The sequence below is a fragment of the Mesorhizobium sp. WSM4840 genome (genome assembly GCF_055811755.1).
Genome location: NZ_JBVVQD010000004.1, coordinates 227605 through 283314 on the forward strand (window position 1 = coordinate 227605; position 55710 = coordinate 283314).

56 protein-coding genes, 1 tRNA gene and 1 riboswitch (2 of these 58 cut by a window edge) are annotated in these 55710 nt (G+C 63.8%); of the genes, 32 read left to right on the forward strand and 25 right to left on the reverse strand.

From position 1 onward, the window contains the following. A protein-coding gene (locus AC0L3I_RS08645; protein WP_473526622.1) for a winged helix-turn-helix transcriptional regulator crosses the window boundary here: on the forward strand, nt 1–228 show its 3' portion. Its footprint begins 183 nt before the window's first position; the window shows 228 of its 411 coding nt (coding positions 184–411); its start codon lies beyond the left edge, outside the window; its stop codon occupies nt 226–228. A gap of 107 nt (nt 229–335) precedes the next feature. Here AC0L3I_RS08645 and AC0L3I_RS08650 read toward each other — a convergent pair whose 3' ends face one another. Together AC0L3I_RS08650 and AC0L3I_RS08655 are read right to left on the reverse strand one after the other, a co-directional pair. Continuing rightward, entirely contained in the window at nt 336–1046 is a 711-nt protein-coding gene (locus AC0L3I_RS08650; protein WP_473485313.1) for a glutathione S-transferase family protein, read from the reverse strand. A 1-nt stretch (nt 1047) separates the two neighbouring features. Further along, on the reverse strand, nt 1048–1353 hold the full coding sequence (locus tag AC0L3I_RS08655) for a Rieske (2Fe-2S) protein (RefSeq protein WP_473526623.1): 306 nt from the start codon (nt 1351–1353) through the stop codon (nt 1048–1050). A 97-nt stretch (nt 1354–1450) separates the two neighbouring features. On the opposite strand from AC0L3I_RS08655, the gene AC0L3I_RS08660 reads away from it, so the two are divergent. After that, nucleotides 1451–1909, forward strand: coding sequence for a MarR family winged helix-turn-helix transcriptional regulator (locus tag AC0L3I_RS08660; protein WP_473526624.1), 459 nt, complete (start codon nt 1451–1453; stop codon nt 1907–1909). Nucleotides 1910–1946: 37 nt separating this feature from the next. Here the strand turns inward: AC0L3I_RS08660 and AC0L3I_RS08665 are convergent, their stop codons facing one another. Then, a complete protein-coding gene (locus AC0L3I_RS08665) occupies nt 1947–2222 on the reverse strand; it encodes an anthrone oxygenase family protein (protein ID WP_473526625.1) in 276 nt (91 codons plus the stop codon). 107 nt (nt 2223–2329) lie between these two features. Here AC0L3I_RS08665 and AC0L3I_RS08670 point away from each other — a divergent pair, with 107 nt between their 5' ends. The 3 genes from AC0L3I_RS08670 (at nt 2330) to AC0L3I_RS08680 (ending at nt 5375) form a co-directional block, all read left to right on the forward strand. Next, a complete protein-coding gene (locus AC0L3I_RS08670) occupies nt 2330–3022 on the forward strand; it encodes a TetR/AcrR family transcriptional regulator (RefSeq protein ID WP_473485317.1) in 693 nt (230 codons plus the stop codon). Between the two features lie 100 nt (nt 3023–3122). Further along, nucleotides 3123–4142, forward strand: a complete 1020-nt coding sequence (gene ilvC, locus AC0L3I_RS08675) for a ketol-acid reductoisomerase (RefSeq protein WP_258123577.1) — start codon at nt 3123–3125, stop codon at nt 4140–4142. Between the two features lie 252 nt (nt 4143–4394). Beyond that, the gene (locus AC0L3I_RS08680) at nt 4395–5375 is read left to right on the forward strand and encodes a DUF3592 domain-containing protein (protein WP_473526626.1); all 981 of its coding nucleotides are present in this window, start codon (nt 4395–4397) and stop codon (nt 5373–5375) included. Nucleotides 5376–5428: 53 nt separating this feature from the next. Here AC0L3I_RS08680 and AC0L3I_RS08685 read toward each other — a convergent pair whose 3' ends face one another. Then, nucleotides 5429–5713, reverse strand: a complete 285-nt coding sequence (locus AC0L3I_RS08685) for a PilZ domain-containing protein (RefSeq protein WP_123151893.1) — start codon at nt 5711–5713, stop codon at nt 5429–5431. A gap of 202 nt (nt 5714–5915) precedes the next feature. Continuing rightward, a complete protein-coding gene (locus tag AC0L3I_RS08690) occupies nt 5916–6527 on the reverse strand; it encodes a BA14K family protein (protein ID WP_473526627.1) in 612 nt (203 codons plus the stop codon). 155 nt (nt 6528–6682) lie between these two features. On the opposite strand from AC0L3I_RS08690, the gene AC0L3I_RS08695 reads away from it, so the two are divergent. Continuing rightward, nucleotides 6683–7795, forward strand: a complete 1113-nt coding sequence (locus AC0L3I_RS08695; RefSeq protein WP_473526628.1) for an endonuclease/exonuclease/phosphatase family protein — start codon at nt 6683–6685, stop codon at nt 7793–7795. Between the two features lie 11 nt (nt 7796–7806). Further along, nucleotides 7807–8523: a hypothetical protein gene (locus tag AC0L3I_RS08700; RefSeq protein ID WP_473526629.1), complete on the forward strand. Its 717-nt coding sequence runs from the start codon at nt 7807–7809 to the stop codon at nt 8521–8523. 100 nt (nt 8524–8623) lie between these two features. Here AC0L3I_RS08700 and AC0L3I_RS08705 read toward each other — a convergent pair whose 3' ends face one another. The 4 genes from AC0L3I_RS08705 to AC0L3I_RS08720 all read right to left on the reverse strand — a co-directional run bounded on the left by AC0L3I_RS08705 (nt 8624) and on the right by AC0L3I_RS08720 (nt 12210). Further along, entirely contained in the window at nt 8624–8866 is a 243-nt protein-coding gene (locus AC0L3I_RS08705) for a hypothetical protein (RefSeq protein ID WP_473526630.1), read from the reverse strand. A 122-nt stretch (nt 8867–8988) separates the two neighbouring features. Beyond that, entirely contained in the window at nt 8989–10206 is a 1218-nt protein-coding gene (locus tag AC0L3I_RS08710) for an ABC transporter permease (protein WP_473485324.1), read from the reverse strand. A gap of 2 nt (nt 10207–10208) precedes the next feature. After that, nucleotides 10209–10913 (reverse strand): ABC transporter ATP-binding protein, encoded by a 705-nt coding sequence (locus AC0L3I_RS08715; protein ID WP_473526631.1) that lies wholly within the window; start codon nt 10911–10913, stop codon nt 10209–10211. A 4-nt stretch (nt 10914–10917) separates the two neighbouring features. Then, nucleotides 10918–12210 (reverse strand): efflux RND transporter periplasmic adaptor subunit, encoded by a 1293-nt coding sequence (locus AC0L3I_RS08720; RefSeq protein WP_473526632.1) that lies wholly within the window; start codon nt 12208–12210, stop codon nt 10918–10920. A 112-nt stretch (nt 12211–12322) separates the two neighbouring features. Between AC0L3I_RS08720 and AC0L3I_RS08725 the strand changes: the two genes are divergently transcribed. Beyond that, a complete protein-coding gene (locus AC0L3I_RS08725; protein ID WP_473526633.1) occupies nt 12323–13234 on the forward strand; it encodes a PhzF family phenazine biosynthesis protein in 912 nt (303 codons plus the stop codon). Nucleotides 13235–13600: 366 nt separating this feature from the next. Beyond that, nucleotides 13601–13676 (forward strand) — tRNA-Lys (locus AC0L3I_RS08730). A gap of 115 nt (nt 13677–13791) precedes the next feature. Here AC0L3I_RS08730 and cobT read toward each other — a convergent pair. The 7 genes from cobT to cbiE all read right to left on the reverse strand — a co-directional run bounded on the left by cobT (nt 13792) and on the right by cbiE (nt 20300). Continuing rightward, nucleotides 13792–14802: a nicotinate-nucleotide--dimethylbenzimidazole phosphoribosyltransferase gene (gene cobT, locus AC0L3I_RS08735; RefSeq protein WP_473526634.1), complete on the reverse strand. Its 1011-nt coding sequence runs from the start codon at nt 14800–14802 to the stop codon at nt 13792–13794. Between the two features lie 24 nt (nt 14803–14826). After that, complete coding sequence (locus AC0L3I_RS08740) at nt 14827–15606, reverse strand: adenosylcobinamide-GDP ribazoletransferase (protein WP_473526635.1); 780 nt, start codon at nt 15604–15606, stop codon at nt 14827–14829. Between the two features lie 63 nt (nt 15607–15669). Next, entirely contained in the window at nt 15670–16980 is a 1311-nt protein-coding gene (locus tag AC0L3I_RS08745) for a cobyrinate a,c-diamide synthase (protein WP_473526636.1), read from the reverse strand. Further along, the gene (cobA, locus tag AC0L3I_RS08750; RefSeq protein ID WP_473526637.1) at nt 16977–17795 is read right to left on the reverse strand and encodes a uroporphyrinogen-III C-methyltransferase; all 819 of its coding nucleotides are present in this window, start codon (nt 17793–17795) and stop codon (nt 16977–16979) included. The genes AC0L3I_RS08745 and cobA overlap by 4 nt, the downstream gene beginning before the upstream one ends. After that, the gene (cobM, locus tag AC0L3I_RS08755) at nt 17792–18556 is read right to left on the reverse strand and encodes a precorrin-4 C(11)-methyltransferase (protein ID WP_473526638.1); all 765 of its coding nucleotides are present in this window, start codon (nt 18554–18556) and stop codon (nt 17792–17794) included. Before cobM ends, cobA begins: the two co-directional genes overlap by 4 nt. Further along, on the reverse strand, nt 18553–19107 hold the full coding sequence (locus AC0L3I_RS08760) for a cobalamin biosynthesis protein (protein WP_473526639.1): 555 nt from the start codon (nt 19105–19107) through the stop codon (nt 18553–18555). The genes cobM and AC0L3I_RS08760 overlap by 4 nt, the downstream gene beginning before the upstream one ends. Beyond that, a complete protein-coding gene (gene cbiE / locus AC0L3I_RS08765; protein ID WP_473526640.1) occupies nt 19059–20300 on the reverse strand; it encodes a precorrin-6y C5,15-methyltransferase (decarboxylating) subunit CbiE in 1242 nt (413 codons plus the stop codon). The genes AC0L3I_RS08760 and cbiE overlap by 49 nt, the downstream gene beginning before the upstream one ends. 1 nt (nt 20301) lies before the next feature. On the opposite strand from cbiE, the gene AC0L3I_RS08770 reads away from it, so the two are divergent. Continuing rightward, a complete protein-coding gene (locus AC0L3I_RS08770; protein ID WP_473526641.1) occupies nt 20302–21084 on the forward strand; it encodes a cobalt-precorrin-6A reductase in 783 nt (260 codons plus the stop codon). Here AC0L3I_RS08770 and AC0L3I_RS08775 read toward each other — a convergent pair. The 8 genes from AC0L3I_RS08775 to AC0L3I_RS08810 form a co-directional block, all read right to left on the reverse strand. Next, nucleotides 21048–21812: a precorrin-3B C(17)-methyltransferase gene (locus AC0L3I_RS08775; RefSeq protein ID WP_473526642.1), complete on the reverse strand. Its 765-nt coding sequence runs from the start codon at nt 21810–21812 to the stop codon at nt 21048–21050. The two genes, AC0L3I_RS08770 and AC0L3I_RS08775, sit on opposite strands and share 37 nt — an antisense overlap. Further along, nucleotides 21809–22570 carry a precorrin-2 C(20)-methyltransferase gene (locus tag AC0L3I_RS08780; protein WP_473526643.1) on the reverse strand — a complete coding sequence of 254 codons (762 nt, stop codon included), beginning with the start codon at nt 22568–22570 and terminating at the stop codon, nt 21809–21811. Before AC0L3I_RS08780 ends, AC0L3I_RS08775 begins: the two co-directional genes overlap by 4 nt. Further along, nucleotides 22567–23208, reverse strand: coding sequence for a precorrin-8X methylmutase (locus AC0L3I_RS08785; RefSeq protein WP_123151878.1), 642 nt, complete (start codon nt 23206–23208; stop codon nt 22567–22569). The genes AC0L3I_RS08780 and AC0L3I_RS08785 overlap by 4 nt, the downstream gene beginning before the upstream one ends. Before the next feature lie 2 nt (nt 23209–23210). After that, a complete protein-coding gene (gene cobG / locus AC0L3I_RS08790; RefSeq protein ID WP_473526644.1) occupies nt 23211–24695 on the reverse strand; it encodes a precorrin-3B synthase in 1485 nt (494 codons plus the stop codon). Beyond that, nucleotides 24692–28369 (reverse strand): cobaltochelatase subunit CobN, encoded by a 3678-nt coding sequence (locus AC0L3I_RS08795; protein ID WP_473526645.1) that lies wholly within the window; start codon nt 28367–28369, stop codon nt 24692–24694. Before AC0L3I_RS08795 ends, cobG begins: the two co-directional genes overlap by 4 nt. A gap of 18 nt (nt 28370–28387) precedes the next feature. After that, nucleotides 28388–29425: a cobalamin biosynthesis protein CobW gene (cobW, locus tag AC0L3I_RS08800; RefSeq protein ID WP_123151875.1), complete on the reverse strand. Its 1038-nt coding sequence runs from the start codon at nt 29423–29425 to the stop codon at nt 28388–28390. Continuing rightward, nucleotides 29422–29856 carry a DUF1636 family protein gene (locus tag AC0L3I_RS08805; protein ID WP_123151874.1) on the reverse strand — a complete coding sequence of 145 codons (435 nt, stop codon included), beginning with the start codon at nt 29854–29856 and terminating at the stop codon, nt 29422–29424. Before AC0L3I_RS08805 ends, cobW begins: the two co-directional genes overlap by 4 nt. Nucleotides 29857–29894: 38 nt before the next feature. Then, nucleotides 29895–30099: riboswitch (cobalamin riboswitch) on the reverse strand. A 29-nt stretch (nt 30100–30128) separates the two neighbouring features. Further along, nucleotides 30129–31328: a winged helix-turn-helix domain-containing protein gene (locus tag AC0L3I_RS08810; protein ID WP_473526646.1), complete on the reverse strand. Its 1200-nt coding sequence runs from the start codon at nt 31326–31328 to the stop codon at nt 30129–30131. 336 nt (nt 31329–31664) lie between these two features. Between AC0L3I_RS08810 and AC0L3I_RS08815 the strand changes: the two genes are divergently transcribed. The 22 genes from AC0L3I_RS08815 (at nt 31665) to AC0L3I_RS08920 (ending at nt 55192) form a co-directional block, all read left to right on the forward strand. Next, a complete protein-coding gene (locus AC0L3I_RS08815) occupies nt 31665–32030 on the forward strand; it encodes an NADH-quinone oxidoreductase subunit A (RefSeq protein ID WP_023798850.1) in 366 nt (121 codons plus the stop codon). Next, nucleotides 32021–32602, forward strand: coding sequence for a NuoB/complex I 20 kDa subunit family protein (locus AC0L3I_RS08820; RefSeq protein ID WP_023798851.1), 582 nt, complete (start codon nt 32021–32023; stop codon nt 32600–32602). The genes AC0L3I_RS08815 and AC0L3I_RS08820 overlap by 10 nt, the downstream gene beginning before the upstream one ends. An 8-nt stretch (nt 32603–32610) precedes the next feature. Continuing rightward, a complete protein-coding gene (locus AC0L3I_RS08825) occupies nt 32611–33210 on the forward strand; it encodes an NADH-quinone oxidoreductase subunit C (protein ID WP_473526647.1) in 600 nt (199 codons plus the stop codon). A gap of 9 nt (nt 33211–33219) precedes the next feature. Continuing rightward, the gene (locus tag AC0L3I_RS08830; RefSeq protein ID WP_473485346.1) at nt 33220–34410 is read left to right on the forward strand and encodes an NADH-quinone oxidoreductase subunit D; all 1191 of its coding nucleotides are present in this window, start codon (nt 33220–33222) and stop codon (nt 34408–34410) included. Between the two features lie 439 nt (nt 34411–34849). Next, nucleotides 34850–36175 (forward strand): NADH-quinone oxidoreductase subunit E, encoded by a 1326-nt coding sequence (locus AC0L3I_RS08835; protein WP_473485347.1) that lies wholly within the window; start codon nt 34850–34852, stop codon nt 36173–36175. 10 nt (nt 36176–36185) lie between these two features. Next, on the forward strand, nt 36186–37490 hold the full coding sequence (gene nuoF, locus AC0L3I_RS08840; RefSeq protein ID WP_473485348.1) for an NADH-quinone oxidoreductase subunit NuoF: 1305 nt from the start codon (nt 36186–36188) through the stop codon (nt 37488–37490). Between the two features lie 106 nt (nt 37491–37596). Beyond that, entirely contained in the window at nt 37597–38292 is a 696-nt protein-coding gene (locus AC0L3I_RS08845; protein ID WP_473485349.1) for an NADH-ubiquinone dehydrogenase, read from the forward strand. A gap of 74 nt (nt 38293–38366) precedes the next feature. Next, complete coding sequence (nuoG, locus tag AC0L3I_RS08850; protein ID WP_473526648.1) at nt 38367–40448, forward strand: NADH-quinone oxidoreductase subunit NuoG; 2082 nt, start codon at nt 38367–38369, stop codon at nt 40446–40448. A gap of 2 nt (nt 40449–40450) precedes the next feature. Then, nucleotides 40451–41494: an NADH-quinone oxidoreductase subunit NuoH gene (gene nuoH / locus AC0L3I_RS08855; protein ID WP_202367121.1), complete on the forward strand. Its 1044-nt coding sequence runs from the start codon at nt 40451–40453 to the stop codon at nt 41492–41494. After that, nucleotides 41494–41985: an NADH-quinone oxidoreductase subunit NuoI gene (gene nuoI / locus AC0L3I_RS08860; protein WP_473526649.1), complete on the forward strand. Its 492-nt coding sequence runs from the start codon at nt 41494–41496 to the stop codon at nt 41983–41985. The genes nuoH and nuoI overlap by 1 nt, the downstream gene beginning before the upstream one ends. A 124-nt stretch (nt 41986–42109) precedes the next feature. After that, nucleotides 42110–42730 carry an NADH-quinone oxidoreductase subunit J gene (locus tag AC0L3I_RS08865; protein ID WP_473526650.1) on the forward strand — a complete coding sequence of 207 codons (621 nt, stop codon included), beginning with the start codon at nt 42110–42112 and terminating at the stop codon, nt 42728–42730. Between the two features lies 1 nt (nt 42731). After that, nucleotides 42732–43040, forward strand: a complete 309-nt coding sequence (nuoK, locus tag AC0L3I_RS08870; RefSeq protein ID WP_077383429.1) for an NADH-quinone oxidoreductase subunit NuoK — start codon at nt 42732–42734, stop codon at nt 43038–43040. Nucleotides 43041–43051: 11 nt separating this feature from the next. Beyond that, nucleotides 43052–45025 carry an NADH-quinone oxidoreductase subunit L gene (nuoL, locus tag AC0L3I_RS08875; RefSeq protein WP_473526651.1) on the forward strand — a complete coding sequence of 658 codons (1974 nt, stop codon included), beginning with the start codon at nt 43052–43054 and terminating at the stop codon, nt 45023–45025. Next, nucleotides 45025–46521 (forward strand): NADH-quinone oxidoreductase subunit M, encoded by a 1497-nt coding sequence (locus AC0L3I_RS08880; RefSeq protein WP_473485355.1) that lies wholly within the window; start codon nt 45025–45027, stop codon nt 46519–46521. Before nuoL ends, AC0L3I_RS08880 begins: the two co-directional genes overlap by 1 nt. 19 nt (nt 46522–46540) lie before the next feature. Next, nucleotides 46541–47977, forward strand: a complete 1437-nt coding sequence (nuoN, locus tag AC0L3I_RS08885; protein WP_473526652.1) for an NADH-quinone oxidoreductase subunit NuoN — start codon at nt 46541–46543, stop codon at nt 47975–47977. A gap of 4 nt (nt 47978–47981) precedes the next feature. After that, on the forward strand, nt 47982–48803 hold the full coding sequence (locus AC0L3I_RS08890; RefSeq protein WP_473526653.1) for a biotin--[acetyl-CoA-carboxylase] ligase: 822 nt from the start codon (nt 47982–47984) through the stop codon (nt 48801–48803). Between the two features lie 79 nt (nt 48804–48882). Further along, on the forward strand, nt 48883–50553 hold the full coding sequence (locus tag AC0L3I_RS08895) for a ribonuclease J (RefSeq protein WP_473526654.1): 1671 nt from the start codon (nt 48883–48885) through the stop codon (nt 50551–50553). A 117-nt stretch (nt 50554–50670) separates the two neighbouring features. Further along, nucleotides 50671–51075 (forward strand): methylmalonyl-CoA epimerase, encoded by a 405-nt coding sequence (mce, locus tag AC0L3I_RS08900; RefSeq protein WP_473526655.1) that lies wholly within the window; start codon nt 50671–50673, stop codon nt 51073–51075. Continuing rightward, nucleotides 51072–51356: a DUF1467 family protein gene (locus AC0L3I_RS08905; RefSeq protein ID WP_473526656.1), complete on the forward strand. Its 285-nt coding sequence runs from the start codon at nt 51072–51074 to the stop codon at nt 51354–51356. Before mce ends, AC0L3I_RS08905 begins: the two co-directional genes overlap by 4 nt. Before the next feature lie 544 nt (nt 51357–51900). Further along, the gene (gene proS / locus AC0L3I_RS08910; RefSeq protein WP_473526657.1) at nt 51901–53229 is read left to right on the forward strand and encodes a proline--tRNA ligase; all 1329 of its coding nucleotides are present in this window, start codon (nt 51901–51903) and stop codon (nt 53227–53229) included. Continuing rightward, the gene (locus AC0L3I_RS08915; RefSeq protein ID WP_473526658.1) at nt 53226–54512 is read left to right on the forward strand and encodes a lipoprotein-releasing ABC transporter permease subunit; all 1287 of its coding nucleotides are present in this window, start codon (nt 53226–53228) and stop codon (nt 54510–54512) included. Before proS ends, AC0L3I_RS08915 begins: the two co-directional genes overlap by 4 nt. Then, nucleotides 54509–55192, forward strand: a complete 684-nt coding sequence (locus AC0L3I_RS08920) for an ABC transporter ATP-binding protein (protein WP_473526659.1) — start codon at nt 54509–54511, stop codon at nt 55190–55192. The genes AC0L3I_RS08915 and AC0L3I_RS08920 overlap by 4 nt, the downstream gene beginning before the upstream one ends. 495 nt (nt 55193–55687) lie before the next feature. On the opposite strand, the gene lipB is transcribed toward AC0L3I_RS08920, so the two are convergent. Then, on the reverse strand, nt 55688–55710 hold the 3' portion of the coding sequence (gene lipB / locus AC0L3I_RS08925; protein WP_473526660.1) for a lipoyl(octanoyl) transferase LipB. The gene runs 721 nt beyond the window's last position; only the last 23 of its 744 coding nucleotides appear in the window; its start codon lies beyond the right edge, outside the window; its stop codon occupies nt 55688–55690.

A 55710-nucleotide genomic window follows, 5' to 3' on the forward strand; every position in this document is an offset into this window, starting at 1 on the left:
GTGCCCGACATTTCACAGCGCATGCTCACCCAGACGCTGCACGATTTGCAGCGCGACGGCTACGTCCATCGCGAGGTGTTCCCGACCAAGCCGCCGAGCGTCGAATACAGTCTGACCGATCTCGGACGCTCGATGTTCGGACCCCTGCACCAGCTGCTCCAGTGGGCCGAGCTCAATCATGGCGCTGTGCGCGACGCGCGGAACGCATTCGACGCTACCGAGACCTAACCATCAGTGCTGGAGTGGCAACGCCAAGCGCGACGGCTTGATTGGCGATACCGCTGAAGGATCGATGGTGGCTGGAACCGCGGTCGATCCGTTCAGGCGGATCGGTATCAAGGAAGGGCGGTGGCCGCCTCGTAGCAGCGGGTGAGGTTCGAAAGATGTGAACCCTTCGCTTGCAGGAATGCATGAAGGCGCTGTGGGTAATCCGGGGCGACAGCGTTCTTCACCGACTTGCGTTCGTGCAATCCCTTCCGCCAGGCCTCGACACGCGGCTTTCCGCTCAGGATGCCGAACTCGCCGATCCGATCGAAGGCGTCGAAATAGCGGAAGATTGGTCCATAGACAGCATCGACCAGTGAAAAGCGCTCGCCGGCAAACCATGGCCCAGCTCGGCCAGCCGTCAGTTCTATTTCGAGACGATCGAACATTGCCGACAGACCTTCGCTTTCGGCAAGGAAGGCGACCTCGGTCGGTGCGGAATAGAGTCGACCGATTGCGTTGAGGATGGCCGAGCCGAACTCGATCCAGGCGCGATGCCGTGCGCGGGCCAGCGGGTCGGCAGGGTGGAGTGGGTTGGCCAGCGTTTCCTCAAGGAATTCGAGGATGACCGCCGATTCGAAGATCGCGGTTTCCTCGCCATTCTGCTGCACGCGCAGCAGCGGTACCTTGCCGAGCGGCGATATCGCCTTGAACCAGGCCGGCTTGTTGGCGAGATCGATGGTGAGGCGTTCGAACGGCACGTCCTTTTCGGCGAGCGAAATCGCCGCGCGCTGCACATAGGGACATAGGGGATGGCTGACGAGAGCGAGCTTGTCGGTCATTTCATTCTCCCCAGACATAGTTCAACGCGCCGTCCTCGACGCGGGTGGAGAGGAACATGAGACGGGAGCCTTTGGACGCCGGGCCTTCGACCCGATCCCCGCTCGCCATGTCGAACGAGGCGCCATGCCACTGGCAGACCAGCTTGCCGTCCTTGCAGTCGAGCGGCCCACCGAAATGCAGGCAGACATTGGCGGCGGCGCGGATACGCTCGCCGCTGCGGTAGACATGGACTTCGCGGCCGAAGAATGGAGCGATCAGGCTGCCCGTCTCCGGGATGTCGGCGACCTTGCAGATTTCATGTTTCATGGCAGTACTCCGATATCAATGCAATTGCATTTATATAGATGCATTTGCATCGATCGTCAAGCTTGATGCAATTGCATCTATCGCCTATGCTGCAACCATGACGGAGCAGACCAACCCTTCGCCGGCGGCCATCAAGGCCTGGGCGCGCCTGATGCGCGTTTCGCGTCAGCTGGTGGAAAGAGCCGAAGACGCGCTGAAGGACGCTGGCTTACCGCCGCTTGCCTGGTACGATGTGCTGCATGAGCTTGCCGAAGCCGGCGAGGGCGGCTTGCGGCCATTCCAGCTGATCGAGCGCACCCTGTTTGCGCAATACAACATCTCCCGGCTGCTGGCGCGGCTCGAAGCGGACGGGCTGGTCGAGAAGCTCAGGGTTGCCGATGACGGGCGAGGACAGACCATCCGCATTACTGAGAAAGGGCGTGAGACGCGCCGCCACATGTGGGCCGTCTACGGACAATCGATCGCGGAACTGGTCGGTGCCAAGCTTTCCAATGAAGACCTGGAAACCTTGTCGGCTCTGCTTGGGCGGCTGCGTCATCCGGCCATGCTGGAGTGATGTGGCCCATTGGCGCTGAAGATCGGTTGCGGCGACGTCAGGCACTTCCCCGGAGGAACGCCAGTGCCGCCAGCACGCCAAGCATGACGCGAACCAGGTGCAGATTGCCCCATTTGACGATCAACGCCCGGGCCTGCGGATTGGTGCCGGCCGCGTCCATCGCCTCCAGCAATCGGTTTGTCGGCATCATTGCGATCAGCGTCCATGGCCAGGGCAGGATGATCAACACCGCCCCGATGAGATAGGCGAGACTACCGGTCTGCCACCAGGCAACGACACCAAGAACACATGCGATGACGGCTATCGACGTCAAAAAGCGGAGATAGGGCTTGCACCGGGTCCGACAATACATCATAGACATGCCGAACCGTAACGTACGGTACGGCCCTGGCTGCCGCCGTTATCGAGCAGGAAAACAGCTTGTTGCAGGCAACCGTCGACATCGACAACGGCGAAGCGCTGACGGAGCGGCAGAAAGCCGTGCTCGATGCCGCACTTCGCCTGCTGGTCGAGGAGGGCGATCAGTTGACCATGACCGCCGTGGCGCGGCGGGCGAGCTGTTCCAAGGAAACGCTCTACAAATGGTTCGGCGATCGCGACGGGCTGTTGACGGCAACGGTGCAATGGCAGGCCTCGAAGGTGCGCGTGCCGCCGGTCGACGGCAAGGGGCTTACCCTTGCTTCGCTGACGGTGAGCCTCGCACGCTTCGCTTCGGACTGGCTCAAGGTGATTTCGAGCGACACCTCGATCGCGCTGAACCGCGTCGCCATTGGCCGTGCTGGCTCGGGGAACGACGATCTTGGCGCCATCGTGCTGGAGAACGGCCGCTTCGCGCTGGCCAGGCGCCTGAAGCCGGTGCTGGAGGCCGGCCGGCAGGCCGGGCTTCTCGAGTTCTCCGATGCCGAAGCGGCATTCCGCACCTTTTTCGGGCTGGTCGCCCGTGACGTGCAGATTCGCCTTCTGCTCGGCGACCGGCTGGAAATGACTGATGCGGCGATCGGCGGCGATGCCGTCCGGGCGACGCAGCAGTTTCTCGCTCTTTATGGAGCAAAAACCGGGCCGCAAGGCCCCCTAGAGCCGGATGATTTCAGGTCAAGTCGACCTGAAATCTGAATCCGGCTCTAAATCAAAGAGATAGAGCATGATGTCGTCCGAAAACCGCTTCACACTTTTCGGCATCATGCTCTGAATTCAAAAACGGGAAGGAAGAAAAATGCGTGTCTATTACGATCGCGACGCCGATCTCAATCTGATCAAGGGCAAGAAGGTCGCCATCATCGGCTATGGCAGCCAAGGCAGGGCGCATGCGCTCAATCTCAAGGATTCCGGCGTTAAGGATATCGCCATCGGCCTCAAGGCCGGATCGGCGACCGCCCAAAAAGTCGAGGCCGACGGGCTCAAGGTGATGAGCGTGGCGGAGGCTGCCAAATGGGCCGACCTGATGATGATGGCGACGCCAGACGAGTTGCAGGCCGACATCTACAAATCCGAGATCGCGCCGAACATCCGCGACGGCGCGGCGATCGCCTTCGCCCACGGCCTCAACGTGCACTTTGGCCTGATCGAGCCGAAGGCCTCGGTCGACGTCGTCATGATTGCGCCGAAGGGGCCGGGCCACACGGTGCGCGGCGAATACCAGAAGGGCGGCGGCGTGCCGTGCCTGGTCGCGGTCAACCAGGACGCTTCGGGCAATGCGCTCGATCTCGCTCTGTCCTACGCTTGCGGTGTCGGCGGCGGCCGTTCGGGCATCATCGAGACCAATTTCCGCGAGGAATGCGAAACCGATCTGTTTGGCGAGCAGGTTGTGCTGTGCGGCGGTCTGGTCGAACTGATCCGCGCCGGTTTCGAGACGCTGGTGGAAGCCGGCTACGCGCCGGAAATGGCCTATTTCGAGTGCCTGCACGAGGTCAAGCTGATCGTCGACCTGATCTATGAGGGCGGCATCGCCAACATGAACTACTCGATCTCGAACACCGCCGAATGGGGCGAATATGTTTCGGGCCCGCGCATCATCACCGCCGACACCAAGGCCGAGATGAAGCGCGTGCTGAAGGACATCCAGACCGGAAAGTTCACCTCGGAATGGATGCAGGAATACCGCGCCGGCATGTCGCGCTTCAAGGGCATCCGCCGCAACAACGACAGCCACCAGATCGAGGAAGTCGGCGCCAAGCTGCGCGCGATGATGCCGTGGATTTCTAAGAACAAGCTGGTAGACAAGGCCAAGAACTGATCGAAATCCACGTTCGTTTCCTTGCGCGTCCTCGGGCTTCGCCCTGTGGGCGCGCGGGAGATTTCGAAGAACAGGCTGGTCGACAAGGCCAAGAATTAATTCACGATTTTATCAATGCTCAGAAAAGCCGGCGGAGCGTTCCGCCGGCTTTTTTCACATCAATGGCTGGTGATCTCGCCGGTATTTGAAAAGACGCGGTATGCTCGCTGCCGTGGTATGCATGCGCAGGCATGCGTTGCCGAGGGGGCAGATTTGGAACTCAAACTTCTGTTGGTCGGGTTCGCCTGCGTGGTCGCCGGCATGCTGACCGTTGTCACACTGTTGAAGTGCAGAGAGGTGAGGGCGGTCAGCCGCTGGTTTCCGACTCCTGGAAAGATCCTCTCGTCACGAGTGGAGGCTCGCGAAGTGACCAGTTCGGGATCCGGCTCGGGACGCAGAGGTTCAACCGAGACTCGAAGCTTCCCGGCGATCACCTTCGAGTACAAGGTGGGCGGGAAAACGTTCCGCAGTTCGCGCTATAGCGTGCAGGAGAATGTCGGAAACTTCGCCGTTCCCGAAACCCTTGCGCGGTTTCCCAAGGGAGCCGACGTAACCGTTTTCTACGACCCGTCCGATCCGGCCGAGGCCGTGATCGAGCGCACCATGCCCGACGGCGCCCTCAAGTTTATGATCCAGCTTTCGGCGGGGCTGGTGATTGGCGCCATGGTGTTGGTCTTCTCCGTCGGCGGCGTCCTGGAGGCGATCAGGCCGCATTTGCCCAAGCCGCAGAACCTCGGCGCGGGGGCCCTGCTGCTTGTGATGGGGCTATTTACCTTGCGCATGCGCTTTGCCCAGAAGTCGCTAGCGGAACAGGCGGCCAGATGGCCTGTCACCACGGGACGCATCGACGCATCGGGCCTGCAGAAATTCCAGATCCGCGACAGGTTGAAGGACGGTGGGTACCGGCCTTGGCGAACGGTCTTCAAATCCCGCGTCGTCTATAGCTATAGCGTCGCCGGCCAGCGCTATGCCTCCGACCGCGTCGCTTTCGGCTCGAACCTGACGGCCTCGCTGCCAGGCCTCGTCAGCGGTCAATCGCAGCGCTACCTCCAGGGCGACAAGGTCGAGGTCCACTACGATCCCGCCAATCCCGCTGCGGCCGTTCTCGACTGCAGGGTGCGGGGACTTTGGGTCCTGTGGGTCTCCGCCTCTGTCTTCCTTGCCGGGGCCGCACTGCTCGTCGGGGTATTCTAGGAGATTTTCTCTCCTAACTTCGTCGACTGCTCAGAGGACGCGGTTCGGGGGATTTAGCCGTAGTGCCAGTGGGGCTTTGGCTCGGTGCCGGTGAACATGATGCCGATGCGGTCCTCGCGGCGCCAGCGGACCACTGCCTTGTAGGCGATGCCGTCGGTCGGCACATAGAGCAGGAATTCGTCGGGCACGCGAGCATCGATCGAGACCTTCAGTTCGGCGCCGCCGTCATGCATGTTGCGCACCGTGCACGTGACCTCGGACCTGGTCATGCCGGTCAGGATCGTCGCGCCCTTGAAGACGCGCTGCCTGCGTTTGTCCCGGTGTTCGTCTTCAGCCATCGCGCGCCAATCCCCGGCGATCGTCGCATTTCATGTGGTGCGATCGGCAAGATAACTAGCCCTGCCGGATAAACATAGCGTTATCGTCGGCGGCGAAACGATTTCGCGGTGCCCTGGCCGGACAAAGAACAGTTCAGAAGAAGGCTGAGCCAGTCGGAAACGGCGCCGCGAGGGGCGGCGCCGTCTGGAATGCATCAGTCGATCAGCGATAGGGCGACCAGCATTGCCGGCGCGGGCCGTTATAAGGTTGGAACGTGTTGTCCCAGGTGCGATACGACCGGTAACGATTGTAGCACCAGCGGACATGGGCGCTCGAATAGTAACCGTTGTTGTAGTAGCCCCGGTTGTAGTAGCCCTGGTTGTAGTAGCTCTGGTTGTAGTAGCCCTGGTACAGGCTGCCAAGGCCGAACCCAAGGCCCAAACCGAGAAGCGCGGCGGCGGCGTCGTCGTCGTCGTCGTCGTAGTAACGGCCGTAATAGCCGCCACCGTAGTACCGGCCGTAATGGCCGCCACCGTAGTACCGGCCACGATTATGGCGCCAGTGCCGCCCACCGTTCCAGTTGCCACGGTTCCAATTGCCACGGTTCCAATTGCCACGGTTCCAGTTCCGGGAGAAATTACGGCCACGCATCCAGACGTTATTATTGCCGCCAGCCCAGCTATCGCGCACCGGCACGATTTCGCGTGCCGCGGCAGCAGTTGGGAGCGGGACGTCAGGCTGAATGGGCCCGGCCATGGAAGGCGCCGAGAGGCCGGAAACAAGACCCAAGGTCAACATGCCCGATCGAATGGTAGTCAAAAAGAGCGGTTTCATTTCACTCTCCGAAGATTCAGGCCCCACTCAGACTAACCCTTAATCATGGACCTTTGCGTCTGAACGGAAGATGAACGGAAAGGTTCCATCAACCATGAATGGGCATCGCCCAGCCCCCTTGTTTTCGGCTGCGCTTGTGGGCAAAGGTCACCGCCATGTCCCTGCGCCTCGCCACCTTCAATGTCGAAAACCTGATGAACAGGTTCGATTTTTCCGGATACCGCAACCAGCTCCATGAAGATCGCACGCTGGCGCTCTTCGATATCCAGAGCGAGGCCGAATACAAAATGCTGGAACAGGCGCGGGCGATCGCGCTATCCGACGACACGCGCCAGCTGACGGCACTGGCCATCGCAGCCACCCGCGCCGACATCATCTGCATGCAGGAGGTCGACAATATCGAGGCGCTGAAGGCTTTCGAATACGGCTATCTGTTCAAGATGGTCGGGCATGGCTACCGCCAGAAATACACCACAGCCGGCAATGATTCGCGCGGCATCGACGTCGCCGTGATGATGCGCAACGAGACCGCGCAGGGCCAGCCGATCGAATTCGTGCGCATGACAAGCCACGCCTATGTCACGTTCGAACAATTCGGCCTGCACACGCCGGAACTGGCAGCGCTTGGGCATCAGGCCAACCAGCGCATCTTCCGGCGCGACTGCCTGGAAATCGACCTGACAGTCGGTGGCGTGCCGCTGACGCTGTATCTGGTGCACTTCAAGTCGATGGGCTCGCCCCGCAACGGTCTCGACGGGCGCCAGGCGACAATGCCGCTGCGCATCGCCGAGGCGCAAGCGGTGCGCCGGATCATCGAGGAGCGTTTCGGTGGGGATCACGCCGCCGATAAAAGCTGGGCGATCTGCGGCGACATGAACGACTATCGGCAGCGCGTGAAGATCTTCGGCGACGCCTTTGACGGCTACCGCTTCGAGGTGATCGATGAGAGCCAGTCCTGCCTCAACGTGCTCACCGCCGGCGGCTTTTGCGAGAATGCGGTCGAGCGGCGCCCGGAGATGGACCGTTGGACCTTATACCATACGCGCGGACCGCAAGAGCGGCATCTGTGCCAGCTCGACTACATCCTGTTGTCGAAGGAACTGGCAGCCAAGAATGCGACCGCCGTTCCCGACATCATCCGCAACGGCCAGCCCTGGCGCACGATCTTTCCGGCGGGCCAGGAGGTGGACCGCTTTCCGCGTGCCGGCTGGGACCGGCCGAAGGCGTCGGATCATTGTCCGGTGGCGATCACCCTGGAAATGGCCTGAGGATCGTTTCGTTGAGCTTCGACCTGCCGCGCAACATCATCCTGCCGGTCGACGCCGTCGACGTCAGGCTCGACCCCGGCCCGCATCCGTTCGAACGCGATAATGCGCAAGCGATCGCCGAGAATTGGCGGCGCGAGACCTTGACCAACCCGGCGTTGTTCGATGGCACCGTGGTGCTGCTTTCGGCGCTCAGTTATCGCGACAACAGCCTGGTCGGCCGCTGCCATGCGGTGCGCTACTCGACCTTCATGCTTTGGCGCGGCAATCGGCAGGTGGCTGGGGCCGAGCACGCCTATGCCCATGCCATGCTGGTCGCCGGCGACAATGCGCTGGTGGCGATCCGCATGGCGTCACACACGGTCAATGCCGGCCGCGTCTACTTCGCCGCCGGCTCGTTCGAGCCGACCGATTTCCGCGACGGCCTTGTCGATGTCGACTTCAACATGATCCGCGAGGTGCGCGAAGAAACCGGCCTCGACCTTGCCGGCGCGACACGCGGCAGGCGCTACTATGCCCTGTCGACGGCAACCGGCACGGTGATCTTTCGCCGCTATCGCGAGACGGCATCCGCCGACGAGGTCGCGCAGCGCATCAGTGCCTTTGTCGCCGCCGAGGCAGAGCCGGAAATCGACGGGCCTGTCATCATCCGCAATGCCGATGACCTGCCGGACGGGCTGATGCCGCATATGAAGCCACTGATCGAGTGGCATTTTGCCGACAAGGACTAACGCATCGGCCCGAAAAATCGGAATCGATTCTCGGAAAGCACGATGCGCAGATTCAAAGTGTTAGAGCGTACTTTGTGCGTCCAAGTGGACGCACGTCGCTCTAACGACGCATTTTGTCTTCGATGGTTTTGCGGTCGTTGCGAGCGGCGACGATAAACAGCATGACGCCGATACCCAACAGTGCACCCATCGCCGTTCCCATCGTCTGTCCGACAACCTGCTGGAAATCGGCGGTGACATGATCGGGATTGGCCATGCCATAGCTGGCCAAATACCACCAAAGCCCCGCCAATGCGGCCTCGATGATCACCGTCACCAAAACCACTCGCTCTTTCCTGCTCATCCCACTATTCCCCCGTGTCCCCGAGGCGATTGCTATCACCGCGGTCTGTTTCGCGACAGGGGGAAGCGACGGCAGCGTCAAAAATTTCGTGGGACGTCTGAGGCGGCGCACGCTCCGCCGCGCTATTCATGCCTCAGTGCGTCGATCGGATCGAGCCGTGCGCCGCGCAGCGCCGGGAAGAAGCCGAACACCATGCCGATCAGCGCCGAGAAGCCGACGGCGAGCAGGATTACCGCCGGGCTTGGCGCGAACGGGATGGCCAGCGTCAGCGAGGCGAGGCCGGCCAGCGCCAGGCCGATCAGGATGCCGATAATACCGCCGAGCAGCGACAGCACGGTCGCCTCGACCAGGAACTGGATGAGGATATGCTTTTCATGCGCGCCGATGGCGAGCCGGATGCCGATCTCGCGGGTGCGTTCGGTGACCGACACCAGCATGATGTTCATGATGCCGATGCCGCCGACCAACAGGCTGACGCCGGCGACCGCTCCCAGCATGCCGGTCATCGTCGTGGTGGCGCTCGCCATGGCGTCGGCGATCTGGGTCATGTCGCGGATCGAGAAATCGTCCTCGCGATCCGGCGTGATGCGGCGCGTGTCGCGCAAAATGTCCTCGACGCGCGGCAGCAGCTCGGTGGTCGGCGTCCGGTCGTCGGCGGCGACGTAGATCGAGTCGATGTCGCGGTTGCCGGCGATGCGGCGCTGGTAGGCGGCGAGCGGCATCAGCACGACATTGTCCTGGTCCTGCCCGAAGCCGGTATAGCCCTTCGGCTCGAGCAGGCCGATGATCTTGCACGAGGTGCGGTTGACGCGGATGATCTCGCCTTCGGGGTCGCCGGCGCCGAAGAACTGCTGGCGTACGGTTTCGCCGATCAGGCAGACGCCGGTACCCGAGCGGATTTCCGAATCGCTGAACGGGCGGCCCGAAACCAGCTTCCAGTCGCGCGCATCGAGATAGGCGCTGTCGGTGCCGGTGACACCCGACGTCAGGCTTTCGGTGCCGAAGATGACGCGGACCTGCTTTTGCGATGCGGGCGAGATGGCGCGGGCGCCGCTCAGGTGTGCGACGAGCGCGGCAAGTTCCTTGCTGCCGAGCGGACGGGTAGCCTGGTCGAGCCCTCCCGGTCCGCCGGGTCCGGCTGGGCGGCCGGGACGCACAACGAGCAAATTGCTGCCGAGCTTGGAAATGTCGGCCTTTACCTTTTCGGTGGTGCCCGAGCCGATGGTGAGCATGGCGATGACGGCGGCGACGCCGATGACAATACCGAGCAGCGTCAGAAACGAGCGCAGCACGTTGCGGCGGACCGAAAGCAGCGAGAGGCGGACGGTTTCCCAGATCACGGTTACACCACCTCGAGATTCATGGTGTCGGAGGCGACGTGGCCGTCGAGGAAGCGAATTGTGCGCTCGGCATAGGCAGCGACGTCGGCCTCGTGCGTGACCATGGCGATGGTGAGGCCAAGCTCGGTGTTCAGCCGCGTCAGGAGTTCCATGATCTCGTGCGTGCGGGCGGTATCGAGATTGCCGGTCGGCTCGTCGGCGACGAGCAGGGTTGGCCTGGTGACGATGGCGCGGGCGATCGCCACGCGCTGCTGCTGGCCGCCGGAAAGCTCGGCCGGCGTGTGGTGCTCGCGGCCGACAAGGCCGACCTCGGCCAGCGCTTTCATGGCGAGGTCATGACGCTCGCGGGCGGCGACGCCGCGATAGATCAGCGGCAGTTCGACATTTTCCACCGCGGTGGTGCGCGGCAGGAGATTGTAGCCCTGGAAGACGAAGCCGACATAGAGATTGCGCAGCATGGCGCGGCGGTTGCGGTCGAGACGACCGGCGTCGATGCCCATGAAGCTGTAGGTTCCGGCCGTCGGCGTGTCGAGGCAACCGATGATGTTCATCGCCGTCGACTTGCCCGAGCCGGACGGGCCCATGATGGCGACGAATTCACCGCGGCGGATGGCAAGGTCGACGCCAGCCAGCGCATGGACCGTGGCTTCGCCCTGGCCATAGCTTTTCCAGACCTTGTCGAAGGTGACGAGCGGCGAGCCTGACATGATATCAGCTCCGCTGCTGCGCTGCGGTGATGACTTGCGCACCTTCTGCGAGACCGGAGGTGATCTCGGTCAGTTCGCCATCGGTGGAGCCGATCTTGACGTTGACCGGCCGGGGCCGGCCATTCTCCAGCACGTAGAGCGTGCGCGAGCCGTCGGTGGGCTGCGCCGTCGCCTGGCGCTGGCGGTTGCCGCCTGGACGGCCCATACGACCCGTGAACAGGTCGCTCAGGCTCCACGCACGGGCGGCTGTTTGCGCCGGCCGGTAACGGAAAGCCGTCGACGGTACGGTGAGCACGCCTTTTGCCTGCTTGGTGACGACCGAAACGGTGGCAGTCATGCCGGGCCGCAACAGTAGCTCGTTATTGTCGACCTCGAACCGCGCGTCGTAGGTGACGACGCCGTCGGTGGTGACCGAAGCGTAGGAAATGTCGCGGATCTCGGCATCGAACGGCCGTTCCGGAAAGGCGTCGACGGTGAAGCGGGCACGCAGGCCGGGCTTGACCGCGCCGATGTCGGCCTCGTCGACCGCTGCCTTCAACTCCATGTTCCTGAGGTCGGCGGCGATGACGAACAGCACCGGCGCCTGCAGCGAGGAGGCAACCGTCTGGCCGGGATCGACCGAGCGCGTCAGAACGATGCCGTCGATGGGCGCATAGATGGTGCTCTTGGCGAAGTCCGTCTGCTGCGCCTTGAGATCGGCATTGGCGATGGCAAGATTGGCTTTGGCGCTGTCGAGTGCTGCCTTGGAGCGGTCGCGCGTCGCTGTCGCCGCTTCAAGCGACTGGTCCGTCGCCATGCCGCGTTTGGTGAGCGCCGCCGCGCGCACAAGCGCCTTTTCGTTTTCGGTGAGGGTTACGGTGGCGGTCTCGACATTGGCGGCCGCTGCCTTGGCGGAAGCCTCGGCGCGCTCGATCTGCACCTCCAGCTTGGCGGTGTCGAGCGCCGCCAGCACATCGCCCTTCTTCACCTGCTGGTTCTCGTTGACCGCGACCGAGCGGACGACGCCGGACAGTTCGCTCGAAATGTCGACCTGGGTGAGGGGCTGCAGCGTGCCGGTGGCCGATACCTCGACGGTGAGGTCGGCAACAGCGGCCGGCACCGTGGTATAGTCGATCTTGGCTGGAGACACGGCATACCACTGGTAGCCGGCAAGGCTTGCAGCGATGACGACCAGCACAAGCAGGCCATAAAGCCAGCCGCGCCGGCGTTTCTTCTTCAGACCCAGGTAGTCAAGTCCGAGCGCCGTCTCTATGTCGGAAGTGGATTCCGTCTTTGGCAGATTGACAATCTGGTCCACGCCGGACCCCTATAAACAGTGATGATCCCATCAGGGCACAGATCAGGCCTAATGGTTCAAATATCAAATTAAATTTCGCCCATGTTGGGATTGAGGCAGAAGGCTTTCTACAATGCTGACCCGGAATTACTTACTTTACGACGTGTTCACCACCGAGCGGCTGGCCGGAAATCCGCTGGCCGTCGTGCTTGACAGCAAGGGACTGGACACGGCCGCGATGCAGGCCACCGCACGCGAGTTCAATCTGTCGGAAACCGTTTTCGTGCTGCCGCCTGACAATCCCAAGCACCGCGCCCGCATCCGCATCTTCACGCCCGATTATGAGATGCCGTTCGCTGGCCATCCGACTGTCGGTTCCGCGATCGCGCTTGCCGAAATGGCTGGCGATGGCGACACCGCCGGCATCTTCGTCCTGGAGGAGAATATCGGCCCGGTGCGCTGCGCCGTCAGCAAGCACGATGGCGCCATCTTTGCCGAGTTCGACCTGGCCAAACTGCCGGAGCCACTGGAACTTGTCGCTGACCCGGAGGCGATCGGCGCAGCACTTGGGCTGGGGCCACACGAAGTCGGCTTCGAGAATCACCGCGTCTCGTTCTGGTCGGCCGGCGTGCCCTATGTGACCATCCCCGTCGCCGACCTTGAGGCGGCGGCCCGGATAAGGCTGGACAACCAGGCGTGGTCGGAATTGGCACCCCGCAAGAGCGAATGGGCCTTCGCCAGCCCGTATGTCTACTGCCGCGAGACGGTGAACCACGACAGCGCCTTCCATGTCCGCATGATGGTGCCGGGCAATCCTTCCTATGAAGATCCGGCGACCGGTTCGGCGGCGGCCGCCTTCGCCGGCGCGATCATGCATTTCGACGGCCCGCGAGACGGAGTCTCGCGACTGTGGATCGAGCAAGGGCTGGAGATGGGCCGGCCTTCGCGCATCCGCCTCGAACTGAATGTCGAGGGCGGCAAACTCGCCGCCGCCCGCATCGGCGGCCATGCGGTAAAAGTGGCGGAAGGCAAGCTGTTTGTCTGACATACCTGCTTCGTCATCCTAGGGCGTAGTAGGAGCGAAGCGACGTCGCGGAGACCCTAGGATCCATGCCGTAACCGAGCGGCCGTGCTCCGGCGGTGCGAGCTAGGTTTCCAAGCCGTCCGTCTTCTGGAGTGGTGGGCTCTCCGATTGAAACCGTGCGGCTCTTATGCGCATGAGCGCATTCTACACCGCTGCATTTTGGGCGACTGTTACGGCATGGATCCTAGGGTCTCTGCTCCGCTTCGCGTTCGCTCCGCCCTAGGAAGACGAAACCCGGCGCGATTTGTCGGGAAATGAATCCGGCAGGGCTGGACATGGCGGATGGCGGCGGCTATATGCCCGCCGACGCTGGTTTTACCGGCGAGTGGGTGCGTAGCTCAGTTGGTAGAGCAGCTGACTCTTAATCAGCGGGTCACAGGTTCGATCCCTGTCGCACCCACCAAAGATTTCAAAGACTTAGGTGGAAAGACCGTGGAACAGGGTGAGAACGTGAGACGATAAATGCCGTCTCACGCCCCTGTATCGAGCCGTGTCGCCTCTCATGAGTTTGCGAGCATTTACTTCTCCGACACGCCGGCCTCTGCAAAACTTGCCATGCGGGCGTGGCATTCGAGCGCCGAGCGGACGATGTTGACGGCGAGGCAGGCGCCGGAACCTTCGCCGAGCCGCATGCCGAGATCGAGCAGCGGCGGCAGGCCGAGCGCCTCGAGCAGGCGGCGATGGCCGGATTCGGCCGAGACATGGGCGGCAAGCGTGTGGGCGAGGCCGGCGGGGTGCAATCTTGCCAGCGGTGCTGCGGCGGCGGTGCAGACGAAGCCGTCGAGCAGCACCGGTACGCCTAAATGGCGTGCGGCCAGCGTGGCACCGAAGATGGCGGCGAGTTCGCGTCCGCCGAGTGCTGCCGCGACCGTCAGTGGGTCGGCAAGGGCCTCGGCGTGGCGCTTGAGGCCGGCCTCGATGGCGGTGATCTTGCGCACCAGGCCGGCATCGTCGACGCCGGTGCCGCGGCCGGTCCATTTTTCCGCGCCGCCGCCGAAAAGGGCGGCTGAAATGGCTGCCGCCGGCGTGGTGTTGCCGATGCCCATCTCGCCGAAACAGACGAGGTCGAGGTCTTTCGTCACGGCGCCGTAGCCGGCCGAGACGGCGGCGAGGAACGCCTCGTCGTCCATCGCCGGCTCTTGCGTGAAGTCGCCGGTCGGACGGTCGAGGTCTAGCGGAATGACGTCGAGTTCGGCGCCGGCGATGCGGGCGAGCTGGTTGATCGCGGCGCCGCCGCCGGCGAAATTCGCCACCATCTGCACGGTGACCTCTGACGGGAAGGCCGACACGCCCTGTGCGGTGACGCCGTGGTTGCCGGCAAAGACGAAGACTTTGACGCGATCGAGCTGCGGCATGTCGCGACCCTGCCAGCGAGCAAGCCAAGCCGCTATGGTTTCCAGCCGGCCGAGGCTGCCTTGCGGCTTGGTCAGCGTGTTTTGGCGGCGGGCGACGGCATTTGCCGCAGCGTCGCTGCCGGCAGGCAGGTCGAGGCAGGCCGCGCGCAATTCATTAAGCGATTTGAAAGGCATGGGGGCAAAGTCTCCGAAACAGGGTCAGGAAAGGTGAACGGAAGCGACGAGCAGGATTGCGATCTCGCCAAACTGCTGCAGCGCGCCGACCGTGTCGCCGGTCTGGCCGCCGATCTGGCTGCGGCACAGTACGCGGAAGGCGGCAAACAACAGGCCGAGCAGGATGAGCGCGGCGATCGCGCCATCGAACCCTAGCGTCAGCAGTACGACGGCGCCGAGCACGGCACCGGCAATGGCGGTTTCGGCCGACACGGTGCCTGCGTCAACCGAGAGACCGTCGCTGCGAGCCGGCGGCAACAGATGCATGAAAGCGCCGAGCAGGCCGCGCGAACCGGCATGCGCGGCAATGAGAGCGGCGAGAACCTGCGCCGGGCTGGCGAATTCGGAAAGCACGCTCCAGCGGATCAGCAGCGAGAGGCCGAGCGCACAAGCGCCATAGGCGCCGATGCGGCTGTCGCGCATGATCTCCAGTTTTTTCTCGCGTGTCTTGCCGCCACCAAAACCGTCGGCGACATCCGAAAGTCCGTCTTCATGCATGCAGCCGGTGGCGAGCAAGGTCGCGGCAAGGGCAAGTGCCGCTGCCGGGCCAGATGCAAGGCCGAGCCAGGTCCCGATCGCGTAAACCAAGGCGCCAATCAGAGCGACGGCGAGGCCGGCGACCGGCGCTGCCCAGATCGCGGCAGCAAGGCTGCGGTCCCGGAGATCGACGACCGGCAGCGGCAGCCGGGTGAAGAAGACGAAGCAGAGCGCGATGTCATCGAGCGCTTGGCGGGGCGAAGGGGGCATGTCCTTGAGTTTGAGCATGATCTATTCCGAAAACCGGTTCCCACTTTTCGTTGACGCGGACCTCCGGTTCGGGATCATGCTCTAGGCTCTCGCAATGGCATGGAAGAACGTGCCGCTGACATGGCCGCGGCGGTAACCGGAGGCGCCGAGCGGATTGCCCTGGCCGTCAGCGAGGTCGGCCAATGGCTCGTCATTGCCAGTCGCGCTCATCTGCGCATAGTGGAATTCGTGGCCGCGGATCAGCGCGCCTTGGGCTCCAAGCGGGCAATCGGCGCGCAGCCGCGCCTCGCGGTAGCCGAGATTCATCTTTCGCTTGGCAAAACTGGTCGAGTGACCGAGCAGGCCGAGCATCCTGTGCGTCTCGCCCGATGCGTCCTCCAGCGCCTCGCCGAGCACCATGAAGCCGCCGCACTCGCCATGCACCGGCCGCGTTGCCGAAAACGTCTCAATGCCGGCCTGGAAATTCGCAGCCGCCGCAAGGCGGCCGGCGTGAAGCTCGGGATAGCCGCCGGGCAGCCAGCAGACATCGCAACTGTCGCTGGGCGGTTCGTCGGCGAGCGGCGAAAAGGGGACGATTTCCGCCCCGGCTTTGTGCCAATGCGCCGCGACATGCGGATAGAGAAAGGTGAAGGCAGCGTCCTCGGCCAGTGCGATGCGCTGGCCGGGCGGTGGCAGCGCGTCGCTGAAGTTGCCCGGCGCAGGTTCAAATGGTGCCGCCAGTGCCATAATGGCGTCGAGGTCGAGCGAGCGTTCGACCATGTCGGCCAGTCGGTCGAGATGCACCATCAAATTCTCATATTCGCCGGCCTGGACGAGGCCGAGATGGCGCTCCGGCAGGTTGAGCGATGGATCGCGCAGGATCGCGCCGACCACTGGCAGATCGAGCGCTTCGATCGCGTCGCTGCAAAGCCGGCGGTGACGCTCGCTGCCCAGCCGGTTGAGCACGACGCCGGCCATGCGCACATCGGGGTCATATGTAGCAAAACCCTTGGCGACGGCCGCCGCCGTGGTCGACTGCCCGGAAACATCGAGCACCAGCAGTACCGGCAGGCCGTAGAGCCGGGCAAGGTCTGCGGCCGAGCCTGTGCGGCCCGGAGCAGCGGGAATCCCGTCGAACAAGCCCATCGCACTTTCGAGAAAGATGAAATCGGCATCTTCAGTTGCGTCACCGGCCAGCGCGTTGAGCAAGGCGGGCGGCATTGCCCAGCTGTCGAGATTGACGCCGGAAAGGCCTGTCGCGGCGGTGTGGAAGCCGGGGTCGATATAATCGGGGCCGGATTTGGCGCCACGCACTTTAAGGCCGCGCTTGGCGAGCGCGCGCAGGATGCCGATGGTGACGCTGGTCTTGCCCGAGCCCGAGCGCGGCGCGCCGATGATGATCGCGCGGGTCATCGCTCGCCCGCCAATGCCGCGCGCATCGCGACGATGCCGCCGATGACGATCAGCGCCGGTGAGGTCAACCCGGCGGCGGCCGCCTCCTCGGCGATGGTGGCGAGCGTGGCGACGACGATGCGCTCCTGCGGCGTCGTCGCGGCAACGATCACCGCCGCCGGCGTCGACGGCGCCAGTCCGCCCTCGAGCAGCGAGGCTGATATCAGCGGCAGATTGGCCATGCCCATATAGACGACGACCGGCTGGCCGGTGCGGGCGATTGCTGCCCAGTCGAGGTCGTCATCGGTGCCGGCGGCGTGGCCGGTGGCCAGGATCACCGCCTTGTTGATGCCGCGCATGGTGGCCGGGATGCCGGCACCGGCAAGCGCGCTGAGGCCCGAAGTCAGGCCGGACAGCACGCGGAACGGGATGTTTTCGCGGGCGAGCGCAAGCGCCTCTTCGCCGCCGCGACCGAAAATATAGGGGTCGCCACCCTTCAGCCTGACGACGCGGCGGCCTTCTCGCGCCAGCCGAACCAGCAGAGCGGTGATGTCGTCCTGCTTCATCGATGGCTGGCCGCCGCGCTTGCCGGCGTAGAACAGCTCCGCGGCCTCGGCGACAGCGACGATATCGGGCGATACCAGCGCGTCGTAGACGAGCGCATCGCACTGCCCAAGCGCGGCCAGCACTTCCAGAGTCAGGCAGCCGGGATCGCTGGGGCCGGCGCCGGCCAGCCAGACATGGCCCGGCTCCAGCTGGCGCGGCTTGAAGTTCAGCCGAGCCAAAGCCTGTTCGATCGTGGCGTTTCCGCTGTTGTTTCCGGTGCCGTCGTTCACAATCCGTCCCGCCCGCGAAAACGCCGCTGGTAGTGGGCGTCGTAAAGTGAACTCTCGCGAAAGCCTTCCGCTGCCAGCGAACGGCCGACGAAGATGATTGCCGTGCGCTCCATCGGATCGGCGGCCAATTGCGCCTCGATGGTGGCCAGTGTGCCGGTCAGCACGCGCTCGTCCGGCCAGGAGGCACGGAAGACGACTGCCACCGGGCAATCGGCGCCATAGAACGGCGTCAGCTCGGCGACAACACGATCGATGGCGTGGATGGCAAGATGAATGGCCAGCGTCGCGCCGGTGCGGCCGAAGCCGGCCAGAGTTTCGCCGGACGGCATTTTCGAGGCACGACCGGAGATGCGGGTCAGCACCAGGCTTTGCGCGACTTCGGGAACGGTCAGCTCGCGGCGCAGCGCTGCCGCGGCAGCAGCGAAGGAGGGCACGCCCGGCGTCAGCGTATAGGCGATGCCGTGCTTCTCCAGCCGGCGGATCTGCTCGGCGACAGCGCTCCACACTGACAGGTCGCCGGAATGCAGGCGGGAGACATCGTGGCCGGCCTGGTGGGCCGCCACATATTCCGCTTCGATCTCGTCGAGCGACATCGGCGCGGTGTCGATCAATTTCGTGCCGGGCGCGCAGTGCTGCAACAGTTCCGGGGCGACGATCGAGCCGGCATAGAGGCAGACCGGGCAGCTTGCCAGCAGTCTGCTGCCGCGCAAGGTGATGAGGTCGGCTGCGCCAGGTCCGGCGCCGATGAAGTGGACGGTCATGCCGCGTCTCCGCTGATGGCGATGGCGCAGGTGACCGGGCCGAGCACGATGCGCGGCCCAAGCAATTTCGCGCCTTTTCCGGCGGCGGCAAGCGCGGAGGCTTCGGAAACCGACGGCGTGCCGGCACGCGCCTGCGACAGGTCGGAACGGCTGAGCAATGCGGCCCCCTCATCCGGCCCTTCGAGCCACCTTCTCCTCGCTGGGGAGAAGAGACTGGCGCCAGCGTGCGTGATCTCCTCTCCCCTCGGGGAGAGGTCGGCCGAGCGAAGCGGAGGCCGGGTGAGGGGGAGCGACGGTTCAGAGCCAGCAACATCCACCACTATGACCGGGAGATCGAGTTTACGGCCGGCAGCAAAAATGGCCTCTTCGCTGCGTTTGAATTCGGTCGTCGCCAAGGCAGACAGCGCCGTCATCGCCAGCCCATGCGCTTCCAGCGCGGTTTCTATCGCCGCAAGAACGTCTTGCACACTCACGCCTTTGCGGCTGCCGATGCCCGCGATCATCATGGCTTGACCCAGCTCCATTGGGTGACCGGCATAGCCGGCCGCCATGCCTGCATCGAACCAACCGGTGAAGCACGGGAGATAGAGATGTGGGTGAGATCGCCGCCGAGCGCGGCGTGACGGGCGAGAAGCAGCGCCTCCATCTCCAGCGTCACCGCGCTGGCGACCAGCCGGCCGCCAACACGCAGTGCCTTGATGGCCGCGCCCAGCACGCCGGTATCGCTGCCGCCGCCGCCGATGAAGATCGCGTCGGGCGTGCCTAGCCTGGCAAGCGCCTTTGGTGCCGAGCCTTCGACCACGACAAGGCCGGGCACGCCGCAGTGTGAAGCGTTGCGGCGGATGCGAGCGGCGCGGGTTGGATCGGCCTCGATGGCAATGGCGCGCATCGTGGGATGGGCCAGCATCCATTCGATGCCAATTGAGCCCGAGCCGGCGCCGATGTCCCACAGCAATTCGCCGCGCCTGGGAGCGAGGGCGGACAGGGTGATGGCGCGCACCTCGCGCTTGGTGATCTGGCCGTCATGCTCGAACAAATGATCGCCAAGGCCCGATGTCAGCGGCAGGATGCGTGCTTCCGAAGTTGAGTCAACTTCGATTGCCAGAACGTTGAGCGGATTGATCTTTTCGAGGTCGAAGGCGTCCGCGCGCGCCGAACGCAGCCTTTCGTTCGGGCCACCCAGTGCCTCCAGAATCGTCAGCCGTGAGGCGCCGAAGTCGAGTTCGGTCAGCAGGCGCGCAATCGCCGCTGGTGCATCGCCGTCCGAGGTCAGCGCAAGGATGCGGGTGCCCGGATGCAGCAGCGGCCGGATCAGGTCGATCGAGCGGCCGTGCAGCGAAATGGTCTCGATACCCTGCAGCGCCCAGCCGAGGCGGGCGGCGGCCAGCGACATGGCCGAAGGGGCGGGGATCACCTGCATCTCTTGGGAAGGAATCTTGCGAGCAAGGGTGACGCCGACGCCATTGAAGAACGGATCGCCTGAAGCCAGCACGCAGACCTTTTTACCCGCAAGTGCCAGCACGTCGCGCATCTCGGCATCGAAAGGGATCGGCCAGGCACGTGCCTCGCCTTTGGCGAGTGACGCGACAAGGGCAAGGTGGCGCGTGCCGCCGAAGACGAATTCGGCCTCGGCGATCAGCCGCTTGGCCTCTTCGCCGAGACCCGCTACACCGTCCTCGCCGATGCCGACGATCGTTAGCCATTTTTGTGTGAGCCGGGCGGCGCGCGGACCTTCAGCAGGCATGATGACCCACCGCATTCTGATCCTCGGCGGAACCACCGAAGCCCGGCAACTGACGGGAAAGCTGGCCGCGCGCACCGATGTGTCGCTCACGCTGTCGCTGGCCGGCCGCACCGAAAATCCTGTCGCGCAAGGTGTGCCGACGCGGGTGGGTGGTTTCGGCGGCGCCGATGGACTGGCGGCGTATCTCCGCGAGACCGACGTCGGCCTGCTGATCGACGCCACGCATCCCTATGCGGCGAAAATCTCCGCCAACGCAGCGGAGGCGGCGGGCAACACCGGCGTGCCCCTCGTTGCGCTCAGGCGCCCAGGCTGGGAGCCTGCCGAAGGTGACCGGTGGACGCTGGTCGACAGCGTTTCCAGCGCGGTGACGGCGCTGGGCGCTGTGTCGCGCCGCGCCCTCCTGGCGTTGGGCCGGCAGGAGGTCGCCGCTTTTGAGGCCGCAGCCCAACATCACTATCTCATCCGCAGCGTCGATCCGGTCGAGCCAATGCTCGCTGTGCCCGATGCTACCTATCTCTTGGCGCGCGGGCCGTTCCGGGAAGCCGACGAACGTGCACTGCTTCTGGAACACCGCATCGACGTCGTCGTTTCCAAGAACAGCGGCGGCGAGGCGACCTACGGCAAGATCGCCGCAGCGCGGGCGCTCGGCATTGAGGTGGTCATGATCCGCAGACCGGCGCTGCCGGACGTTACGTCGGCGGAGACCGTCGAAGCGCTTGCCGCAATGGTCGATCATTTTCTGGTCAGTCATTTTCTTGGGCCCGCCGCCGAACGCGGCGTGTAGACCAGCGCCGGTTTTTCACCGCGCTTGATGATCCTGGTTTCCGGCGAGCCGATGATGATGCAGGTCGCCATGTCGGCCTTTTCCGCATCGGCTTCCGCCAGCAGAACGACCTCGATGCGCTCGTCGGGGCGGCCGGCGGCACGGCCGAAGACGACCGGCGTGGTGCCGGGCAGGATCGCTGTGAGGCATTCGAAGGCGCGGCCAAGCTGCCAGGGGCGAGCCTTGCTGGTCGGATTGTAGAGCGCGATGACGAAGCCGGCGCCCGCCGCCGCCAGCAGCCGCAGCTCGATCAGGTCCCAGGGTTTTAGATTGTCGGACAACGAGATGGCGCAGAAATCATGGCCGAGCGGTGCGCCGATGCGGGCAGCGACCGCGAGCATTGCGGTGATGCCCGGCAGCATCGCCACGTCAACGGCACGCCATTCGGCCGGGCCGGCCTCGATCGCCTCGCAGACGGCTGCCGCCATGGCAAAGACGCCGGGGTCGCCGCCCGAGACGACGGCGACATCATGGCCCTGCGCAGCCTTTACCAGCGCGTCCTTGGCGCGGGACAGCTCCTCGCGATTGTCCGAGGCGACGCGGGTCTGGTCGGGGCGCAGATCGAGCCGGTCGAGATACGGCTTGTAGCCGTAGAAGAATTTTGCCTCTGCGACGGCGCGGCTTGCCTCCGGCGTCACCTGGTCGGCATTGCCGGGCCCAAGCCCGATGACGGTCAGGCGGCCGCTCATGCCCCGGCCTCCACCAATGCTTCAGGGCGGCCGGACCAGCCGGCCACCAGCACGATGGCGAAATAGGGCGCCTTATCGTCCTGCTTGTCGGCCAGCCGCATCGAGACGCCGCCCGGCATGGTGCCGCGCTCGACATAGACGGCACGCGCCAGCTTGTCGGTCGCTTCCAGTGCGCGCCTGATCTTGGGCAGGTTGCGTCCAACCTTCATGATGACGGCGGCATCGGTATCGGCGAGGCGGCGCGTCAGCTCGAATTCGCTCATTGTGCCCGGCAGCACTGTCAATACATCGTCGCCCTGGACGATCGGCAGGCCCGTCGCCGACCAGCACCCGGACATCGCGGTGACGCCGGGAATGACCTCTGTTGGAAAGCGGTGCGCCAGCCTGACATGCAGATGCATATAGGAGCCGTAGAACAGCGGGTCGCCTTCCGAAAGCACCGCGACCATCCTGCCGGCGCTGAGATGCTCGGCGACCTTTACGGCCGACTCTTCGTAGAAATCCATTATCTGCGACCGGTAATCGCTGTGATCCTTGTCGATTTCGGTGGTCACGGGATAGAGCAGCGGCAACTCGATCAAATCAGGACGAAAATGTGCGCCGACGATGGCGCGCGCGTTGCTGTTGTTGCCGCGCTTGGCGAAATGCGCAACCACGTCGGCCTCGGCCAGCGCGCGCACGGCCTTGAGCGTTAGCAGTTCGGGGTCGCCGGGACCGGTGCCGACGCCTATAAGCCTGCCTTTTGCAATCGCGTTCACAGGCCCGGCCTCGCCAATGCGTTGAGTGCTGCGGCGGTCATGGCGCTGCCGCCCAGCCTGCCGCGCACGATTGCGTAGGGCACGCTATAGGAATTGTCGGCCAGCGCGTCCTTCGATTCGGCAGCGCCGACGAAACCGACCGGCATGCCGATGATCGCCGCAGGCTTTGGCGCGCCGTCGCGCAGCCTTTCCAGCAGGTAGAAAAGTGCTGTCGGCGCATTGCCGATGGCGACGACTGAACCGGCCATCCGCTCGCCCCACAGGTCGATGGCTGCAGCGGAGCGGGTGTTGCCGATCCTTTTCGCGATGTCGGAGGTTCGCGGATCGCGCAGCGTGCAGATCACCTCGTTGCCGGCCGGCAACCGGGCGCGTGTCACGCCATGCGAGACCATCTGAGCGTCGCAGAAGATCGGCGCGCCACCCGCCAAAGCCGCGCGTGCGGCGGCAACAAAATCCTCGGAAAAAACAAAGTGCTGCGCGGCCTCTACCTGGCCGCAGGCATGGATCATGCGGATGGCGACATCGGCCTCGGCATCGGAAAAGCGCGACAGGTCGGCCTCGGCGCGAATGATGGCGAAGGAGCGCTCATAGATCGCCGTGCCGTCATGGATGTAGTCGTAGGCGGTGTGGGCGGGCATGTTCAGTCCTGTCGGTAGAGTTCGGTGACACCGGCCGCGCCAAGCCTTGTCAGGCAGGCGGCGGTGGTCTCGCCTCGAAATCGTGCTTCGCGGATGGCTGCGGCAATGCGGCCAATGCCGCGCGCGGCGTCATAACCAGGCCTGTATCCGGCGGGAAGGATTTTTGCCGTCCCGTCCACGACAAGTCCGGCCCCGTTTTCGCCGCCGACCAGTGTCAGCGCAGCCGGGCCGGGATGGGCACAGCCCTTGGCGCAGCCGGAAATGTGCAGGGTGACGGAGGCATCGAGGAGGTCGCGGTTTTCTACGGCGATGGTCTCGGCGATGTCGCGCGCGGCGATCCGGCCGGAGGCGCAGGCGGGGGCACCGGGGCAAGCGGCGATTTTCGTGCGTGGGTCGGCAGCGTCGGTAACGAAGCCGAGGGTGGTGGCGGCTTGCTGGAGCGAGTGGCAGGCGGTTGGGGAGAGGCCGAGGAAAAGCAGCGCGCGCTGCGGCGCCAGGCGGATTTCGGTTGCGCCGAGGGTGAGGGCCTGTTGCGTGAGCTCGATGAGTTTTTGCGCCGGCATGCTGCCGAAGGGAAGGCCGATGCCAAGGGCGGTGCCATCTGTCAGATCGAAAACGCCAATGGGCAAGCGAGCCGGCCCAGGAAGGCGTTCCACGGCGCCCCCCTCTGTCCTGCCGGACATCTCCCCCACTTGGGGGGAGATCGGCAGCTTCGCCGGCGGCTCCCCCTTAGCACCTCGGGTGATTGGCGAAAGCGGAGACAAGGGCGAAATCTCCCCCCTCGTGGGGGAGATGTCCGGCAGGACAGAGGGGGGCGCGAAGGAATGCCAACTTGCGAGAGATCTTAGCTGCCTCTCCGTCAAATCCCTTGTATGGGCTTCGCGGCCTTTTTCGGCGATCATCCTCAGAATCGCGACGGCGATGTCACAGGCCTCATCTTCCTTGACCATGACGAGTAGCGTCGCAGTCTGACCGTCGCCGGCGACAGCCACCTGCCACTGCGTTCCCGCATCGGTCCGCATTGCTGCCAGCCTGACATCGGCCGCCACCGCACCCATGGTCAGCCGTCCGCCACCATCGACGATTACCGAAACCTTCGGGCCAAGGCGCTGTGCCAGCCCAGCTTCACCAATTGCCGCCCGAATCTGCTCGGCTAATGGGCGCGGGTCGGCGATCTCCTCGGGATCCAGCCCCGCCAGCGGCCCGGTCTCGACCGGCACGCCGGTGCGCACCGCGATACCCATTGCATCGACCTCGACGGCCAGAAGCCGCGCGCTGGCCGGCGTCAGACCGCGTATCTGCAGGCTGCCGCGAGCAGTCACTTCCATGATGCCGTTGCCGTGCTGCGATGCGGATTCACCGAGTGCGACCAAGGACTTCGGCGAGAGTCCTCCAGCGACCGGGTTCAGCCGCACCAGAAGCCCGTCGCCGGTCTGCATCGGCGCGGACAAAGCGGGGCAGGCGCCGCGTCGGGAGAAGGCGTTCATGCCGCCACCCCCTGGGCTTGGGCGATCAATGCGGCGAGGTCGTCGTCGACGGAATTGCGCAGCGGGTGCCAGAGACCGCGCCGCCGCGCCGACAGAAACCGCTCGGCGATGATTTTCGCCGCCGCCGGGTTCTCGCGCAGGATGAAGGCGCGAACCGTGGGATCGCTAAGATAGGCGTCGTGCACGGCCTCGATCAGCGCGCCCGATATGGCATGAGTGGTCTCGGCAAAGCCGACCAGCCGGTCGACCGTCTCGGCGAATTCCGAAGCGCCGCGCGGGCCGTGCCGCATCTGGCCGGCAATGAAGCGCGGGTTGACGGCACGCGCCCGCACGACGCGCGACACCGCTTCTCCGATCGAGCGCGGCTTCGGCTTTTGCGGGTCCGTGGTGTCGAGGACGATCACGTCGGCGTTCTTGCCGAGCGTCGCAAGCGCCGCCGAAAAGCCGCCAATGAAGGCGACATCGGCGGAGCCTTCCAAAATATCGCGGCCGGGATCGTCTCCCGTATGGACGAGAAGGTCGGCCTCGGCGATACGGTCCTCAAAAGCGCCTGGCGACGAAATCCCTTCCCCGTCGGCGCCGCCATAGGCATGCGAAGTGGCGTCGAGATAGGCGCGACCGATCTCTTCGCGCGCGGCCCAGTCGCCGCTCGACAATAAATCCTCGACGCCGGCGCCGTAGGTGCCGGGCGAGGTGCCGAAAATGCGCGGGCTGATCTTACCGTCAGCGCGGGCCTTGGCCGCGAGCGGGTTTTCCGTCGCGTCCTCGTCGCGGGCGGCGACGGCGTTGGCGGCCGCATCGATCAGGGCGATCTGGGTCGGGAACATATCGCGGAACAGGCCTGAAATGCGCCAGGTGACATCGACGCGCGGGCGGCCAAGGGTGGCCGGCGGCAGCACCTCGATGCCGGTGACGCGGCCGGTGGCAGAATCCCATTGCGGCCGGCAGCCCATCAGCGCCAGCCCTTGCGCGATCTCTTCGCCGCCGGTGCGCAGCGAGGCCGAGCCCCACAGGTCGATGACCAGCGAGCGCGGCCAGTCGCCATGCGATTGCATGTAGCTGCGCAAGACCTCGTCGGAGGCAGCCCTGCCGAGATCGAAGGATGTCGGCGTCGGCATGGTGCGTGGATCTGATGTGAACAGGTTGCGGCCGGTCGGCAGGACATCGCGACGGCCACGCGCTGGCGCGCCGGCAGGACCTGCAGCGACATGGCGGCCGTCGAGGGCGGCGAGCAGCGCAGACTTCTCGGCCGCCGCACTTTGCCGGCGCAGCGGATCGGTCTCGCCCTGGGCTGAGCGGCCAAAGATGTGAAGGCCGTCCTTGATGGCGAAATCCTTGAGGTCGCAGAGCCAGGCGTCGATGCGGCGCAGCGCTTCGTCGGGCGCGTCGGTTCCGGCGACGCCGGCCTCGGAAGCGAGACCGGTCTTTTGCGCGGTTTCGACGATCAGCCTCGCCAGGCGATCGCGACGGCGGCGGTCGAGCCCGTCAGCCTGGGCATATTCGTCGACCAGCCGTTCAAGCTGGTGCTGGTTTTCGTCCAGTCCGGCGCCGGTCAGCGGCGGCGGCAGATGGCCGAGGGTGACGGCGGCAATGCGCCGCTTGGCTTGTGCGGCCTCTCCCGGGTTGGAGACGATGAAGGGATAGACGACGGGCAGGGGACCGGTGACGATCTCGGGGAAGCAGTTTTCGCCGAGTGCCACGGTCTTGCCGGGCAGCCATTCCAGCGTGCCATGGGCGCCGACATGGATGAGGGCATGGACGCTGACCGTCTTGCGCAGCCAAAGGCCGAAGGCGATCAGCGCATGTCGAGGCGGCAGCGTCGGGTCGTGATAGTCAGCGCGACGGTCGGCCGAGCGCCCGCGGTCAGGCGCCAGCGCCACGGTGACATTGCCGAAGGTGGCGGCGCGGAAGGGGAATCTTGCGGCGGTAGGCGCTTGAACACCCCCCTCTGTCCTGCCCTCTTTGCCACCACTTGGCATCTCCCCCTCAAGGGGGGAGATCGACAGTTCCGCCGACGGCTCTTCCTTAACATCCTCGGTAATTGGCGAAAGCAGCGACGACAGCGCAATCTCCCCCCTTGAGGGGGAGATGTCCGGCAGGACAGAGGGGGGCGCATCGCACAAACCTGTCTCATCTGCCGCATTCCCCCACGCGGCCGTCACGGCAGCTATTGCCTCAGCAGGCAATTGCGTCGAAAGGTCGAGATAATCCTTCAGCCCCAATCCTTCGTCACTGCGCTCCAACTCATCCAGCAACTCCCGCGGCGTTTGCGGAATCCCTTCAACGGTGTAGCCCTGTTCGCTCAAGTCGTGCAGCATCGCCAGCACGCTGGACGGCACGTCGAGGCCGACGGCGTAGCCGGTGCGGCCGGGCGCGCTTGGATAGTCGGGGATCAGGATGGCCAGCTTGCGTTCCGCGCGCGGCGTCCGCTGCAGGCGGATGAAAGCTTCGACACGGTTCGCCACCTGCGCGACGCGGTCCGGCTCCGGCCGGTTGGCGAAAGCGCGGAAGGCCAGCGCCGGATCGACCTCGCTCTCTCCCTTGAAGGAAATGGCACCGGCAAGAATGCGGCCGTCGAGTTCGGGCAGGACGACATGCATGGCCAGGTCGGCGGGCGCCAGGCCGCGCTGATTGTTTTGCCAGATATCGCGGCGTGTTGTCGCCACAATGACCTGGAATGCCGGCACGCCGGCGCGGTCGAACAGGGTTTCGACGCCGGGCTCAGCACCGGAGGCGAAGGCCGTGGCGGTGATGATCGCGGCAGGGTTTAGCGCAGCAAGCGCAGTCTCGACAAAGGCCAGCGAGACCGGATCCTTGAGGCTGGAGACGAAAATGGGGACAGGGATGATGCCACGCTGCCCGAGCGCTTCGAACAATGCGTCGATCGGCGCGACATCGGCGGCGAGCAGCATCGAACGGTAGAAGAGAATTGGCACGACGTCCCCCTCCCCCTTGAGGGGAGGGTGGCCCGAAGGGCCGGGGGGGGGGGTTGGGGGCGGGGTGGACGGTTTTTTATTCCGGCGCGCGTAAAAGCGTTTGGGCGGGTTACAGGCGCCCCCCCCCCCCCCCTGCGGCCGGACCCTCCCCTCGAGGGGGAGGGGGACGTCGCGCTCGACGATCCCCAGTCCCGGTTGATAGTAGCCGGCTTTTGGCACGCTGACAGGTTCAGCGACCGCCACACCTGATCCGGCGAGACCTGCCAGCCGATGCACCAGCGCCGTCATGTTGGCCGGGCCGCCTTCGCGAAAATAGCCCAGCAGGCCGTCGAGTTCTTCGCGCGGCAGCGTCGAGCATTCGATTAGCCGGAGATCCTCGTCGCGGCATTCGCCGGGCAGCAGCGCCAGTTTTATGCCGCGTGCGCGGGCGATCGAGGCGAGCTGGTCGCAGCCGTAGCGCCACCAGTCGTAACCGCCGAGGACGCGAACCAAAATAACCCTGGCGTGCCGGGCGACGCTGTCGATCCAGAGATCGACGGACATCGGATGGCGCAGGTCGCGCAAGGCCGCCAGCCGCATCGATGGCAGGCGATCCGCGTCCGCCTTCCACGCTGCTGCCAGCCCGGCCAGATCGCTGTCGGTGAAGGACAGCGCCACGACATCCGCAGGCGTCTGCCTGAGATCAACAGGCTCGGCGAGATCGTCGAGCGAGGCGGATGTTGTGGTGAGGATGTGCATCGCGGCTCGTGCCTGAGGTCAGCCGGCGAGAATACGCTCGATGGCCGGGCGGTTCAGCCCTTTCAGGCCGATGACGACGAGGCGCGAACGGCGCTCGTCCTCGGCGGTCCAGGCGCGGTCGTAATAGTGATTGACGCGTGGGCCGACGGCCTGCAGCAGGAGCCGCATCGGCTTGCCGCCGACCTCGACGAAACCCTTGACGCGCAGCACGTTTTCTTCCTCGGCCGCGGTGGCGACGCGCAACGCCAGCTCGTCGGGATTGGCGATCGATGGAATGTCGATGACGAACGAGTCGAAATCGTCATGCTCATGGTCGAGCTCGTCGTCGTGATGGGTCTTGCGGTTCTCGATGTCGTCCTCGACGGCAAGGCCGAGGCCGAGCAGCACAGACGGATCGACCTTACCCTGCGAGGTCGGCACGATCTTGACGGCGCGCGCGGCATGCTCGCCGATGATGGCATTGGCACGGGCCGAGCCGGCGGCGTCCATCAGGTCGCTCTTCGACAATATGATCAGGTCGGCGCAGGCGAGCTGGTCCTCGAACACCTCTTCGACCGGATCATCGTGGTCGAGCGTCTCGTCCTGCGCGCGCTGCGCCTGCAGGGCGTCCATGTCGTTGGCGACGCGGCCTTCCGCCAGCGCCGGTCCGTCGACGACCGCAATGACGCCATCGACGGTCACCCGGCTCTTGACCGTCGGCCACTGGAAGGCCTGGACCAGCGGCTTGGGCAGAGCCAGCCCGGAGGTTTCGATCAGGATATGGTCGACTTTCGGCGATAGCGACAGGATCTGGTCGAGCGCCGGGACGAAGTCGTCGGCGACGGTGCAGCAGATGCAGCCATTGGCCAGTTCGACGATGTTTTCCTCAGGGCAGGTGTCGATGCCGCATCCCTTCAGAATCTCGCCGTCGATGCCGATATCGCCGAACTCGTTGACGATGATGGCCAGCCGCTTGCCGCCGGCGTTTTCGAGCAGATGGCGGATCAGCGTCGTCTTGCCGGCGCCGAGGAAGCCGGTGACGACGGTGCAGGGCACGCGGGAGACGGAAGTGGTCATATCTGATCCTTAACAAGGTCGAGGGGAGGAATGCGGGCGACGAGGCCGCGTTTCAGGCAATCGGGCCGGCCGCGCCATGGAATGAGGCCGTCCGTCGAGGTGGCGAAGAGCTTTGCACCGGCGACCAGATCGGCGCCGCTGGTCACGGTCAGGTCGCCAAAGACATAGCTCCAGCAGCCGTCGCGCAGGATCGCGGCGCTCAGCCGGCGCTTGCAGTTGCCGAGGCATTCGACGGTGCGGATACTGATATTTTCGCCTGATACAGCGCGGCGCGTGTCTTCGGCCAACAATTCGCCGGCGCGGGGATGGCCATCGGAGCCGGTTTCGTCCCGGCAGGAGGCGCAGACGATCACGGTGACGTCGGCCAGAGCATCATCATCGCCGGACAATACGCCCGCTGTCTCAGCCGAAAAACTGCTGTCGCGTTCCAAATCAGGCTCCTTGCCCGGAAAACCCGCCAGGCGATCGGATTCTTATGTCCTAGACGGCAGGTCTCCTGGCTCGCGGGTCATCGCCTTGGTGCCGCCTTCCCGGGACCGTCCCAGTGGTTTTCGGCCTTGGCTCGTCGCTTACAGTTGCGGGGACAGCCGCGGATTTGAAATCGGGGATTTCGCACCGCATTCCCTCTTGGCTCCTCCCTTTGCCGAGAGGAGACCGTCTGAACCGGATTTAGGCTTGTGCAGGCAGTCGTGTCAACGCACGTCTACGACGCGGCAATGTCGGCGAGAGCCGAACCCAGATCACCGGCCGGCGTCACCTCGATGCGGTCCAGGCCGAGCCAACCCTGCATCAGCTTCAACTCCTCGAAGAGTTCGGCGGCGGTTTGCGGCGGGGCGCCGGGCTCGGCATAGGCGGCATGGACGCGCAGCACGCCGGCGGGGCGGTCGGCCTTGAGGTCGACGCGCGCCACGATCCTTTCGCCGAGCAGGAACGGCAGCACGTAATAGCCGTATTGGCGCTTTTCGGCCGGGGTGTAGATCTCGATGCGATAGCGGAAGTTGAACAGTCTTTCCGTGCGCGCTCGTTCGAAGACGACGGGATCGAACGGCGCAAGCAAGGCGCGCGCCTCGATCTTGCGCGGAAAACGGGCATCCCTGTGAAGATAGGCTGTTTTGTCCCAGCCTTCGACGCGAACCGGCAAAAGATCACCTGCGTCGACCAGTTCCTCAATGCGGCCCTTGATGTCGGCGGGAGAGAGACGGAAATAGTCGCGCAGGTCGCCCGCTGTCGCGACGCCGTGGGCGCGGGCGGAAATGCGCAGCAATTCGCGGTGCGCATCTTCCGGGGAGGGCACCGGCAAAGCAAGTACTGCCGGCGGCAGCACGCGCTCCGGCAGATCGTAAAGCCGCTCGAAGCCACGACGCGACGCCGTGGTGATACGGCCGGCCCAGAACAGCCATTCGAAAGCGTGCTTGGCATCGCTCCAACCCCACCAGCCGCCGTTTCCCTTCTGGCCTTCGAGGGCGGATGCGGCGACCGGCCCTCGTTCGACGACCTCGCGATAAATGTCTTCAATGTAGGCGGCGCGTTCGCGGCCCCACTTGGCCAGTCCGTTATACATTTCCTCGCCACGTTCGGCCCGCTCCATGCGCCAGCGCATCAGCGGATAGGTTTCGACCGGCAGAAAGGAGGCTTCGTGCGCCCAATATTCGAAGACCGTGCGCTTGCGCGTCACGGCGGCGTTATCGAGCAGCGCAAGCGGGTAGGGGCCAAGCCGCGAATAGAGCGGCATATAATGGGCGCGCACCACCGCGCTGACGGAATCGATCTGCAGCAGGCCGGTCCGGCCAAGCACACGGGCCAGATGGCGGCGATCGGGCGTGCTGTTAGGGCGAGGATCGGCAAACCCCTGTGCGGCAAGCGCGATGCGCCGGGCCATGGCGAGCGAGATTTTTTCCTTCATGCAGACGGCACTCTGTCGGCGTTCGACCAAGGTTGGGGGCGAATGATTCCGCGTCATGCTAGCAGGGTTTTGTCGGCATCTATGTCAGGAGAGAAAACTGGAGTAAAAAGTGAAGGAACTCAAACAGGAGTGGATCAGACCAGTTTATCCGGATATGCTGCCCAGCACCGTGTTTTGAACAAGGTTTGACTTGCTTCGCCGAAAGCCCTGCGCTAACCCTCGCCGCGTTGCAGCATAGAGCCCCCTAAAACGGTTCAGTGGTTAAACTGTCACGCTTCCGCAAGTGGGTCCGGTGCTGTAATCAGAGTGGATTGGCCGCCAACGGAAAGCTGCAGCATGAACGCATTGTTGAGTTCGTACCTGCCCATCGTCCTGTTTATCGGCGTGGCGCTGGTCGTCGGCCTGGCGCTGCTTGCCGCACCCTTCCTGGTGGCCTACCGCAACCCAGATCCGGAAAAGCTTTCCGCTTATGAGTGCGGCTTCAACTCGTTCGATGACGCCCGCATGAAGTTCGATATCCGCTTCTACCTGGTGTCGATCCTGTTCATCATCTTCGATCTGGAAGTGGCCTTCCTGTTTCCGTGGGCCGTGTCTTTCAGCCAGATCGGCATGCTCGGTTTCTGGTCGATGATGGTGTTTTTGGCGGTGCTGACCATCGGCTTTGCCTATGAATGGAAGAAAGGAGCGCTGGAATGGGATTGAGCGACAATTCCGGCACGCTCGTCGCGCCGAAGCCAAAAGGCATTCTCGACCCCAGCACCGGAAAGCCGGTGGGGGCGAATGATCCCTTCTTCCTCGAGATCAACGACGAGCTTGCCGACAAGGGCTTTCTCGTAACCTCGACCGAGGCGCTGATCACCTGGGCCCGCAGCGGCTCGCTGATGTTTATGACCTTTGGTCTTGCCTGCTGCGCGGTCGAGATGATCCACACCTCGATGCCGCGCTATGACAGTGAGCGTTTCGGAGTCGCACCGCGCGCGTCTCCGCGCCAGTCGGACATCATGATCGTCGCCGGCACGCTGACCAACAAGATGGCGCCGGCGCTGCGCAAGGTCTACGACCAGATGCCTGAGCCGCGCTACGTCATCTCGATGGGCTCCTGCGCCAATGGCGGCGGCTACTACCACTATTCCTATTCGGTGGTGCGCGGCTGCGACCGTGTCGTGCCGGTCGACATCTACGTGCCCGGCTGTCCGCCGAGCGCGGAAGCGCTGCTCTACGGCATCCTTCTGCTGCAAAAGAAGATCCGCCGCACCGGCACGATCGAGCGGTGAGCGGGATGATGAGCCTGAATGAACTCTCGACCTATCTCGGCGAGAAGCTGAGCGGCCGGATCGGCGATGCAGTGTTTGCCTATGGCGAACTCACCATCTCGGTCGAGCCGCAGGATCTGATCGAGGTGGTGAGCTTCCTGCGCGACGATCCAAAATGCCAGTTCATCTCGATCATCGACGTCTGCGGCGCCGATTATCCATCGCGGGCCAAGCGATTCGACGTTGTCTATCACCTGCTGTCGCCGAAGCAGAATGTTCGCATCCGGCTCAAGGTGCAGGCGGACGAAGAGACTGTGGTGCCATCGATCACCAGTGTGTTTCCGGGCGCCGACTGGTTCGAACGCGAAACCTACGATCTCTATGGCGTGCTGTTTTCGGGTCATCCCGATCTCAGGCGGATTCTGACCGATTACGGCTTCGAGGGTCATCCGCTGCGCAAGGATTTCCCGCTGACCGGTTTCGTCGAGGTGCGCTACGACGACGAGGCCAAGCGGGTCATCTACGAGCCGGTCGAGCTCAAGCAGGAATTCCGCAATTTCGATTTTCTCTCGCCATGGGAAGGGACGGACTACGTTCTGCCGGGCGACGAGAAAGCCAAGACGAATTGAGACGCCAGAATGGCTGAAACCTCCGTCCGTAATTTTAACATCAACTTTGGACCTCAACACCCTGCAGCGCATGGTGTTTTGAGGCTGGTTCTTGAGTTGGACGGCGAAGTCGTCGATCGCGTCGATCCGCATATCGGACTGTTGCATCGCGGCACTGAAAAGCTGATCGAAGCCAAAACCTATCTGCAGGCCGTGCCCTATCTCGACCGGCTCGACTATTGCGCGCCGATGAACCAGGAGCATGCCTTTGCGCTGGCCGCAGAGCGGCTGCTCGGTATCGAGGTGCCGAAGCGCGGCCAGCTGATCCGCGTGCTCTATTGCGAGATCGGCCGCATCATGTCGCACATCCTCAATGTGACGACGCAGGCGATGGATGTCGGCGCGCTGACGCCGCCGCTGTGGGGCTTCGTCGAGCGCGAAAAACTCATGGTATTCTATGAGCGGGCCAGTGGCTCGCGCATGCATGCAGCCTATTTTCGGCCCGGCGGCGTCCACCAGGACCTGCCGCAGCAGCTGGTCGAGGATATCGGCAACTGGATCGATCCGTTCCTGAAATCGCTCGACGACCTCGACGCACTGCTGACCGGCAACCGCATCTTCAAGCAGCGCAATGTCGATATCGGCATCGTCTCGCTGGCCGACGCCTGGGCCTGGGGCTTTTCGGGCGTCATGGTGCGCGGCTCCGGCGTCGCCTGGGATCTGCGCAAGTCGCAGCCTTACGAATGCTATGCCGAGATGGATTTCGACATTCCAATCGGCAAGAACGGCGACTGCTTCGACCGTTACCTCGTGCGCATGGAAGAGATGCGCCAGTCGGCGAAAATCATGCGCCAGTGCGTCGACCTGCTGCTCGGCAAGGAAGGCACGGGGCCGGTGTCAAACCTCGACGGCAAGGTGGTGCCGCCAAAGCGCGCGGCGATGAAGCGCTCGATGGAAGCGCTGATCCATCACTTCAAGCTCTACACTGAGGGCTACCGCGTGCCGGCCGGCGAGGTCTATGCGGCGGTTGAAGCGCCGAAGGGCGAGTTCGGCGTCTACCTGGTCTCGGACGGCACCAACAAACCCTATCGCTGCAAGCTGCGGGCGCCGGGCTTCGCGCATCTGCAGGCCATGGACTTTTTGTGCCGCGGCCACATGCTGGCCGACGTCACCGCCGTTCTCGGCTCCCTCGACATCGTGTTCGGGGAGGTCGATCGGTGATTCGCCTTCTGAGCCCAATGTTAATCTTCACTGCTGTCGCATGGCACCCTGCATATGCATTCGAGTGCGGGGCGTCTATCGATGCTTCCGATCTCGTGAAGCAGCACTTCAAGCGGAGCTACGTCACGCTTGGCATGCAAGAAAGTGCGACAGCTGAATCTGCCGATGTCGATGCTTTCTATTTCAAGAGAGATACGTGCGAGTGTAGCGTCGCAGCGCCGGATGGCGCGAGTTTCTCTAAGGCGGAAGTATCAGCAGCCGCTTCCGGCAAAGCAGGGCTCGTGCGGCTAGTCGCTCGATTGACTGGCAAGTCCGGCGTTTGCCCGCCTGTCATGACAAATTCGCCGACTTTCCACTGTTTCGACGGTACGGCGAAACTTTGTAAGGAGGCTGCAGCAAGATGACGAACCTATACGTGTTTGGTGAGGTCGATCGCTAGATGTCAGTCCGCCGTCTCGCAGAAGCCAGCCTCCAGCCAGCCGCCTTCGCCTTCAACCGGGCGAATGCGGCAGCGGCGAAGCAATGGATCAAGAAATATCCGAAGGGCCGCGAGCAGTCGGCGATCATCCCCTTGCTGATGCTGGCGCAGGAGCAGGAAGGCTGGGTGACCAAGGCGGCGATCGAGACGATCTCCGACATGCTCGGCATGCCCTATATCCGTGGACTCGAAGTCGCGACCTTCTACACGCAGTACCAGCTCAATCCGGTCGGCACCCGCGCGCATATCCAGGTCTGCGGCACCACGCCCTGCATGCTGCGCGGCTCGGAAGCGCTGATGGATGTATGCCGCTCGAAGATCCATCACGACCAGTTCCACACCAACGACAAGGGCACGCTGTCGTGGGAGGAGGTCGAATGCCTTGGCGCCTGCGTCAACGCGCCGATGGTGATGATTTTCAAGGACACGTTCGAGGATTTGACCCCGGAGCGGCTTGCCGAGATCATCGATCTCTATGACGCCGGCAAGGGCGCCTCGGTGAAGCCGGGGCCGCAGAACGGCCGCATCACCTCCGAGCCGATCACCGGCCTGACGACACTGAAGAGCGAAAAGGCGATCCTGAAGACGACCCGCGACAGGGAAGCCAAGGCAGCCGCCAAGGCCGCCAGGGAGGCAGCACCAGCGGCAATTGTCGCGACGCCAGCCGCTCCGGCCGTACAGGCACCGGCTGCCCCCGTTGCGCCGTCGAAAGCCAGCAAGCCGAAGACCGATGCGCCCGAAACCAGCCCGGCGCTGGAGACGCCTTCTCCGGCAAAGGTCGCACCAGAGACGGAAAAGGCGGCGAGCGTCAGAGCACCGCGGCATTCGGCCGCCAATGCCAACAAGGCCGCGCCGGAAGTCGAAAAGGTTTTGAAACAGCGCAGCGGTCCGATAGTCAAGGCTGAGCCAGCGGCTGCTTTCAAGGCGCCGGAAGCCAAGGGCACGCAGCTCGGCGCTGCCGGTAAGACGGCCGCCGCGAAGACGACCAATGCCAAGCCTTCGCTCGAGGACAAGAACCGTCCGGCCGGCATCGCAAGGCCGGCACTGGTCGACGATCTCAAGCTGATCTCGGGGGTCGGCCCGAGAACCGAAGGCGTCCTGCATTCGCTTGGCATTTTCACTTATGCGCAAGTCGCGTCCTGGAAGAAGGCCGAGCGCGAGTGGGTCGATGGCTACCTCAGCTTCCACGGCCGCATCGAGCGCGATGACTGGGTCAAGCAGGCCAAGGCGCTGGCCAAGGGCGGGGTCGCCGAATATATCCGCGTCTTTGGCAAGAAACCGGTCTGAGGGACGAACAATGCTTCAGGACAGAGACCGCATCTTCAACAACATCTACGGCCGCTTCGACAAGTCGTTGGCCGGTGCGATGGCGCGCGGTGCCTGGGACAACACGCCCGGCATCATCGCCAAGGGGCGCGACTGGATCGTCAACGAGATGAAAGCCTCAGGCTTGCGCGGCCGCGGCGGCGCCGGCTTTCCGACCGGGCTGAAATGGTCGTTCATGCCCAAGCAGAGCGACGGCCGGCCGAGCTATCTCGTCGTCAACGCCGACGAATCCGAGCCCGGCACCTGCAAAGACCGCGACATATTGCGCCACGATCCGCATACGCTGGTCGAGGGCTGCCTGATTGCCGGCTTCGCCATGGGCGCGATCGCCGCCTACATCTATGTGCGCGGCGAGTTCATCCGCGAGCGCGAGGCGCTGCAGCGCGCCATCGACGAGGCCTATGAGGCCAAGCTGATCGGCAAGAACAACACGTCCGGCTACGATTTCGACATCTACGTGCACCATGGCGCCGGCGCCTATATCTGCGGCGAGGAAACGGCGCTGCTCGAAAGCCTCGAAGGCAAGAAGGGCCAGCCGCGGCTGAAGCCGCCATTTCCGGCCAATGTCGGCCTGTATGGCTGCCCGACGACGGTCAACAATGTCGAGTCGATCGCCGTGGCGCCGACCATTTTGCGCCGCGGCGCTGCCTGGTTCTCGTCCATCGGCCGGCCCAACAATGTCGGCACCAAGCTGTTCTGCATCTCCGGCCACGTCAACAATCCGTGCACCGTCGAAGAAGCGATGTCGATCCCCTTCCGCGAGCTGATCGAGACGCATTGCGGCGGCATTCGCGGCGGCTGGGACAATCTGCTGGCGGTCATTCCGGGCGGCGCCTCGGTGCCGCTGGTGCCGGCGGAGCAGATCATCGACGCGCCGATGGATTTCGATGCGCTGCGCGACCTGAAATCGGGCCTCGGCACGGCGGCTGTCATCGTCATGGACAAATCGACCGACATCGTGAAGGCGATTGCCCGGCTTTCCTACTTCTACAAGCACGAGAGCTGCGGCCAGTGCACGCCGTGCCGCGAAGGCACCGGCTGGATGTGGCGGGTGATGGAGCGGCTGGTGCGCGGCGAGGCGCAGAAGCGTGAGATCGACATGCTGCTCGACGTCACCAAACAGGTCGAAGGCCACACGATCTGCGCGCTGGGCGATGCGGCGGCGTGGCCGATCCAGGGCCTGATGCGGCATTTCCGTGGCGAGGTCGAGCGACGTATCGACGAGTTTTCGCGCAATGCGCACCGCGCAGAGCCGGTGATGGTGGCGGCGGAATAGAGACGAATTCGAAATACGGGCGAATGCCCGATTGGAATGCGGGCGCATGCCCGATTTGATGGAATAGGCCGGGGTATACGGAAGAAACGACCAGGAGAGACCACCTATGTCGCTGAATTCGAGACTCAATCATTTGATGCCAGATTTGGACCCGTTCGAAAAAATGAACCAGGACCTGACCAGGATGATGCCGAAGGAGATGGCCAGCGCCGTCAATCTCCTGGCGCACCCTGTCGCGGGTGCGGCAGCGATGTCGGCGCTCGGCATCGGGCTTGCCAATCATGCCTTCGGGGTATGGATGGGCGTGCTCTCGGGCGCCGCCGAGGCCTCGCAGCGCATGTTCCAGCCGGTGGTCGACGATTTCGATGCCAGGGTCGAACGCTTTTCGGCGGCAGGGACAAGCTCCTCGACCAAGGCGCGGGCGGCGACGAAAACCCTGATCGCCGAGGCGCAGTCCTTCGCCAAGAACGTGAATGACATAGCGGCGAACAGCATGGATGGTGCACGAAACGTAACGGATGTGGATGCGGCCGCCGCTCCGGCCCGGTTGATGCCCGAGGATTTCAAGCGGCCCAAGGCTATGGATCGTCCGGAAAATCCGGCCGACCTCAAGGCGATATCGGGCATCGGCCCGAAGCTGGAAGAGGTGCTGAACGGCTTGGGCATCTGGACATACGGCCAGATCGCGGCATGGACGCCGGAAGAGATCGCCTGGGTCGACGATTATCTGTCGTTCAAGGGCCGCGTCGGCCGCGACGACTGGCTTGGCCAGGCGGCGGTGCTGGCCGCGGCCAAACATTGAATTCAATGCCGGGCGCGGTTTCGGTTGCGCCCGGAAAGAAAGATTGCGGAATGTCCGCAGGGGTTTGAGACGACATGGCAAAGCTCAAGGTCGACGGGAAAGAGATTACTGTACCCGATCACTACACGCTGCTGCAGGCAGCCGAGGACGCCGGCGCGGAAGTGCCGCGCTTCTGCTTCCATGAGCGGCTGTCGATCGCCGGCAATTGCCGCATGTGCCTGATCGAGGTGAAGGGCGGGCCGCCCAAGCCGCAGGCATCCTGTGCCATGGGCGTGCGCGATCTGCGCCCGGGACCGAATGGCGAAACGCCGGAAATTTTCACCAACACGCCGATGGTCAAGAAGGCCAGGGAAGGCGTGATGGAATTCCTGCTGATCAACCATCCGCTGGATTGCCCGATCTGCGACCAGGGCGGCGAGTGCGACCTGCAGGACCAGGCGATGGCGTTCGGCGTCGATTCCTCGCGCTATCACGAGAACAAGCGGGCGGTCGAAGACAAATATATCGGGCCGCTGGTCAAGACGATCATGAACCGCTGCATCCATTGCACGCGCTGCGTCCGCTTCACCACCGAAATCGCCGGCATTTCAGAGCTCGGCCTGATCGGCCGCGGCGAGGACGCCGAGATCACCACCTATCTCGAAAGCGCGATGACCTCGGAACTGCAGGGTAACGTCATCGACCTTTGCCCGGTCGGTGCGCTGACCTCCAAACCATACGCCTTCCAGGCGCGGCCGTGGGAACTGACCAAGACCGAATCCATCGACGTGATGGACGCCGTCGGCTCGGCGATCCGCGTCGATTCCAGAGGCCGCGAGGTAATGCGCATCCTGCCGCGTACCAACGAGGCGGTGAACGAGGAGTGGATTTCCGACAAGACCCGCTTCATCTGGGACGGCTTGCGCACCCAGCGCCTCGACCGGCCATACGTACGCAAGAACGGCAAGCTGGCCCCGGCAAGCTGGGCCGAGGCTTTCTCCGCGATCAAGGAAGCGGTGTCGAGTACCGCACCCGACAAGATCGGCGCCATATCAGGCGATCTTACCGCCGTCGAGGAGATCTATGCGCTGAAGCTGCTGATGGCGTCGCTCGGCTCGAAGAACACCGACTGCCGCCAGGATGGTGCCGCGCTCGATCCGTCGCTCGGCCGGGCAAGCTATATCTTCAACCCCACCATCGAGGGCATCGAGCAGGCGGACGCGGTGCTGATCATCGGCGCCAATCCGCGCTTCGAGGCGTCCTTGCTCAACGCCCGCATCCGCAAGCGCTGGCGGGTCGGCAACCTGCCGGTCGGCGTCATCGGCGATGTCGGCGATACGCGCTACGACTATGAACAACTCGGCGCCGGAACGGAATCGCTGAAGGATCTGGCCGACGGCAATGGCAAGTTCTTCCAGGTGCTGAAGAAGGCGACGCATCCGCTTGTTATCGTCGGCCAAGGTGCGCTGGCACGCTCGGATGGCGCGGCCGTGCTCGGCCAGGCGGCGAAGCTTAGCCTGGCCGTCAATGCCGCGAGAGCCGACTGGAACGGCTTTGCCGTGCTGCACACTGCGGCGGGGCGTGTCGGCGGTCTCGATGTCGGCTTCGTGCCGGGCGAGGGCGGCAAGAACGTCGCCGGCATGCTGGGCGACATGGACGTGCTGTTCCTGCTCGGCGCCGATGAGATCGCCATGGCCAAGACCGGCGCCGCCTTCGTCGTCTATATCGGCACGCATGGCGACCACGGCGCGCACCGCGCCGACGTCATCCTGCCGGGCGCCGCCTATACCGAAAAGTCGGGCACCTACGTCAACACCGAGGGCCGTGTGCAGCAGACCAACCGTGCCGGCTTCGCGCCGGGCGATGCGCGCGAGGACTGGGCGATCCTGCGGGCGCTGTCGGATGTGCTGGGCAAGAGGTTGTCGTTCGATTCACTGCCGCAGCTTCGCGCAAAGCTCTATGGCGAATACCCGCATCTCGCCCGCATCGACCAGGTGGCGGCCGGAAATCCTAACGATGTCGCCAGGGTGGCGAAGCTCGGCGGGCGGCTTAACAAGGGCAGCTTCACCTCGCCGGTCAAGGATTTCTACCTGACCAACCCGATCGCGCGGGCTTCCGCGGTGATGGCGGAATGCTCGGCGCTGGCGAAAAACGGCTTTAGGCAGGCGGCGGAATAAACATGGACACCTTCGTCTCCTTCTACGTGCTGCCGGCGCTGCTCATCCTTTTGAAGTCGGTCGTGCTGATCGTCGTGCTGTTGATCTTCGTCGCCTACATCCTGTACGCGGACCGCAAGATCTGGGCGGCGGTGCAGTTGCGCCGCGGCCCAAACGTCGTCGGCCCATGGGGCACGCTGCAGGCTTTCGCCGACCTTCTGAAGTTCGTGTTCAAGGAACCGGTGATCCCGTCCGGCGCCAACAAGGGCGTTTTTCTGCTGGCGCCGCTGGTTTCGGCGGTGCTGGCGATCTCGGCCTGGGCTGTCATTCCGGTCAACGAGGGCTGGGCGATCGCCAACGTCAATGTCGGCATTCTCTATGTCTTCGCCATCTCCTCGCTCGAGGTCTATGGTGTGATCATGGGCGGTTGGGCGTCCAACTCGAAATATCCGTTCCTCGGCGCGCTGCGCTCGGCGGCGCAGATGGTGTCCTACGAAGTCTCGATCGGTTTCGTAATCGTCACCGTGCTGCTTTGCGTCGGCTCGCTCAACCTGTCTGATATCGTGCTGTCGCAGCAGGATGGGCTGGGCACGCGGGTTGGCCTCCCCAACACCTTCCTCGACTGGCATTGGCTGTCGCTGTTCCCGATGTTCGTCATCTTCTTCATCTCGGCGCTGGCCGAGACCAACCGCCCGCCTTTCGACCTCGTGGAAGCCGAATCGGAACTCGTCGCCGGCCATATGGTCGAATATTCGTCGACGCCGTTCCTGCTGTTCTTCCTCGGCGAATATGTCGCCATCGTGCTGATGTGCGCGCTGGCCACCATCCTGTTCCTCGGCGGCTGGCTGCCGCCCTTCGACTTCGCTCCCTTCACCTGGGTGCCGGGCCTGATCTGGTTCGTGCTCAAGGTCTGCCTGGTATTCTTCATGATCTCCATGGTGAAGGCCTTCGTGCCGCGCTACCGCTACGACCAACTGATGCGGCTCGGCTGGAAGGTCTTCCTGCCGATCTCGCTGGCGATGGTGGTGATTGTCGCCGCGTTCCTCAAGATCACAGGGTTTGCGTGATGTCTGCTCTAGCCCAAGCCGCAAAATCGCTGCTCCTGCAGGACTTCGTCAGCGCTTTCTTCCTGTCGATGCGCCAGTTCTTCGCGCCGAAGGAGACGATCAACTATCCGCACGAGAAGGGGCCGACCAGCCCGCGCTTCCGCGGCGAGCATGCGCTGCGCCGCTATCCGAACGGCGAGGAACGCTGCATCGCCTGCAAATTGTGCGAGGCGATCTGCCCGGCGCAGGCCATCACCATCGAGGCCGGCCCGCGCCGCAACGACGGCACGCGCCGCACCGTGCGCTACGATATCGATATGGTGAAGTGCATCTATTGCGGCTTCTGCCAGGAGGCCTGCCCGGTCGACGCCATCGTCGAGGGGCCGAATTTCGAGTTCGCGACCGAGACGCGCGAGGAACTTTATTACGACAAGGACAAGCTCTTGGCCAATGGCGACCGCTGGGAGCGCGAACTGGCGCGCAACATCGCGCTGGATGCGCCGTACCGCTGACATTTGACGCATGGACGAGGCGAAGGGCCTCGTTTAAGGAACACGCGGCTTCGGCACCGGAGGCGGAACGAAGCACACAACGGACAGTGCGAAAGCCGGTCCGACAGGAACCCCGGGGGAACCCATGCTGAATGGACTAGAGGCGGCCTTTTTCTACATCTTCGCCTTTGTCGCGGTGGCGTCGGCGTTCATGGTCATTTCGGCGCGCAATCCCGTGCATTCGGTGCTGTTCCTGATCCTGACCTTCTTCAATGCCGCGGGCCTGTTCATGCTGACCGGCGCCGAGTTCCTGGCGATGATCCTGCTCGTCGTCTATGTCGGCGCGGTCATGGTGCTGTTCCTGTTCGTCGTCATGATGCTCGACGTCGATTTCGCCGAAATGAAGGAAGGCGCCCTGCAATATGCGCCGATCGGCGCGCTGGTCGGGCTGATCCTGGCGGCTGAGCTGATCGTCGTGCTCGGCGGCTATACGTTCGCGCCGCAACTGGCTGCGACGGTTGCAAAACCCATTCCGGACCTTGCCGCGCGCTCGAACACCGCAGCGCTCGGCGACATCCTCTATACCGACTACCTCTACTATTTCCAGATTGCGGGCCTTGTGCTGCTGGTCGCCATGATCGGCGCCATCGTGCTGACGCTGCGCCACAAGCCGGGCATCAAGCGGCAGTCAATCGCCGCCCAGGTCGGCCGCACGCCGGCAACGGGAATGGAAATCCGCAAGGTCAAGACGGGCGAAGGAATTTGAGATGGTCGTCGGCATCGCACACTATCTGACCGTATCGGCGATCCTGTTCACGCTCGGCGTGTTCGGCATTTTTCTCAACCGCAGGAACATCATCGTCATCCTGATGTCGATCGAGCTGATCCTGCTCGCGGTCAACATCAATTTCGTCGCCTTCTCGGCAGCACTCGGTGATCTCGTCGGACAGGTGTTTGCGATGTTCGTGCTGACGGTCGCAGCGGCTGAAGCGGCGATCGGCCTTGCCATTCTCGTCGTCTTCTTCCGCAACCGCGGTTCGATCGCGGTCGAAGACGTGAACATGATGAAGGGTTGACGGAAACCACCATGTATCAGGCCATCGTCTTCCTTCCTCTGCTCGGCTTCCTGATCGTCGGCCTGTTCGGCACGTCGCTCGGCGCCAAGGCGTCCGAATACATCACCTCCGGCTTGCTGGTGATATCAGCCGTGCTGTCGTGGGTCGCCCTCTTCGCCGTCGGGTTCGGCGAGGGCGAGGTGTTCACCGTGCCGGTGCTGCGCTGGATCCAGTCGGGCGGGTTAGAGGCCGCATGGGCGCTCAGGATCGACACGCTGACCGCGGTGATGCTGGTTGTCGTCAACACGGTCTCGGCGCTGGTGCACATCTACTCGATCGGCTATATGCATCACGACCCGAACCGGCCGCGCTTCTTCGCCTATCTGTCGCTGTTCACCTTCGCCATGCTGATGCTGGTGACGGCCGACAACCTCGTGCAGATGTACTTCGGCTGGGAAGGCGTCGGCCTCGCCTCCTATCTCTTGATCGGCTTCTGGTACAAGAAGCCGTCGGCCAATGCCGCCGCGATCAAGGCCTTCGTCGTCAACCGTGTCGGTGATTTCGGCTTCGCGCTCGGCATCTTCGGCGTGTTCGTGCTGTTCGGCTCGGTCAATCTCGGCACCATCTTCGCCAATGCGGCGACGTTCGTTCCAGCCGAAGGCGCGCCTGAGGGCGCAGCCGTGCTGACCTTCCTCGGCTATGCGCTCGACAAACAGTCGGCGATGACCGTCGTCTGCCTGCTGTTGTTCATGGGCGCCATGGGCAAGTCGGCACAGGTGCCACTGCACACCTGGCTGCCGGACGCCATGGAAGGCCCGACGCCGGTCTCGGCGCTCATCCATGCCGCCACCATGGTGACGGCCGGCGTGTTCATGCTGGCGCGGCTGTCGCCGCTGTTCGAACTGTCACATTCGGCGCTGATCGTGGTCACCTTCATCGGCGCCTTCACCGCATTCTTCGCGGCGACCGTCGGCCTCGTCCAGAACGACATCAAGCGCGTCATCGCCTATTCGACCTGCTCGCAGCTCGGCTACATGTTCGTGGCGCTCGGCGTCGGTGCCTATGGCGCGGCGATCTTCCATCTGTTCACGCATGCCTTCTTCAAGGCGCTGCTGTTCCTCGGCTCGGGCTCGGTGATCCACGCCGTCTCCGACGAACAGGACATGCGCAAGATGGGCGGCCTCAGAACGCTCATTCCGAAGACCTACTGGATGATGGTGATCGGTACGCTGGCGCTGACCGGCGTCGGCATTCCGGTGACGGTCATCGGCACCGCCGGGTTCTTCTCCAAGGACGCGATCATCGAAAGCGCCTTTGCCGCGTACAATCCGGTCGCCGGCCTTGCCTTCGTGCTGCTGGTCGTCGCCGCCTGCTTCACCAGCTTCTATTCCTGGCGGCTGATCTTCATGACCTTCCACGGCCAGCCGCGGGCGAGCCACGAGGTGATGCACCATGTCCATGAATCGCCGCCGGTCATGCTGGTGCCGCTGTTCATCCTGGCGGCGGGCTCGCTGTTCGCCGGCGTGATCTTCCATGGCGCCTTCATCGGCGAGGGCTATGCCGAGTTCTGGAAGGCGTCGCTGTTCACGCTGCCGGAAAACCATATCCTGCACGAGATCCACGAAGTGCCGCTGTGGGTGAAACTGGCGCCGTTCATCGCCATGCTGATCGGCTTTGCGATTGCCTGGCAATTCTACATCCGCGCGCCGGAAATGCCGAAGAATTTGGCGGCGCAGCATCGCGGGCTCTACGCCTTCCTGCTCAACAAGTGGTATTTCGACGAACTCTACGACCTCCTGTTCGTGCGGCCGGCAAAACGCCTCGGCCACTTCCTGTGGAAGACCGGTGACGGCACCGTCATCGACGGGCTTGGTCCGGACGGCGTTTCGGCGCGCGTGGTCGACGTCACCAACCGGGTCGTCAAGCTGCAGACCGGCTACCTCTATCACTATGCCTTCGCCATGCTGATCGGCGTTGCCGCACTCGTCACCTGGATGATGCTCTGATGAAGATCCTCTCGCTGGTCACCTTCCTGCCGCTGGTTGGTGTGCTGCTCATCCTGTTCGTGCGTGACGACAGCGAAAATGCCCGCCGCAACATCCGCGCCATCGCGTTGTGGACGACGAGCATCACCTTCATCATCTCGCTGTTCATCTGGACCGGCTTCGACAATTCGGAGCCTGGCTTCCAGTTCGTCGAGAAGTTTGCCTGGCTGGATTCCGGCATCTCCTACCATATGGGCGTCGACGGCATCTCCATGCTGTTCGTCATCCTGACCACCTTCCTGATGCCGCTGTGCATCCTGGCTTCGTGGGAATCGATCGAGCAACGCGTCAAGGCCTACATGATCGCCTTCCTGCTGCTGGAGACGCTGATGATCGGCGTGTTCTGCGCGCTCGACATCGTTTTGTTCTATGTCTTCTTCGAAGCCGGCCTGATCCCGATGTTCATCATCATCGGCGTGTGGGGCGGCAAGCGGCGCGTCTATGCCTCGTTCAAGTTCTTCCTCTACACGCTGGCCGGCTCGGTGCTGATGCTGCTCGCCATCATGGCGATGTTCTTCCAGTCCGGCACCACCGACATTCCGACGCTTCTGACGCACAACTTCCCGGCCACCATGCAGACCTGGCTATGGCTCGCCTTCTTTGCCTCCTTTGCCGTGAAGATGCCGATGTGGCCGGTGCACACCTGGCTGCCGGACGCGCATGTCGAGGCGCCGACGGCCGGGTCGGTGATCCTGGCCGCCATTCTGCTCAAGATGGGCGGATACGGCTTCCTGCGCTTTTCGCTGCCGATGTTTCCGATCGCCTCGGAGATGTTCGCGCCGCTGGTCTTCGCGCTGTCCGTGGTCGCCATCATCTACACCTCGCTGGTGGCGCTGATGCAGGAGGACATGAAAAAGCTGATCGCCTATTCGTCGGTCGCCCATATGGGCTTCGTCACCATGGGCATCTTCGCGATGAACCAGGAAGGCGTCCAGGGGGCGATCTTCCAGATGCTGTCGCACGGCCTCGTCTCCGGCGCGCTGTTCCTCTGCGTCGGCGTCATCTACGACCGCTTGCACACGCGCGACATCGACGCCTATGGCGGGCTGGTCAACAACATGCCGAAATACGCCACCGTGTTCATGATCTTCACCATGGCCAATGTCGGCCTGCCCGGCACCAGCGGCTTCGTCGGCGAGTTCCTGACCATGCTCGGCGTGTTCCGGGTCAACACCTGGGTGGCGTTCTTCGCCGCAACCGGCGTCATCCTGTCGGCCGCCTATGCGCTCTGGCTCTATCGCCGGGTGATCTTCGGCGCGCTGACCAAGGACAGCCTGAAAGGCCTGCTCGACCTGTCGGCGCGCGAGAAGGTGATCATCTACCCGCTGGCCGCGCTGGTCATCTTCTTCGGCGTCTACCCGGCGCCGGTCTTCGACGCGACGGCCGAATCGGTCAAGGCGCTCGTCACCAATGTCACCGCATCCATCGACACCGCGCAGACCGCGGCGGCGAACTGACTGAGAGGTTTTGCGAACCATGACGCCGGACCTTCTCTCCAGCCTGTCGTTGTCGACACCAGAGCTGATCCTCGCCACCGGCGCCCTGGCGCTGCTGATGCTCGGCGCCTATTCGCGCGCCAACACCACCACCACGGTGAGCGGCCTTGCCGTCGCCTTCCTGGTGGTTGCCGGCGTCTGGACGATCTTTTCCACCGGGCAGGGCAACGCTTACGGCGAAGCCTTCGTCCAGGATCCCTTCGCCCGCTTCATGAAGGTGCTGGCGCTGATCGGGTCGGCGGTGACGCTGGTCATGTCGATGCGCTTCGCCAAGGCGGAGCACTTCGACAAGTTCGAATATCCGGTGCTGATCCTGCTGTGCACGCTCGGCATGATGCTGATGATCTCGGCCAACGGCATGATCGGGCTTTATCTCGGCCTCGAATTGCAGTCGTTGGCGATCTACGTGCTGGCAGCGATCAACCGGGACAATCTGCGCTCGACCGAGGCGGGACTGAAATATTTCGTCCTCGGCGCGCTGTCGTCGGGCATGCTGCTTTACGGCATCAGCCTGGTCTACGGCTACACCGGCAACACCGGGTTCCAGGAAATCGCCACGGCGCTGGGCGGCGGCGAGCGGCAGCTTGGCCTCGTCTTCGGCCTGGTCTTCGTGCTGGCCGGTCTCGCCTTCAAGATATCGGCGGTGCCGTTCCACATGTGGACGCCCGACGTCTATGAAGGCGCGCCGACGCCGGTGACGGCCTTCCTCGCCGCGGCGCCGAAGATGGCGGCGATGGCGCTGATCGTGCGCGTCACCATGGGCGCGTTCAAGCCGATCGCCGCCGACTGGCAGCAGATCATCGTCTTCATCTCGATCGCCTCGATGGTGCTCGGCGCCTTCGCGGCTATCGGTCAGACCAATATCAAGCGGCTGATGGCCTATTCCTCCATCGGCCATATGGGCTACGCGCTGGTCGGCCTCGCCGCCAACAGCCAGGCCGGCGTGCGCGGCGTCGCTATCTACATGCTGATCTATCTGGTGATGACGCTCGGCACCTTCGCCTTCATCCTCGCCATGCGGCGCAAGGAAGGCAATGTCGAGCAGATCAGCGATCTCGCCGGCCTGTCGTCGACCAATCCGATCATGGCGACGATCCTCACCATCCTGATGTTCTCGCTGGCCGGCATCCCGCCGCTGGCCGGCTTCTGGGGGAAGTGGTACGTGTTCCTCGCCGCCATCAACGCCAACCTCTACGCGCTGGCGATCATCGGCGTGCTGGCCTCGGTGGTGGGCGCCTATTATTATCTGCGCATCATCAAGATCATGTGGTTCGATGAACCGGTCGGCGGCTTCGTGCCGATGGCGACCGAGCTTCGCGTCGTGCTCGGCGTCTGCGGCGCCTTCGTGCTGTTCTATGTGCTGATCGGCGGGCCGATCGGCACCTATGCCGAAGCCGCCGCCAAGACATTTTTCTGACGGGATGGCATTTCGGCTGGCTCCAACAGCGGCCTCGGAAGGGTTCCGGCTCGAGGCACATGACACGGTCGGTTCCACCAATGCGCTGGCGCTGGACCATGCGCGGGCGGGGGATCCGGGCAAGCTCTGGGTCGTTTCAAAAAAACAGCAAAGCGGGCGTGGCCGGCGAGGCCGGGTCTGGGCGACGCCCGAGGGCAATCTGGCGGCGACGCTGCTGGTGGTCACCAATGCCGAGCTTCGCCTGGCTGCGACGCTCGGCTTCGTCGCCGGCCTGGCGCTGGCCGATGCGCTCGACGCCGTCGTGCCGAAGGGCCGGATCGCAATCGGCCTCGACGGCGGCAGCGATGGAAGAAACCGTTTCGAGCTGAAATGGCCAAACGATGTGCTCGCCTCCGGCGCCAAGCTTGCCGGCATCCTTCTGGAATCGGCGATACTCGAAGGCGATCGCTTCGCGGTGGCTGTGGGCATCGGTGTCAATGTTGTGGCTTATCCCAAAGATTTGCCTTATCCGGCGACATCGCTCAGGGCTCTGGGCGCTGCTTGTGATGCCGAGACGTTGTTTCTGGCGCTGTCGGATGCCTGGAGCGAGAATGCGCGGCTGTGGAATGATGGGCGCGGGCTTTCCGCCGTCAGGCGGCGCTGGCTGGCGCGCGCGGCAGGGCTTGGCGGGCAGGTTGCTGTCAGAATTGACGGTAATGTGGTGCGCGGCACGTTCGAGACCATTGACGAGGACTGCCGTTTCGTGATCCGCGACGATGAGGGTTCGGTTCTGACGATCGCCGCCGGCGACGTGCATTTCGGTGCGGTCGCGTCGGCCCAGGTTTGACGGGCCCAGATTAGACGGACCGGTTTTGACAGGCCCCGTTTGGAAGGGCTTGGCTTGACCGGCCAGGAAAGGAAAGATCATGGCGACAGCGGAAAACGCCGAACTCGTCTTCGTGCCGCTCGGCGGCGTCGGCGAGATCGGCATGAACTTCGCCCTCTATGGCTACGGCCCGGCCAATGCGCGCGAATGGATCGTCGTCGATGTCGGTGTCACCTTTCCCGATGCCAGCCTGCCCGGCGTCGACCTGGTGCTGCCAGACACGCGCTTCATCGAGGAGAACATCGCCAATCTGCGCGGCATCGTCATCACGCACGCGCATGAGGACCATTACGGCGCGCTGCTCGACACATGGCCGAAGCTCAAGGCGCCGGTCTGGATGACGCCGTTCGGCGCTGGATTGCTGGAAGCCAAGCGGCAGGGCGTGCAAGGTGCACCGAAAATCCCGGTGACGATCTACCGCGCCGGCGAAAAATTCAGCATCGGCCCGTTCGAGATCGAGGCCATCCCGGTCGCGCATTCGATCCCCGAACCGATGTCGCTGGCGATCACCTCGCCGGCCGGCGCCGTCATCCATACCGGCGACTGGAAGATCGATCCGGCGCCGACGATCGGGCCGATGACCGACGAGGCCCGCTTCCGCGCCTATGGCGACAACGGCGTGCTGGCGCTGATCTGCGATTCCACCAATGCGCTGCGGGAAGGGGAGTCGCCATCGGAAGTGGCGGTGGGCGAGGGCCTCAAGGGCGTCATCCAGAGCGCCAAGGGCCGGGTCGCGGTCACCACTTTTTCCTCCAATGTCGGGCGTATCGTCTCCATTGCCAAGGCGGCACGCGATGCCGGCCGCCAGTGCCTGGTGCTCGGCCGCTCGCTGAAGCGCGTCATCGATGTTGCCGGCGAGCTCGGCTATATGGACGGGCTGCCCGAATTCATCGCCGAGGAGGACTTTGGCTTCATCCCGCGCGAAAACCTCGTCATCATCTGCACCGGCAGCCAGGGCGAGCCGCTTGCGGCCTTGGCAAAACTGTCGCGCGACGAGATGAAATCGGTGTCGCTGACGGCAGGGGACACGGTGGTGTTTTCCTCGCGCACCATCCCCGGCAACGAGAAGGGGATTCTCGAGATCAAGAACCGGCTGATCGATCTCGGCATCAAGATCATCGAGGACGGCGATGCGCTGGTGCATGTCTCCGGACATCCGCGTCGCAGCGAATTGCGCAAGATGTATCAATGGGTGCGCCCGCAGATCGGCGTGCCGGTGCATGGCGAGGCGGCGCATCTGGTAGCGCAGGGGTCGCTGATGTCGGTGTCCGGCATCGGCCAGGTGGCGCAGGTCCGCGACGGCGACATGCTGCGGCTCTATCCCGGTGCGGCGACGATCATCGACCAGGTGCCGTTCGGCCGCATCTACAAGGACGGCAGGCTGATCGGCACCGACCAGGCGATGGGCATTCGCGACCGGCGCAAGCTGTCCTTTGCCGGCCATGTCGCGGTCAATGTCGTGCTCGACGACAGGTATGAGCTCGCCGGCGATCCCGATCTGGTCGCCATCGGCGTCGCCGAGGCCGATGCCCGCGGCGAGAGCCTGGAAGACCTGATGATCGATGCGGCAATCGGCGCCGTGGACTCCATCCCCCGTCAGCGCCGAAGAGATCTCGACCTCGTGCAGGAGGCAGTGCGCCGCGCCGTCCGCGGCGCCGCCAATGAAGCCTGGGGCAAGAAGCCGCTGGTGACGGTGTTCGTCACGCGGTGACGAACAAGGGAGTAGGGCAGTAGGGGAGTAGGGAAAAACAAGGCGGTGCAGCTATTTGCTTTCCCTACTCCCCTAATGCCTTATTCCCCTCCTCCCCTAACTTTCCACGGAGTTCCAATGCTCGGACGCCTGAACCATGTCGCGCTTGCTGTGCCGGATCTGGCCGCGGCGACAGCGGCCTATCGCGATACGCTCGGCGCTCGGGTGAGCGCGCCGCAGGCGCTGCCGGAGCATGGCGTGACGGTGGTGTTCGTCGATGTCGGCAACACCAAGATCGAATTGCTGGAGCCGCTCGGCGAGGATTCGCCGATCGCGAAATTCCTCGAGAAGAACCCCTCGGGCGGCATGCATCATGTCTGCTACGAGGTCGACGACATTCTTGCCGCGCGTGATCACCTCAAGGCCAGCGGCGCCCGCGTCCTTGGCGACGCCGCCCCGAAGATCGGCGCGCATGGCAAGCCGGTGCTGTTCCTGCATCCCAAGGATTTCTTCGGCACGCTGGTCGAACTGGAGCAAGCATGAGCTGGGTTTCGTTTCTCGCCCTGTTCTTCATCACATGGTGGGTAGTGCTGTTCGCCATCCTGCCGTTCAGTCTGAGGACGCAGGACGAGGATGAGGACGTGACGCTGGGCACGGTACCCAGCGCGCCGCGCGGACCCCATATGCTGCGCGCCGTGCTGCGGACGACGATCGTCACGATGGTTCTTCTTGGCATCTTCTATGGCATTACGAGGGGGCTCGACCTCGGCATCGACGACATCCTGCACATCGTGCCGGATTTCAGTCAGAGCCCCGAAAATTAGACCGCCGGGCACGGCTGGCCACATCCTGCATGTGAGCACCAATCCGGGCTGGAAGCCGATGCAGGTTTCGAACCCGCTGTGCTGGCGCTAGGTAAAGTGGTTTAGCAAGTTGTCGTGCTAACCAAGTGATTGCACAAAAAAAATGCAAGGCACGAAGCCTTGCAATTTAAACGCGTCCGATCTGTTTCCGGTGTCCGGCGGCAGCGAGTAACCGCGCCTAGATCGCATCCTCCCAAGACTTTGACCGCGTAGGAGGGCAGATTTCTTTCCGCCCTCTCGGTTATCGGGGCACATTAGACCAAGGCGGGTGAAAATGTCACGCAGAATTTTGCCTGGAAATAAGCATTCTCGTGCTGCAGTGCACAATAGTATGGCAGGCGTTGCTTGCGAAACGACCAGCAAGGCGGATGCGGCACTGCGGACCCTTTGCGGCGTCCCGAGGGGCGGGTTTCCATTCCGTCATGAAATGGCTATGAAGCCGGGGCAAACAAGCCTGCGCTGCGCCGATTCCGGTGCGGCAATCCTCTCTCTCACGGACCAGTCCATGCGTTTGTCGCGCTATTTCCTGCCTATCCTCAAAGAAAATCCGCGCGAGGCCGAAATCGTCTCGCACCGGCTGATGCTGCGCGCCGGCATGATCCGCCAGCAGGGGCAAGGCAGTTTTTCCTGGCTGCCGCTCGGCAAAAGGGTGCTGGACAAGGTCTGCCGCATCGTTCGCGAGGAGCAGGACCGGGCCGGCGCGCTCGAGATCCTGATGCCGACCATCCAGTCCGCCGAGCTGTGGCGCGAAAGCGGCCGCTATGACGACTACGGCAAGGAGATGCTGCGCATCAAGGACCGGCAAGACCGGGACATGCTCTATGGACCGACCAACGAGGAGATGGTCACCGAGATTTTCCGCGCCTATGTGAAGTCCTATAAGGATCTGCCGCTCAATCTCTATCACATCCAGTGGAAATTCCGCGACGAGGTGCGGCCGCGCTTCGGCGTCATGCGTTCGCGCGAGTTCCTGATGAAGGACGCCTATTCCTTCGATCTCGATTTCGAAGGCGCCAAGGCGGCCTATAACAGGATGTTCGTGTCCTATCTCAGGACGTTCACGCGCATGGGGCTGCAGGCAATCCCGATGCGTGCCGACACCGGGCCGATCGGCGGCGACCTCAGCCACGAATTCATCATCCTGGCCGACACCGGCGAGAGCCAGGTCTATTGCCATCGCGATTACCTCGCGCTTGATGTGCCGGGGGCGGACACCGACTTCTCCAACGATGCCGAGATCGGCGACATCGTCAAGGAATGGACGACGCCCTATGCCGCGACCGACGAGATGCACGACGAGGCGGCGTGGGAGAAGGTTGCGACAAGCGACCGGGTCTCGGCGCGCGGCATCGAGGTCGGCCACATCTTCCATTTCGGCGACAAATATTCGAAGCCGATGGGTGCCAAGGTGACCGGGCCCGACGGCAAGGATCATTTTGCCTCCGGGGGGTCCTACGGCATCGGTCCGACGCGGCTGGTCGCGGCGATCATCGAGGCCAGCCATGACGACAACGGCATCATCTGGCCGGAGGCGGTGGCGCCTTTCGACATCGGCCTGATCAACATGAAAGCCGGCGACGCCGACTGCGACCGCGTCTGCGACGAACTCGATGCGGCGTTTGTCGCCGTCGGCAAGGAGGTGCTCTACGACGACACCGACCAGCGGCCGGGCGGCAAGTTCGCCACCGCCGACCTGATCGGCCTGCCGTGGCAGGTGATCGTCGGGCCGCGCGGCGTGGCGGCCGGCGAGGTCGAGATCAAGAATCGCAGGACCGGCGAGCGTGAGACGCTGCCGATCGAGGACGTGAAGAAACGCTTCGGTTTTGCCGCATGAGCGAAGCGGCAGTAACGAAACCCCCGGCCGCCGGACCTTTTTCCGTGTTCGAACGCATGGTCGCGTGGCGCTATCTGCGCTCGCGCCGCAAGGAGACGGTGATCTCCGTCATCGCGTCGATCTCCTTCCTCGGCATCATGCTGGGCGTCGCCACGCTGATCGTCGTGATGGCTGTCATGAACGGGTTTCGCGCCGAGCTCCTGACGCGCATCCTCGGCGTCAACGGCCATCTGATCGTTCAGCCGCTCGACATGCCGCTGGAGGACTATGCGCAGGTTGCCGGCCGCATCAACGGCGTGCCCGGCGTCCAATACGCCATTCCGCTGATCGACGGGCAGGTCTTGGCGCAAGGCAATATCGGCGGCGGATCAGGGGCGCTGGTGCGCGGCATACGCGGCGAAGATCTGGGCAAGATTTCAATCGTCGCCAGCAATATCAAGCAGGGCTCGATCGCCGGCTTCGACACAGGCGAGGGCGTCGCCATCGGCAGCCGCATGGCCGACAATCTCGGTCTTGTGCTCGGCGACACCATCACGCTTATCGCGCCCGACGGCGATGTGACGCCGCTCGGCACGACACCGCGCATGAAAGGCTATCCGGTCACGGCGATCTTCGAGGTCGGCATGTCAGAATATGACAGCTCCATCGTCTACATGCCGTTTTCGGAAGCGCAGCTCTATTTCAACATGGATGGCCGGGCTCAGGCGATCGAGATCTATGTCGACAATCCCGACAATGTCGATGCGCTGAAGCCGAAGGTCGAGGAGGCGTCGCAGCGGCCGATCACCATGGTCGACTGGCGAGAACGCAACAGGACTTTCTTCGATGCGCTGCAGGTGGAGCGCAATGTCATGTTCATGATCCTGACGCTGATCGTACTGGTGGCGGCGCTCAACATCATCTCGGGCCTGATCATGCTGGTGAAGGACAAGGGCCACGACATCGCCATCCTGCGCACCATGGGCGCCACGCGCGGCGCGATCCTGCGCATCTTCCTGATGACGGGCGCGGCGATCGGCGTGGTGGGCACCATCGCCGGGGTGCTGCTGGGCGTTGTAATCTGCCTGAACGTCGAGCGAATCCGCCAGTTCTTCTCCTGGCTGGCCGGCGAGAGGCTGTTCAATCCCGAGCTCTATTTCCTGAGCCAGCTGCCTGCCCGCATGGACGCCAGCGAGACGATCTCGGTGATCCTGATGGCTCTGGTGCTGTCGTTCCTTGCGACGCTGTTTCCGGCATGGCGCGCGGCCAGGCTCGATCCGGTCGAAGCGCTGAGGTACGAATGATGGCCGAGGCCATTATCGAGCTGAAGAGCGTCGAGCGGCACTATGTCCAGGGGCCGCGCAAGCTGACCATCCTCAACGGCGCCGATTTTTCGCTGAAGCGCGGCGAGATCGTGGCGCTGGTGGCGCCTTCGGGTACCGGCAAATCGACGCTGTTGCACACCGCCGGACTGCTGGAGCGGCCCGACGCCGGCGACGTGATTCTGGCAGGCCGCGCCTGCGGGCGGCTTTCCGACGACGAGCGCACGGCGATCCGCCGCAACGATATCGGCTTCGTCTATCAGTTCCATCACCTGCTGCCGGAGTTCACGGCGCTGGAAAACATCATGATGCCGCAGCTGATAAAAGGGCTGACGCGCAAGGAGGCTGCCGAGCGTTCGGCGCAACTGCTCGACTACATGCAGATCGGCAAGCGGGCGCAGCACCGGCCGTCCGAACTGTCCGGCGGCGAGCAGCAGCGCGTCGCCATCGCCCGCGCCGTCGCCAATGCGCCGCTGGTGCTGTTTGCCGATGAGCCGACGGGCAACCTCGACCCGGTCACCGCCTCCTATGTGTTCGAGGCATTGGGAGCGCTGGTCCGGCAGTCGGGGCTGGCGGCGCTGATCGCCACCCACAATCACGAGCTTGCCTCGCGCATGGACCGTCGAGTCACGCTCGCCGACGGCAAGGTTGTTCCGCTTTAGGTATATCAATATTCAGCCGGCCTACTGCGCTTCCGGTACCGTACCCAACAGTACGCTCGGTTCCGGTTCTCGGAACCCACCCAGTCTGGTCGCTTCGCGCCCGTCTTCGACTCTGGCTCGGCCTGACCTGAATCTCGATACAACTAACGGGCTGATCGCCAGCGTGCCGTCTGGCTGCATTTTTCGCCACAACCAGCGCGGAAACAGCGAAATCCGTTCTCAACCTTTCCTTAACCCTGCCGAACTGAGCGCCCGAATTTCGCGACACGCTCTGATTGCGGTCGTTGACATTCGAACAAAATTAGAACAAAATACGAACATACTGAAAACAGGAGAGAGTTATGACCGGTCTTGTTCAGGATGTCGTGTCACTGGTGTGCATGAGCACGTTTCTCATTTCCATGGCGATCTGGATCGGAGCGATGTGACGCAGCGCGCCCCGTTCTTCACGGGGTGAGGGGCGGCGTCGGAGCTCGGTGGTTCAGCGCCGCTTTGTCAGCCGATCTTGCGGGCCAACT

What these genes read in the sequence shown, in the direction of transcription:
- AC0L3I_RS08920 (WP_473526659.1), top strand. Translation starts at nt 54,509, where the DNA reads ATGATGGCCGAGGCCATTATCGAGCTGAAGAGCGTCGAGCGGCACTAT.
- AC0L3I_RS08725 (WP_473526633.1), top strand. Translation starts at nt 12,323, where the DNA reads ATGCTGACCCGGAATTACTTACTTTACGACGTGTTCACCACCGAGCGG.
- nuoG (WP_473526648.1), top strand. Translation starts at nt 38,367, where the DNA reads ATGGCAAAGCTCAAGGTCGACGGGAAAGAGATTACTGTACCCGATCAC.
- nuoH (WP_202367121.1), top strand. Translation starts at nt 40,451, where the DNA reads ATGGACACCTTCGTCTCCTTCTACGTGCTGCCGGCGCTGCTCATCCTT.
- AC0L3I_RS08690 (WP_473526627.1), bottom strand. Translation starts at nt 6,527, where the DNA reads ATGAAACCGCTCTTTTTGACTACCATTCGATCGGGCATGTTGACCTTG.
- AC0L3I_RS08830 (WP_473485346.1), top strand. Translation starts at nt 33,220, where the DNA reads ATGGCTGAAACCTCCGTCCGTAATTTTAACATCAACTTTGGACCTCAA.
- AC0L3I_RS08785 (WP_123151878.1), bottom strand. Translation starts at nt 23,208, where the DNA reads ATGCCCGCCCACACCGCCTACGACTACATCCATGACGGCACGGCGATC.
- AC0L3I_RS08845 (WP_473485349.1), top strand. Translation starts at nt 37,597, where the DNA reads ATGTCGCTGAATTCGAGACTCAATCATTTGATGCCAGATTTGGACCCG.
- AC0L3I_RS08795 (WP_473526645.1), bottom strand. Translation starts at nt 28,369, where the DNA reads ATGCACATCCTCACCACAACATCCGCCTCGCTCGACGATCTCGCCGAG.
- AC0L3I_RS08705 (WP_473526630.1), bottom strand. Translation starts at nt 8,866, where the DNA reads ATGAGCAGGAAAGAGCGAGTGGTTTTGGTGACGGTGATCATCGAGGCC.
- AC0L3I_RS08905 (WP_473526656.1), top strand. Translation starts at nt 51,072, where the DNA reads ATGAGCTGGGTTTCGTTTCTCGCCCTGTTCTTCATCACATGGTGGGTA.
- AC0L3I_RS08695 (WP_473526628.1), top strand. Translation starts at nt 6,683, where the DNA reads ATGTCCCTGCGCCTCGCCACCTTCAATGTCGAAAACCTGATGAACAGG.
- nuoK (WP_077383429.1), top strand. Translation starts at nt 42,732, where the DNA reads ATGGTCGTCGGCATCGCACACTATCTGACCGTATCGGCGATCCTGTTC.
- cobW (WP_123151875.1), bottom strand. Translation starts at nt 29,425, where the DNA reads ATGACCACTTCCGTCTCCCGCGTGCCCTGCACCGTCGTCACCGGCTTC.
- proS (WP_473526657.1), top strand. Translation starts at nt 51,901, where the DNA reads ATGCGTTTGTCGCGCTATTTCCTGCCTATCCTCAAAGAAAATCCGCGC.
- AC0L3I_RS08890 (WP_473526653.1), top strand. Translation starts at nt 47,982, where the DNA reads ATGGCATTTCGGCTGGCTCCAACAGCGGCCTCGGAAGGGTTCCGGCTC.
- AC0L3I_RS08915 (WP_473526658.1), top strand. Translation starts at nt 53,226, where the DNA reads ATGAGCGAAGCGGCAGTAACGAAACCCCCGGCCGCCGGACCTTTTTCC.
- AC0L3I_RS08820 (WP_023798851.1), top strand. Translation starts at nt 32,021, where the DNA reads ATGGGATTGAGCGACAATTCCGGCACGCTCGTCGCGCCGAAGCCAAAA.
- AC0L3I_RS08825 (WP_473526647.1), top strand. Translation starts at nt 32,611, where the DNA reads ATGAGCCTGAATGAACTCTCGACCTATCTCGGCGAGAAGCTGAGCGGC.
- AC0L3I_RS08815 (WP_023798850.1), top strand. Translation starts at nt 31,665, where the DNA reads ATGAACGCATTGTTGAGTTCGTACCTGCCCATCGTCCTGTTTATCGGC.
- cbiE (WP_473526640.1), bottom strand. Translation starts at nt 20,300, where the DNA reads ATGCCTGCTGAAGGTCCGCGCGCCGCCCGGCTCACACAAAAATGGCTA.
- ilvC (WP_258123577.1), top strand. Translation starts at nt 3,123, where the DNA reads ATGCGTGTCTATTACGATCGCGACGCCGATCTCAATCTGATCAAGGGC.
- AC0L3I_RS08865 (WP_473526650.1), top strand. Translation starts at nt 42,110, where the DNA reads ATGCTGAATGGACTAGAGGCGGCCTTTTTCTACATCTTCGCCTTTGTC.
- AC0L3I_RS08655 (WP_473526623.1), bottom strand. Translation starts at nt 1,353, where the DNA reads ATGAAACATGAAATCTGCAAGGTCGCCGACATCCCGGAGACGGGCAGC.
- nuoN (WP_473526652.1), top strand. Translation starts at nt 46,541, where the DNA reads ATGACGCCGGACCTTCTCTCCAGCCTGTCGTTGTCGACACCAGAGCTG.
- AC0L3I_RS08835 (WP_473485347.1), top strand. Translation starts at nt 34,850, where the DNA reads ATGTCAGTCCGCCGTCTCGCAGAAGCCAGCCTCCAGCCAGCCGCCTTC.
- mce (WP_473526655.1), top strand. Translation starts at nt 50,671, where the DNA reads ATGCTCGGACGCCTGAACCATGTCGCGCTTGCTGTGCCGGATCTGGCC.
- AC0L3I_RS08715 (WP_473526631.1), bottom strand. Translation starts at nt 10,913, where the DNA reads ATGTCAGGCTCGCCGCTCGTCACCTTCGACAAGGTCTGGAAAAGCTAT.
- cobT (WP_473526634.1), bottom strand. Translation starts at nt 14,802, where the DNA reads ATGCCTTTCAAATCGCTTAATGAATTGCGCGCGGCCTGCCTCGACCTG.
- AC0L3I_RS08760 (WP_473526639.1), bottom strand. Translation starts at nt 19,107, where the DNA reads ATGGCGGCCGGCTATGCCGGTCACCCAATGGAGCTGGGTCAAGCCATG.
- AC0L3I_RS08650 (WP_473485313.1), bottom strand. Translation starts at nt 1,046, where the DNA reads ATGACCGACAAGCTCGCTCTCGTCAGCCATCCCCTATGTCCCTATGTG.
- AC0L3I_RS08685 (WP_123151893.1), bottom strand. Translation starts at nt 5,713, where the DNA reads ATGGCTGAAGACGAACACCGGGACAAACGCAGGCAGCGCGTCTTCAAG.
- cobM (WP_473526638.1), bottom strand. Translation starts at nt 18,556, where the DNA reads ATGACCGTCCACTTCATCGGCGCCGGACCTGGCGCAGCCGACCTCATC.
- AC0L3I_RS08810 (WP_473526646.1), bottom strand. Translation starts at nt 31,328, where the DNA reads ATGAAGGAAAAAATCTCGCTCGCCATGGCCCGGCGCATCGCGCTTGCC.
- AC0L3I_RS08740 (WP_473526635.1), bottom strand. Translation starts at nt 15,606, where the DNA reads ATGCTCAAACTCAAGGACATGCCCCCTTCGCCCCGCCAAGCGCTCGAT.
- AC0L3I_RS08880 (WP_473485355.1), top strand. Translation starts at nt 45,025, where the DNA reads ATGAAGATCCTCTCGCTGGTCACCTTCCTGCCGCTGGTTGGTGTGCTG.
- AC0L3I_RS08660 (WP_473526624.1), top strand. Translation starts at nt 1,451, where the DNA reads ATGACGGAGCAGACCAACCCTTCGCCGGCGGCCATCAAGGCCTGGGCG.
- nuoI (WP_473526649.1), top strand. Translation starts at nt 41,494, where the DNA reads ATGTCTGCTCTAGCCCAAGCCGCAAAATCGCTGCTCCTGCAGGACTTC.
- cobG (WP_473526644.1), bottom strand. Translation starts at nt 24,695, where the DNA reads ATGAACGCCTTCTCCCGACGCGGCGCCTGCCCCGCTTTGTCCGCGCCG.
- nuoL (WP_473526651.1), top strand. Translation starts at nt 43,052, where the DNA reads ATGTATCAGGCCATCGTCTTCCTTCCTCTGCTCGGCTTCCTGATCGTC.
- AC0L3I_RS08895 (WP_473526654.1), top strand. Translation starts at nt 48,883, where the DNA reads ATGGCGACAGCGGAAAACGCCGAACTCGTCTTCGTGCCGCTCGGCGGC.
- nuoF (WP_473485348.1), top strand. Translation starts at nt 36,186, where the DNA reads ATGCTTCAGGACAGAGACCGCATCTTCAACAACATCTACGGCCGCTTC.
- AC0L3I_RS08770 (WP_473526641.1), top strand. Translation starts at nt 20,302, where the DNA reads ATGACCCACCGCATTCTGATCCTCGGCGGAACCACCGAAGCCCGGCAA.
- AC0L3I_RS08775 (WP_473526642.1), bottom strand. Translation starts at nt 21,812, where the DNA reads ATGAGCGGCCGCCTGACCGTCATCGGGCTTGGGCCCGGCAATGCCGAC.
- AC0L3I_RS08745 (WP_473526636.1), bottom strand. Translation starts at nt 16,980, where the DNA reads ATGACCCGCGCGATCATCATCGGCGCGCCGCGCTCGGGCTCGGGCAAG.